The following is a 57,671-nucleotide window of genomic DNA, read 5'->3' on the forward strand; positions in this document are numbered from 1 at the left end:
TTACCGTGGTCAACGTGTCCGATTGTACCGACGTTGACGTGTGGCTTTACGCGTTCAAACTTGGCCTTTGCCATGGGTATTTCCTCTTTTTTTGGTGAATCTTTATCAATCAAAGATCGGTGAATAGCTGCTTGACGGCTCATGATGCATACAGAACCATCAAACCGTTGACGCTATGGCTTATCTACTAAAACTGTTTGATCACTTTACGACTGTATATATGTGCTCAGATCATGCATTTCAATGCTGCACACATAAGTTTACGCATTATACGTATTTTTTAATCTAGTCAACATTGCAAGATATTATACATTATCGCTGTTGCACTACTTTATCTTAGTGTAAATCATTAATAATATTGGAGCCTGCCGAACCTAGATACTTTTATCTTAAATAATTTTATCTCAGATATTTTTATATAATTACTCATGTATTAATAACTTAATAAATTGACAGCACTAAAGGGCAACACCTCAGTGTCACCCTTAAATATTATTTGCTACACTGTAATTTATAATTTTCAATATTTTGTAATTTCGATATCGACACGAACTGTTTAAAGATGGCAAAGCAAACACAAGAGGTTTAAACAATAAATGGAGCTCATATTGAGAATTGAACTCAAGACCTCTCCCTTACCAAGGGAGTGCTCTACCGCTGAGCTATATGAGCATGTTTTTAATAACCACAAAAAACAACTTATGGATTTACTAAAAAAAATATCACGATACAGCAATACTAAAACTGACTGTCGTGATGATTTATTGATAATCTTTGCGATGTTGTATATATGGAGCGGGTGGCGGGAATCGAACCCGCGTCATTAGCTTGGAAGGCTAAGGTGTTACCATTATACCACACCCGCAATTACTCTTATTCAAGAAGACTCTAATCGAGAGTCATGAAGTATAAAGAGTATGCTTGGCGCTATGACAAACTTAAAAAAATATGGTGGTGGGAGAAGGATTCGAACCTTCGAAGCTTTCGCGACAGATTTACAGTCTGTTGGGTTTGACCGCTCCCCAATCCCACCTTAGGTTGCTTTAAACAAAAATGGCTTTAGTTTAAGACAGATTCATAAAAAGCTACTTTAAGAGAGATGGTGCCGACTGCCGGGATCGAACTGGCGACCTACTGATTACAAGTCAGTTGCTCTACCAACTGAGCTAAGTCGGCTTGTTCTCTTAAAGTGGTGGCTATTCTATCAAATTTTTTGAAAGACGCAAGCCCTTTTTCATATTTTTTATGATTATTTCAATAAAAAAATATAACTGATTGATTGTAATGATGTTTTTTAAATAAAAAAATAAGCTGTTTTTCCACAATAACCGCATACTGTGTGTTTATGACTAGAGTCCCTAGCGAATCCGTAAACCATTACACGCCATTTTTACCGCTTTGACCAACGCCAATGCTTTTTTATTGGTCTCTTCCCACTCTGCTTCTGGAATAGAATCAGCAACAACCCCAGCACCCGCTTGGATATGAATTTTACCACGGCGCATCACAGCAGTACGAATAGCAATGGCGGTATCCATGTTGCCATGCCAGCCCAGATAACCGACTGAGCCACCAAAGACGGTTCGACGGACTGGCTCTATCTCGTCAATGATTTGCATGGCGCGTATTTTGGGCGCACCTGATAGCGTACCAGCGGGGAACGTCGCACAAAAAACATCCAACGCATCCTTATTGGGCAATATCGTCCCTTCAACATTAGAAGCAATGTGCATCACTTGCGAATAACGCTCGACAAACATCTTTTCGGTGACTTTGACACTGCCATATTCACAAACGCGGCCAATATCATTACGACCCAAATCGATAAGCATCAAGTGCTCGGCGATCTCTTTTTTATCACTCAGCAGCTCTTTTTCAAGCGCTAAATCTTCCGCTTCATTTTGTCCGCGTCTACGAGTACCCGCCAATGGTCGTACCGTCACTTTGCCATTTTCGATACGTGATAATATCTCAGGGGATGCTCCAATAATGTCGAAACGCTTGTGATCATCGAGGGTATAACCATGCACCAGAAACAGATAAGGCGATGGGTTTAAAAACCGTAGGGCACGATAAACTGCTAATGAGTCGCCAGTATAATCGGCTGTCAAACGCTGCGCAGGAACGACTTGCATGACATCGCCTGCTAAAATGTAATCCTTTATTTTATTGACATCATGACAATATTTCTGCGCGCCTGTTTGTGAGGTAAATGTCGGCGTCGGCATTACGGGTGCGCTCAGATTTGGCATTTCTGCCAGTTTTTCTTCAATTTTTTCTAGCTCGCGGATGGCATTGCTATAGCCATCTTCAGTGTGACAATCAGCATAAACGATGATAGATAACGTATTTTCTAAACTGTCAAAAACAATCACGCTCATTGACAGCATCAGCCACATATCCGGCATTGTCATCGGATTGGGGGCGTCTGACAAACCCACGCTTGGCTCGATAACCCTCACCATGTCATAGCCAAAGTAACCTACTAAGCCGCCGCTAAAGCTCGGTAGCGTTGCAATGTCCTCGACTGTTGGCATCTTATATTGCGCCATTAGCTGACGGATATAGTCAAACGGGTCAGCGACTGCATCGACATCGGTGTGGTCATTTTTTTTGACGGTCATATTACCATCGGCATACTGCAAAATGAGATCACTACCTAAACCAATCATCGAATATCGTGCCCAACGCTCCCCGCCTACGACAGACTCAAATAAATATGCAGAGCCGCTTAAATCACGTACTTTGGAAAATACAGATACTGGTGTCTGTGCGTCCATTAGACGTTTTTTTATCAGTGGAGCATGACTAAAGCCACGGTCTTTAAAAGCTTGATATTCTTCAAAGTTCATCATAATAATGCTCTCTTAACAAAATATTGGCAAAAGATAAAACAGCAGACTGTTAAATAAAATATAGCGTCAACACTCTATTGAATGTTGACGCTATCAAAGTGACATATTCGTGAGGGTTGCTAGACTATTAGCCGATAGTAGCTAACAATTGGCTAATAATTATACCAAAGCTCGATTGGATTAGAGCATCTCAAACGCACTGGTCACTACTTGGTTACGCACCGCCCATGTTAAATAACCACAATGCTAGCGCAATAATGATAATGGCAATAAACACCCAAATGAACCAACCACCGCTTGGTTTTTTCTCTGCCTGTCCTGCATTGGCTGGATTGCTGATAGTCTGATCCATCGCATTATTGCCTTCTGTGCCAAGATCATGAGATTGACCTAGATTGGCAGTGCCAGAAAATTGTGCGGTTGCCGCCTGCTTAGCTCGTAGAATATCGGGATCTGCTTCTTCTTGTAGAGCAGTTTTAGTCGTTTTGTCATGCTCTGATTCAACTGCTGGCTTTTCATGTACAGCTGACTGCTCTACTAATGACGTATCATGAGCAGGTGCTGTCGGTGCCGCCTCTGTCGCTGTGACGGCTTCTGGCTGACTTACAGCAGGTTGTGCATCTGCTACAGTTGCAGCAGCGACTGGTGCTGCTTCAGTTGTGTTAGACACGGTATTATCTATAGCCGTTAAGACTTCATTGATGCCCGTTTGCTTAACAATCGGCTCTTTTGCTACTGATTCATGAACAACAGGTTCACTCACCGCCGAGTCTTCGACAGCCTGTGTTTCGGCAGTCGTTTCAGCAACCACTGTCTCAGTCTCAGCAACTGAATCCTCTACTGCTACGGGCGCTAATACATCAGTATCTGTAGCAGCAAAAGGCGCGTTCACCTGAAAGCTGAAACTGGCAAAGCCAATGGTATCATCTACCTGTAAAAGGCTCGATGTATTACCTTCGATACGCTGCTCGTTGATAAATGTGCCGTTCGATGAGTCTAAATCTTTGACATACAATCGACCATCTAAGATGCTTAACACCGCATGATTACGCGATACTTGCTTGCTACCAAGTACCACGTCATTGTCGCTGCCACGACCAACAGACAGGCTGTCATTGACCGTCAACGTTAGGTCACCAAGCGCTTCTGTTAATGCATTAAGTTGCCAAGTCTCTGTGTCGACTGTCGCCTTCATACTCTCTGTATTGTTCGTCATGCGGTAACTCCTTATTCTTTTATTAAATTTCAAATGGTTTTAGATAAATCATTGCCAATTTTTTAAGAGATTTTACGATTTTTTTAATATAAACCGTAATAAGTTATGCAATGACCATCCGAACTATTTAGGTATAAAGTGCGGCTTTATGACACCGTCGAGCTTACTGTACGGAATACTAAGTACCGGCATACCGTAGGCATATGGACCGATAGCGTAATGCTGATAACGAATATCGATGCCTTTGTCCGTCAGTGTCACATTGTCACTTAAGGTAAATGGCCAGTTTTTCTCATAACTGCTGGCATCGTCGTCAACCGTTTTGACCCACGTTTTATAAGCATCATAAGCAAGCGCTTTAAAACGTGATTCCTTGCCTGATTGAAGCATATCCTCAAGCTTGATTTGTTTTTTGGTGCCAAGGTCAAATATTAAGTATTCGCTATAAGGCATGCCATGAGCGCCACCAGTAAAGACATAAGTATTGATTTCAAATAGTTCAAAATCACTGACATGACCTAAATACTCAGGCGTTACCATTAGGCTATAAGCCCATGAACTGCCCTCTGGCATATCTATAAACTGTGAGCTGGCAAAGTCATCAATGGCGGCTTTCACCATTGTCTGATTGACCTTCGTTTTGATAGGCGCAGATTCAGTCGGTTTACTATTGACGACTAAATTATTAATACGCGCATTGGCGATATCATTGATCCAACCGTGATTGGTCTTCAGATATTTGATGTCAATTTCTGGACAATTATCGCGCTCAACACACTGTGCTTGCACTTTTTTAGGCAGCTCATATTCTAGATAATCCGTGCTACTGATGAGATTACCTGCATTGGCAGGCATCGCGATGCTACCTAGCAGTAAACTGCCGGCAAGCAGTCTCAGCAGACGACTACGACTTCCTGTCATCGATAAATGCGGATTCATTGTTGGCTGATTGATATCAATTTGATTCGCAGCGTTCATATATCCTCTTTTATAAACATAAGATGTTACTTGATATTCTACCGTAACAATGACGATGTATTGTAGGAACACTGTTTATGTTTTTAGGGTTGTGCTGTCTCCTGCTAACGAATAGCTACCTACCCTCTCTCGTTTCATGCCTAAATCTAAGCTAATAAAAAAGACACGGCTGGCGTGTCTTAAAAGATAAACTAACTCGTGAAATGAGGGATTTTAATGCTCACGAGTATTACTAAAAGTGACTTCTGGATAGCGATCTTGCATCAGCTGCAAGTTGACCCGTGATGGGGCAAGATACGTTAAATAACCACCGCCATCTAGCGACAACTGGTCATGAGCTTTGCGTTTGAATTTCGCCAATGCCACTTCATCATCACAATGAATCCAGCGTACGGTGGCAATCGATACCGGCTCAAAGATACACTGTACTTTGTACTCTTCTTTGAGACGATGCGCGACCACTTCAAACTGTAGCACACCAACCGCACCCAAGATTAAATCGTTGTTAATCTGCGGCATAAAGACCTGTGTCGCGCCCTCTTCGCTTAGCTGCTGTAGCCCTTTTTGCAAGGCTTTCGATTTGAGCGGATCTTTTAGAATGACACGGCGGAACAATTCAGGCGCGAAATGCGGAATACCCGTAAAGTTCAGCTCTTCGCCTTCGGTAAAACTGTCACCGATAGAGATGGTGCCGTGATTATGCAAACCGATGATATCACCCGGATACGCTTCTTCTAACGCTTCGCGATCACCTGCCAAAAAGGTCAGTGCATCGGCAATGCGTACGTCTTTACCCAAACGCACATGCTTTAGCTTCATGCCTTTTTCATACTTGCCTGAACACACGCGTAAAAATGCAATGCGATCACGGTGGCGTGGGTCCATATTGGCCTGAATCTTAAAGACAAAACCACTAAAATCCGTCTCTGTTGCCGCTACTTCACGCTCATTGGTCGGATGCGACTTGGGTGGCGGTGCATATTTGATCAAGGTATCAAGTACCATATTTACGCCAAAATTGCCCAATGCTGTACCGAACAATACTGGCGTCATCTCACCCGCTAAGAACGCCTCAACGCTAAATTCTTCTAACGCCATTTGTACCAGCTCAAGTGACTCTTCGAAAGCATCAAACATCAATTGACCCAAACGTTCACGGATATCTGGATAATCATAGCCCGCGCGGGTCTCAGAGACTGTCATCTTGCCGCCATTACCTTTTTCATAAAGGTAGGTCTTGTTTTCAGTCAGATGGTAGACACCAACGAAATCTTGTCCCATACCAATCGGCCAAGTCACTGGAATACATTTAATTTTTAACACTGCCTCAATCTCACTAAGCAGCTCAAGCGGCTCACGAATTTGACGATCCAGCTTGTTGACAAATGAGATGATTGGCGTGTCGCGCATGCGGCAGACTTCCATCAGCTTGATGGTTCGCTCTTCGACCCCTTTAGCCCCATCGACCATCATCAGCGCGCTATCCACAGCGGTCAAGGTACGATAGGTATCTTCACTAAAATCGGCGTGACCCGGTGTATCCAATAGGTTGACCACATGGTCTTGATAAGGAAACTGCATGACAGAAGTAGTGATCGAGATACCACGCTCTTGCTCCATACTCATCCAATCTGATGTCGCATGTCGATCAGTTTTGCGGCCTTTGACCTCGCCTACTACCTGAATTGCCTGACCCCATAACAGTAACTTTTCAGTCATGGTGGTCTTACCTGCATCGGGATGCGAGATAATGGCAAAAGTACGGCGTTTAGCCACTTCTTTGTTTAATTTCTTTGGATCTACGCTCATAATTTTTGGCTTCAACCTTAACTTCAAAAAGGCTGTCTTTTAGACAGTAATCTAACTAAATAGAATAAATAATGAGCGTATTGTAGCGGATTTAGCGTCAAGGTGCAGAATTAGCGCATAAAAAAACACTCCCTAGATAGTCAAATAGAGAGTGTTGGTCAATTTTTTAACATGATGCGTTTTTAAGATTAATAGTAGCGTTTGATTTGTGCGGCCAAGAAATCTCCTGCGACTTCATTGACTATCGTACAATCCACCACACCGCGAATACTGTTGGTATTCGGATTTGTCACACCTTTGGCAACATAGTTTGCTTCATAAATAGCATTTTTATCATTCGTGCCATCGTTATATTCGACACCATTGTACTGATAAGCAGGCTGATTCAGGTATTCAAAGAACGTCACTTGTGCCGCTTTTTGCTTATTGCCTATGCCTACACCAAACTCAGAAGTTCTGTAGCCTCTACCATCGCTAAAGCGGTCTTCAGCTGCATCAATCCACTTATCGAGCGATGTATATCCCGTCTTGTTTTTGTCGTTAAAGGCTAAAAATGAGCGTTCGCTCTCGACTACTGGAATATAGCAAACAGAACCTATCGGAAACTCTGCATTAGCCGAAATCTTAGGATAATTATTTAAGTCCGTGAGAATACCGCGACTGTTATTTATGTTTGTACCAGCGCTATAACTGTTTGCCTGCAAGCCTGATAAGTTAAGCGTCTTATAATTGGTTTCGTAGTCTAGCTTATTATTACTGTTTTTTTCATAAATAGGACGTTTGACAATGCGGTTATCAACTTCAATATCCTTATTATCCAGTCGCCCTTCAAAATTGTCTGATAATACCGTTCTGTCCAAAGTATTCAAACCTTGATTACTATAATTATTAACGATATTTTTTATCTTGATTTCACGCTCACCAGTACGGTAGGTCTCATCGATGCGTGCAATGGCACTATCTTTCGCTTGCTTATCATAGCTATTGTCAAAGCTGGTCAGCGTAATCTTATTACTACCCGAACCATAAATACCATCATCCTCCCCGCCGCAGCCAGCAAGAGTAAATGTCAGCAAAGAAAGTGCAATAGGTAACACCATTGATTTATTCATCGAATAAGACCTTTATTGGTTAGATTTTTTATCATCTAGTTTGATAACTTTATTTTTTACAGCTATATTCCTATATTACATTAATAATTCTGTTACTTATAGCGATTAAGCTTTTCCTGCGATAGTTAAATGCAGCTAAAGATTCTACTAACAGTTCACTTACAAATCCACAGTATATACTTACGACTGACCTATATTGCTCATGCACTGGTTTGTTATGCTGAATCCCCTATCAAAATTTATTGCTAAAACATAAAAACTCACAACAAAGGATATGTTATGAAAACACTATATTCCACCAAAGCAACAGTTACTGGCGGCCGTACAGGTAATGCCAGTCTGCAAGACAGTGATTTGACGATTAATATGGTCGCACCCGGCTCTGATAAAGACGGTAATAATCCAGAGCAGTTATTTGCGATGGGCTATGCAGCTTGCTTTGATGGCGCACTTGCTGCGGTCAAAGGGGCAGAAAAAGCAAAGTTTGACTCTACTACGGAAGTATCCGTAGATTTAATGAAAGGTGAAGGCTTAGATTTTCAATTAGCCGTGAAAACTCATGTTACTGCTGAAAACACAGAGCTATCAGCGGATGAGTTCCAAAAGTTGGTCGAAAAAGCCAATAAAGTTTGCCCATATTCTAAAGCGACTCACGGTAATATCGATAGTGAAGTGACTTCAGAAGTGAGATAGATTTTTAACAATAACAATATCGGCTTTATCTATAAGAGAGCTCAGTGAATACTGGGTTCTTTTTTTATGAGCATCTATCAGCAGTAGAAATATCATAACTATCGAGAAGTTCGGCAAGGTCTGATTTTATCGTTATAATGTAAGCATCGTTTTATCTGATACCTAATAATAAGTGACCTTTATGACTGATCATATGACCGACTCCTCCGCAGACAATAACCACAACTCGCATCAAGCGCTTGATCCTAAAGCCTTACCAAATTTTGATACCATGCCCAACGTAGCGACTATGGACACCAGTCACGTGGACAAAAATCAGCCACCTTTTATTTTGGTTGATGGCTCTTACTATCTGTTTCGCACGTATCACGCCTTGCCAAAGACCATGCAAAACTCGCAAGGGCTGATAACGAATGCCATCCGTGGCACGCTCAATGCGCTGTTAAAATTGATGCGTCGATATCATCCTACTCACATGGCGGTCTGTTTTGATACCAAGTCACCCACTTTTCGCCATCATATGTCTGCTGATTATAAGGCGGCGCGTCCGCCCATCGACATAGAGCTGGTGGAGCAAATTCCTTATATCCATCGCTTGGTAACCGCTTTGGGCATTCCACTGTTACGCATCGAAGGTGCAGAAGCGGATGACATTATCGGCACACTGGCGCACCGTGCGGTCGAGCAAGGTCATCATGTGGTTATCTCAACCGGCGATAAAGACATGATGCAACTGGTCAATGACTGTGTGATATTGGAAGACAGCTTTACCGGTAAGGTCACGGACACCGCAGCGGTTATTGATAAATTTGGCATCAACCCCAACCAAATGATTGATTTTTTAACCTTGATGGGTGATGCCTCTGACGGTATTAAAGGCGTGCCCGGCATCGGTAAAAAAACCGCTAAAGACTTACTCGTTGAGTACGGTGATATCGACAATATGTTAAAGCATATTGGCTTTATTAAAGGTCGCGGCGCTAAAGGCTTGATTGAGCATGCAGAGGAAATTCCATTCAATGCCAAACTGGCCACTATCGTCACAGATTTAGATATCGGTCAAGACTGGAATGATTTGAAAATCGATACCAATCCTTGTGCCCATATAGATGAATTGCGCGAGCTGTATAGCGAGCTTGAGTTTAGAAATGAGCTTGCTTCTCTTGACCACCCAAACCATCCAGCCAATGCTAATGGGAACGGCGTAAAAAGTGTTGCAAGTAGCCAAGCAGATGCTGAATCACAAGCACAAATCGCTAAGTCGCTACAATCAAGCAGTATTGAGAATGTCCAAAACGGCAAACAGCATGATAGAGCGTGGCACACCGTTTTAGATGAGCATGCGTTTGACAGTTTGATTGAATTATTAGAGTCTGCGCCGCACTTTGTCATTGATACCGAAACCACTAGCGTCCATTGGCGTCAAGCACAAATCGTCGGTTTGTCTTTTGCGGTACAAGCGCATGAAGCCTATTACATACCACTGACACATGCGCTAGAGGGTGACGAGCTGACGGCTAAACAGCTCGACCGCGATAGCGTTTTAACACGTCTAAAACCTATCTTAGAAAACCGAAATATTGGTAAAATCGGTCAGCATTTAAAATACGATGCGCATATCCTCAGCCATTATGATATCGATTTACTGGGTAGCATTCATGCTCGTCCCAATAATTGGGCGATGGATACCATGCTTGCCAGCTATGTAATTAATGCCGCCATCACTCGTCATGGCATGGATGATTTGGCACGTCACTATCTACAAACCCAAACCATCAGTTATGAAGATGTCGCTGGTAAAGGCGCTAAGCAAGTCACCTTTGACCAAGTCGCCATCGATATCGCTAGCGACTATGCTTGTGAAGATGCTGACATTACTTATCAGCTATTTGAGGTATTCAGCGTTGAGCTGGCGAACGATGCCAATAATGCCAAATTGCTACACGAGCTAGAAATCCCAACGGCGGAGATACTCTGCCAGATGGAAGCAAACGGCATTCTCATCAAACGTCCATTTTTAAATGAGCTATCAAAGCGCTTCGATGAAGAAATCGTCGCGCTAGAAAAACGTGCTTATGAAGTGGCAGGAGAAGAGTTTAACCTCGGCTCACCTAAGCAGCTCGGTGAGATACTATTTGAAAAGCTCGGCGTTGCTGGCGGCAAAAAAACCAAATCAGGGCAATATTCTACTGGTGAGGCCGTACTGTCAAAAATCGATCATCCATTGGTCGATATCACCTTAGAGTATCGCGGTCTATCTAAGCTCAAAAGCACTTATACCGATGCGCTTGATAATGTCGCAGATAGCGAAACTGATCGCGTACACACCAGCTATCATCAGGCATTGACCAGTACTGGGCGTTTGTCTTCGACTGATCCTAACTTACAAAATATTCCGATTCGTACCGCGACTGGTCGCTTGATTCGTCAAGCCTTTATCGCACCAGAAGGTCGCGTTATTTTGGCGGCGGATTATTCACAAATTGAATTGCGTCTCATGGCGCATTTCTCAGGCGATAAAAACTTAACTGACGCCTTTAATGAAGGTTTAGATATTCACGCTGCGACTGCCGCTGAAGTACTTGGCAAAGAAGTTGCCGACGTAACCTCGACCGAGCGCCGTAATGCCAAAGCCATTAATTTTGGTCTGCTTTATGGTATGAGCGCCTTTGGACTTGCCAAGCAGCTACAAATGAGCCGCAATGAGGCACAAGATTATATCGATATGTATTTTGATCGCTATCCTGGTGTCAAAAACTATATGATCAATACTCGCGCCAGTGCTCATGAGCAAGGCTATGTCGAGACGATATTGGGTCGTAAGCTCTACACGCCTGATATCACTCACAGCAACCGCATGGTCAAACAAGGCGCTGAACGCGCGGCTATTAACGCACCGCTACAAGGCTCAGCGGCAGATCTAATTAAGCTGGCGATGATTGCCGTCGATAAAGTACTGCCAAAAGCGCAAGCCAAAATGCTGCTACAAGTCCATGATGAATTGGTGTTCGAAGTGGATAGTGACAAGGTAGATGAGATTAGCCAACTCATTACTCATGCTATGCAAGACGTCTTAACGACAACTGCTGTCGAAAAGGGCTGGAACGTCGACTTTGCTGTGCCGTTATTGGTTGAGACGGGTGCTGGCGAGAATTGGGATGAGGCGCATTAAGCGTTTTTGTATAATAAAACAGCTCAAGACCTAACGTTTTTATTTTATAGGATATGGGCTGTTCTTTAGATTGCCCATATCATACCCAATCGATAGTATCTAATTCGTAGGAGCTGACGTTGATAACTAAGGATTCTGTTATCAAACAATTATTGACCACACTCATCCTAGCTTTTAGCTTGTCTTTAAGTAATTACGCAATAGCATGCGGATTATTGCCAGGATATAAGTTGTCGAAGGGAGTAAGTTGGGGTGAGCTATGTGACTTCAATGAAGGTTTAGCAAGTGCTCAGAAAGATGGGAAATATGGTTTTATTGATAAACAAGCCAATATCATCGTTCCATTCAGTTATAACTTTACTGCTGAGCTTTCTGAAGGACTCGCCATCGTTAAAAAAAATGAACATCATGGATACATCAACAAAAAAAACCAAGTCATTATTCCGATAATATATGATGATGTCAGACCTTTTTCTGAAGGTAAGGCGGCTGTTGAGTACGAGGGTAAATGGGGTGTTATTAATGATACTGGCGAACTTACTATTCCATATCAGTTTGACGAAATCAGGTATTTCTCAGAAGGACTAGCACCTGTAAGAAAGGATGAACTGTGGGGTTATATTGATAGCAGTGGAAAGACTGTTGTACCCTTAAACTATCTGAATGCTGATTCATTTCATAATGGCTTGGCAGTCGTGGCAAAAGAGAATGGTTATGGCATGATAAATAAAGATAATAAAATAATCGTCCCTACGGAGTATGACATGCCTATTTTCATTGATAATTATTACATAGATACTTTTAAGTTTTTGAAAGGCAATAATTTTTATTATTTTGATTCAAATGGTGATCGCTTAGCTGTTAGCAGCTATCTTGACACGATGCCTGAAGTGATACTCGATAGACAAAGATAAATACAGTAACCGCTAAAGATAATAAGAATTTTTCATCTTAACTTTTATCATCTGGCAAGTTAAACGTCTGTGTCTGCTCGTTGAACTCTACAATAAAACTATCTGTACCTTTATCCAGACTAGAGGGTATTGGCTCGTAGTTGTTATCATAAAGACCGTGTTCGTAATTGACAGTGACTTTTAAGGGATAAAAGCCTTGAGTCATAACCCCACCTGTATTGATACTAACATCACTTTCAGCTTCACCATATGACGATTTACTCATAAGCTCATACGAATAATCTAAATCCAATCTTGCCACTTCTTCGACTTTACCACTTGTCATAGCAGCGTACATACTCCAAAAACAATTGGTTTGACCACCTGCACCGGAGCCACAAAACTTACCTACCCAACCGTACCTATCAGCACCCACTTCTCTTAAATCGAAACCTATCAGCTGACTTCGACCTGCTCCACCATTTCTTATGTAAGGCTCGCTTGCAGATACTACCCAAGAATTGCCTAATTTATAAAGTATGAATAAACCGCCAAATCCTGGTGTCACTCGTGCACCATCTTCCACCGTATCACCAGAAACCAAAACATATAAAGTATCTACTCCCTCGATGTTTTTAAATTCATAATGCTTAGGAGCAAGGCAATAGGTTTCTGAGCCGTCGTCATATAAGGTACAACCACGCAACTTATCATAGCTTGAACTGTAATAAACACTCATAATTCTTTCAACAGCTTGCCTGACATCAAGAGATATTTCAGCATGTGCTGAAGGCAAGACCATCAGAAACAAGCTTACAATGATTAAAACTTTCATATAACAGCGCCTCTATATGTATGTGCTTAACGACCTATGGCATAATACTTTTGTTTGTCCTTTTTAGCTACCCAAAGTAATTGAAGCTCTCCATGATTAAACCAGCAAATCTCAACACCATTACCCTTTACACACTTGCCAGCTTAAGTTTATGCACGCAAGCATGGGCGGATACTACGCCCACCACAGAGCCGAAAGTCGAACCGCTAAAATCTGACACGGCTTCGTTATCTCATGACGCTAACTCTAATCGAGATGAAAACCTCAATCAATTTGGCTATCTACCTCAATCTACCGAAACATCTGCCGAGCAGTCCGCTTCATCAGTACAAGGAGCACAAAATTGGACGGACGAACGCCGTGAAGAGGTCCAAGAGCAACTGCATGAATGGGCACACAAAATGGACGGTTGGTTCGGCGAACCGGATCCCAAAAAACCCGCCAAAGCCAGTTTACGAGTTGTACTAGATACCCGCTGGGTCAACGATCCACAATCAGGCAGTGACGTGAGCGTTGAACCTAGAATTCGCGGCCGCTTACGATTGCCAGTGTTAGAAAAAAGATTGAGCCTGATTATCGGTGATGAGGATTTGGATGAAGATACTTTCTTAAAACAGAATGTGACGGGCGATACCTACCAAGCAAATACCAGTAACCAAGATGGACTCGTCAACAGGAGAAAAACGCGAGAAGACAATGGTTCTATCGCCCTTCGTTGGTCACGTTTTAGTCATGAGGTTGAGCAGCAGTTAGGGGTCAAAACAGATATCGATGTCGGGGTTCGCTCGCTCGATGACTTATACGTAAAAATGAGCGTCGATAAAGACTGGTATGACAACAAAAAATGGACTGTCACTAGTGATAGTTACTATCGTTATGGACTCGATAGTGAGCACTATGCAAAAGGCGGGCTAAATCTGCAATATGGCACAAATGCTGAGCGGTTCATCAATAATCGCACCGCCATCCGTTATCGCAATCAAGACAATGAAGAAAGCACAGACTGGAGCAACGATCTCAGACAAGTACACTACTTGGGCAATGAAAAACAGCTGGCTTATGGTGTCTCTACTGGCGGTTACTTTGACGATGATAAATCAACATTAAACAGCTATGGCCCTGCTATAAGCTACCGCCAACCCGTTTGGCGAGAGTGGCTTTATGTACAAACAGAGCTAAATTATTATAATGATAAAACAGCAAATAAGGACCACTATCCGTCGGCATTATTGCGGATGGAAGCGTTATTTTAACCCTGCTATCTATTGAATTGGTTGTATCATCATAGGTATAAATAGCCGATAGCAATGTGCACAACAAAGAGCATTTGTTTGCTTGAATTAACAATAACATATGACTCATTAGTTATATTAAATAACGTTATAGCGCTGACATTGGCGTTATAATAGCGGTCTATTACGTTACCTGTAATTAAATAAATTTCGGTCTAAAGTGAGCCTTTGTGCTCACTTTTTTTATTTTAAAAAATCAGAAGGTTTTTATTTTGAGTTCAGATGGCATCATCGAAATCCCTGGCATTATTATTTTATTCGCCTGTCTGCTACGTTGCGTGCAGTATTTACTACAGAGCTCTGCCCCAAATACTTTTAAACAGATTCGAGCTTTTTGGTTGGCAGCGGTGCTAGTATTCTTTGCTGTGATACGCCGTGAGTTAAATTATCTACCAGACTTATTGGTTCCCACTGACTTTATGTTGTTCAGCCATTCTTATGACTGGTGGGAAGACCTTGTCCTGACCATCGTTTATGTGCTGATCGTTGGTTTATTGGCTTATTCATGGCGTTATCTTTGGGCAATATTAAAAAAGGTACCCGTTTCTTTGTATTTTAGCGTCGCCGCCTTGGCATTATTAGAATATATGGGCGAAAACGCCATTATGATTCCCGAAGCTTTTGGCGTCATTACAGAAGAGCTGTCAGAGACTGCTATTTATGGCATTGCCTTGATTTATTTGTGGCGCTTAAACTTAAACGAGTACGACTGTCAAGTAGAAGAGACGAGCGAGCTGCATTGTCAAACGGCTTCACACTAACGCAGAGTGTTTCTGCTAACAGTGATAACTACTCGTTATATTAATTACCATGTGCTCTATATCAATAGTTATACTCTCTAGCAAAATACATTTAGACGAATTTGTTATACTACAGTCGGTTAAATTTAAAAATAGTACAAAGCAACCGAGTGTAGATGTATATTTAATACTTCAAGCGAGGCTAACGCAGTAATATTATTATAGTGGAATGACTATAATAATAAGTCCGAGGGATAAGCATCCTAATATACGACCTCGATTTACTCATGATTAATAACGATTAAGTCACTTATTATGAATATATTGATTACAGGCGCATCACGTGGTATCGGCTTGGCCACCGCCAAAAAGTTGGCGGAAAAAGGCCACAATATTGGTTTATTTGCGACCAATACTGCGACACTTGAAAGCGCCATTAAAGACAAATCTTTTAAAAAAGCCGTCAAACAACAGCGTATTATCACAGGTCAGCTGGATGTCACCCAGCCTGACTCGTGGGACAATGCGATCAATCAAATGATTGAACATTTCGGTGGTATTGATGCACTCATTAATAATGCTGGAGTGCTGGTTAGTGGCGCATTACCAACGACCAATCTAGATGAGCAATTGGCTTTAATTGACGTCAACTGTAAAGGCGTTTTGATTGGCTGTCATAAACTGGCGCCTTATCTGGCTGATAGCAAAGACGGCAAAATTATCAATGTGTCCTCTGCTTCTGCTATCTATGGTCAACCCGAAGTTGCGACTTATGCGGCCAGTAAGTTTTTTGTGCGAGGTCTCACAGAAGGCCTCAATATTGAGTACGAAAAATTGGGTATCAAGGTGATCGATGTGATGCCGCTGTGGGTCAAATCTGACATGACTGCCGATATCGAAGTGACCAGTATGGATCGCTTGGGCGTCCATCTAACGGTCAACGATGTCGCCAAAACATTGTGTAAACTGACGACCAGTCCCAATCGTAAACTCAAAAGTACGCATTACTCTGTGGGCATGCCAGCAAAACTCTTTCAAGCAGTCTCGCAAGTCACGCCAGATTTTGTAATCCGTTGGATCAACACTAGAGTTGGTGCTTAATAGCAACATCACCTATTCTTTATACTGTTATTGACCGGTAACGCTTATTTAATATAAAGCCACACTTACGGCTGCTCAATATGAGTAGCCGTTTTGCTTGCCGCTCGAACCGTTATCGCTTGCTCAACAGTTTTACCAGTAAAAATATTGTTTTTAATAACGGTATTTTTTATTGCCCCTGCCGTGCTTTCTTCGCGAATCTCAGAACCAACGCTAATCGGCAGATTCACATCAGCAGCGAATTGATTACCAGCTATTAGCGTGCCGTCATCCTCTACGATAATGCCCTGCTCGACTTGCTCAAATCGATTATCGATAATTTGATTGTCCTTAGCACTGTCTAAATGATAGCTGGCAAATGGCGTTTGCTTCAGCAAATAAGCACCGCATTCAAAACCTTTGAGATTGCGCGACTGTCTTGACGCTACCCAAACCCCGACTGGCTCGTCGTTAAAAGTATTGCCACGAATCATATTGTCACGGCTCGACTCGGTACGCTTAAAATGATTGCCCCGCGTACTGTCATCGGCATGCTCAAAGCAATTGCGATACAGCAAAATACTGCCTGCCCCATTATGGATAAATTGATTGTTTTCGATACGGTTATTGCTCGACGAATCCACGGCAATTGCCTCACGATTGGGCTTAAAGGTACGGAAACCATTACCGACAAACACCGAATTTCGAATCACATTATCGCGGCTACCAAATTCCAGATATAGCCCCACAGTGCCTGCATTTTGAATACGGACTTTATCAAAGCTCACGCCATGCACATGATCACCGACAAACATGCCACTATTGATACTGTTTTGACTACTCACATTAATCACACGAATATCGCTTGGTGCAAGCGCACGATTGGCAGCAGGGTCTATCAAGCCGCGCGCATAACGCTGATTGGGCTGGCTATATTGGCGAATATGTAGCGCATGACCATAGCCATCCACATGACAGTTGGCAACGGTAATATCTTCGATAGCGCTATCTGTTTTGGGCTTAATTATAATGGCGCTGGCCGTTGATGCATCATCAGCGCGAGTACTGAGTAGTGTGCCTTGACAATCAAGTGAACTATGCGAATCATTCAACTCAAAGCGTATCGACTTGGCTGTCAAATCACAGCTTGCACTGAGTACGCTGTGACCTTTTACCTTAACTATTTGCTTCGGCGTCAATTGTGCGCAGTCTATGATTGTCGTGGCTTTTGGCAGTTTGGCATCGATAATTAACGGCTGTTTTAAATCAGACTTATCCAAGCTGCTATGGGCGCTGCTACCAGAAAAAGGTACACCTTCACAAGCCGTCAAACCTATTGTGGCACTGATTAAGGACATTGTGACGAACAACCTACTACTTGATACCATCATATATTTCCTATTTTTATGTCTATCTCGTACTTGTCTTACATTTTTTGAACATCCTGTGACACCTTACTACTATTAGCAAGCGTCATAACACGTCACAATGTTTTTAATAAAATCACAATGCTTTTAATAAATAAATCAGTCACATCCATTAATAATAACTATCAATAATGAAACCATGATGGACAATTCAAAAAGCCCATTACCAGAAGCAATGGATCACATTGAAGGTGATACGGACGTCAATAATAACAGCCAAGAAATTGATTTGGCTGACCCTATGTTGCATACCATTGATAATGATGATGTCATTGACAATAGCGCAGGATTTGACAACTCGCAAGCCGGCAGTGATGCGATTCAAGGGCTGACACCCATGCATCATCAAAATATAGACGAATCGCGAATCGATGAAGTATTAGTGGACGATAATTTGGATGACAGCGATTATCCAGATATTGTCGATATCGCTGATAGAGACGCGGCGGAACGTAGTAATGATGACGATTTTTAACCACGCTCTTTCATGATAAAAAAGCTCTCTCATAACAAAAAAGCACGCCCGTTATATCGAGCGTGCTTTTTTATTGTGCTTACCGTACTTCTGATATCAGGGTCTGTTGAGCAACCAACTATAGCGCTGACAATGGCTGATCTGTCCAAACATCTCGGTAACTGGTGTAGTAGGTAATCATACCTATTGGAAGCAGTGCTAACATACCTAGCCCTAGTGTAAAAACTACCATCAATATCATTATTATAGGAGCAATTAACCAAAAAACGAAAAATGGTAAGATATTTTTTAAACACCCTTTAAAACTCATTTTCATTGCCTGAACAGGCTCAATGTTGTGAAGCACAATTAAAGTAGGTGCAAACCAGATAGCCATAAGTACAGGAAATAGTAGTACAAAAACCAATAAAACACCCAATACCATACCTGCAATCGCAACGTCACTTGACTCTTGAGCTAAAGACAAAGCCATACCACCGAATATAATCAGCATAGGTATCATTGCAACAATAACAGCCACTAAATACAATACAAATAAAATAACTAATGGCTTGAGATGCGTATAAAAGGCTGAAAAAAGATGGTCAAACCTCAGCTCGTTACCTACAGCTTGATCGGCACAACCTTTTATTATTCCACCAACAAACACAAAGGAAAGAAAAGGGAAGATGAAATTTACCACGGGTACGCTACTACCAATCATAGCAATGATTAAATAAACAACACCAATAGCTAACCATAATAAAAATTGATCTTTAAATATTGCAAATGCTTTGGTAATCCAACTTATACCCCACCCTGCTTGGCACATTCGAGGTTCTACCAATAACTGCGGTAATAGGCCGCCATACTCGTCAGTGGGCGGTAATTTCGGTGGTTGACCGTTAGGTTTTTGTAGAGACACAGAAGGTTGTGAATAATTAGAGCTGGACATGTTTATCCTCAAAAATAAAGTTAAGCAAACGTAAATTGGCAATGACACAAAAATTTATTTGGCATAGTTTTACATATCAGTCACCAAAAATCCCAACTTTATTCTATTTTAATCAAATTCATTAAAATCATTTAGTCAAAAAAATACCGAACATCATGTCCGGTATTTTTTATGATTTACAAATACAGTCAATTAAGCCCAACCATCTAGCGTTCCCGCCCAGCCTTTGACCAATGGCGCACTGAGCGCTTCGAGCAAATCAATGTGCGCCTCATCCAAGTTCAATGCGGGAATATAGTGATATTCTTGTCCACCCGCGTGAAGAAAGTTTTCACGATTTTCGATGGCCAGCTCTTCTAGCGTTTCCAGACAATCAGCAGAAAAAGCCGGACTAATGACTTGTACCGAGCGCATACCTGACTTGCCCCAATCTTCTAGTACCACATCGGTATAGGGCTTGACCCATTCTTGCTTGCCAAAGCGTGATTGAAAACTGATAATCCATTCGTCATCCTTTAGACCAAGCGCGTGAGCCACTTGTGCAGCGGTACATTTACAACGCTTAGGATACGGATCACCTTTATCAGCATAAGGCTGCGGGATACCGTGGAAGCTAAACATCAGCTTGTCAGGCTTGCCATGCTCTGCTTGAAAGCGGCGAATCGAATCAGCCAATGCTTGAATGTACAGCGGATGCGCAAAGTAATCTTTGACAATAGTATAGTTCGGCAAATTGCGCTGCTTGAGCGTCCACTTTGTCAACGCATCATAAACAGCACCACCAGAGGAAGCGGAATACTGTGGAAATAATGGCAAGATAACAAAGTGATCAACGCCTTCACCGCGCAAGGTATCCATCACATCAGGCAAACCAGGATTGCCATAGCTCATCGCCGGATGGACCGAAACCCGAAATGGTGCGGCACTATTTGCAAGCCGTGGTTCCAATAGCTCCACTTGGCTCTTTAGTATCTTACGAATCGGTGAGTCGCCTTCCCAAATACTGGCATAGGCTTTTGCCACACGTTTAGGGCGGCTTGGCAATACAAATAAATTGAGAATAATCGCCCACAAGAATTTAGGAATCTCGATGACACGGGGATCAGACAAAAACTGTTTTAAGTAACGACGTACGGCAGGCGCTGTTGGCTCATCTGGCGTACCTAGGTTCACTAATAGGACGGCAATACGGGGAGGCAGTTCAGGTTTCATAGCAGCACTATTTTATTATTAGGTTAATTAAAGAAGAATATGCGATAAAAGATTATTAAGTCATGATTGATTGAATGCTTTATTAGTGTAGCATTTTATCCATTAATAACGCATGGTAAAAGCACCCTTATACAATTTGATACTTAGTTGCTATTTATTGACAGTCATCAATCATTGATTCACCCTAACCCTTCTCTACCTACCATCCATCGACCCTAAGAACCATGCTTAAAAGACTATGCTCAAAAGACTCGCTCGACGGTTGTACTCCTACGCGCATCACCATACAATAGGCAAGCACATTGTAAGAAAAACATTTAGAAAACAGTGTCGGCAAAGCAGTATTGGCAACACTGCCTATCGACAGTTTGCCCTTTTTATTTTATTGATGATTGTTGTCTTGCGAGGTAGCTTTGAACGCACGCCCTAATAATACCAGTGACCAGTCCCCGACAGATACGCTTCATTCGGCGAGCCTAGTTAATCCCGTGGATTCAGTCGGTTCAGTCGGCATTATCACGCCTCAGATTTTTCATTTTGCTGAGCCGTTGACGTTAGAATGTAATCGTACTTTGCCATCGTTTGATTTAATCATCGAAACTTATGGCACGCTAAATAGCGACAGATCAAACGCGGTACTTATTTGCCATGCCCTATCTGGCAGTCATCACGCAGCCGGTTTTCATAGCGATGATGATAAAAAGGCTGGCTGGTGGGACAATATGATTGGCCCTAATAAAGCGATCGACACCAATCGGTTTTATGTCGTATGTGTCAACAATATCGGCAGCTGTTTCGGCTCTACCGGTCCAACGACCATTAATCCTGACAGTATCGATTCAGACCAGAATAATGTAAACAAAAACAGTTTAGACAAAGACAGTTTAAACAAAAACAATCCAGCCAGTGAACCGCAAGTTTATGGCCCTGACTTTCCGCTCGTCACTATTAAGGACTGGGTAAAAACCCAAGCGATGCTGTCAGATCGTCTTGGTATTGATGTTTGGCATGCCATTGTTGGTGGTTCCATGGGTGGTATGCAGGCGCTGCAATGGTCAGTTGATTATCCAAATCGGTTAAAACGTTGCGTGGTCATTGCCAGCACGCCAAAGCTCTCAGCACAGAATATCGCCTTTAACGAAGTGGCGCGGCAGTCCATTTTATCCGACCCTGATTTTAAAGACGGACGCTATTTACAAGCAGGTACTTATCCTCGTCGCGGGCTAATATTGGCTCGGATGGTTGGACATATCACCTACTTAACCGATGACGCGATGAAGGCGAAATTTGGTCGTGATTTAAAGTCTGGCAAATTTATGTATGGCTACGATGTTGAGTTCCAAGTGGAGAGCTATTTACGCTACCAAGGTGAGCGCTTTAGCGAAAATTTCGATGCCAATACTTATTTGCTCATGACAAAAGCTTTGGATTATTTTGATCCAACACGTGATTATCCATCAGCCATGGCAACAGAATCAGCAGCACAGCTTAAGGGCTCAATCGCCACATCAGTGGAATCTAGTAAAACAAGTATGCAGCATGCGTTAGAAGATACGGTGGCAACAATAGATGAGAGTGAAGAGAATCGTCAGCAAGAGCTGTCTGCGCTCAAAGCCGCCTTTGCCCATACGCAATGCCAATACCTAGTGGTCTCATTTACCACGGATTGGCGCTTTGCGCCGGAGCGCTCACAAGAGATTGTCGATGCGCTGATGGCGACTGGCAAACCAGTTAGCTACATCAATGTCGATGCGCCGCATGGTCATGATTCTTTCTTATTTGATATTCCCCGTTATATGGGTGCCGTCCGAGGATTTTTGACTGCGCCATTTATCACCGACAGCAAATCAAAACAGCCAGCACAAAGCACAAATCAAAGCAGCCAGCAAAAATCAGGAGCACGCTCATGAGAATGGATCATCAATTGGCTGAGCGCTGGATTGCGCCGCACTCACATGTACTGGACTTGGGCTGCGGCAATGGTGAGCTACTCGCGCATTTACAACAAAATCGCGGCGTCACAGGCTACGGACTTGAGATTGACGAAGAAAAAATCAATGATGGTATCGCTAAAGGCTTATCTATCATCGAGCAAGACCTGAATGATGGTCTGGCACGTTTCGCTGATAACAGTTTCGACACCGTCGTCATGGCACGGGCGCTGCAAGCGGTGAAATCGCCTGATGTGCTCTTACTTGATATGCTACGTGTTGCACGCGAAGCCGTCATCACCTTCCCCAATTTTGCCCATTGGCAAAACCGCATTCATTTAGGACTTAAAGGGATGATGCCTGTCTCAGAGGCATTGCCTTATGAGTGGTATAACACCCCAAATATTCATCTGTGTACGTTTAAAGATTTTGAGCAGCTTTGTGCACAGCATGATATTCATATCGTCAACCGCTTTGCCGTCAGCGATTCTGAAAAAGGTCATACGCCACTTATGAAAGCATTGATACGCCAAGCACCCAACCTATTAGCAGACGTCGCTATCTATCGTGTCACTAAACAAAAACCTGAATAATAGGTTTGTCTACTTGGGCCGTGTCTTCATTTTAAAAATGCTGATAAAGATGAGATAAATTGCTGTCAAACAAGGAAAGTAGCGCGAATAATATCGAGATATTGCTAAGCTATTTGACGATGTTTGGCAAAATTTAACCATTTTTGCCCATTTAGAAGATAATCGATTGAATTGAAGACACGCCCTAGCATTGGTTGAAAGCGGTAGCACGGCTCATAAATACAAATTTTAACTTTAATAACTTATTAATTTATTCTTACGCTTAAGTAACTCTATGATTTTATTGAGGACAATGAGGTATGAATAAGCATTAAATCATGTAATTAGTATTTGAGTTTCGTAAGTTTGGGTGTTAAGCTAGCAAAATAGTGTCAATCGCACCCTGATTCTGACCGTTTATCGGTTCGATTAAAGGAATTTGCCACACTACATCGATTAATTATATTGCTAATGATTAGGTAAGTTGGTATCGCAAGATTTCACCTAATTGTTATCGCCGTCTAAACCCTTTTAGCGGTGCAACTTTTTTTGCTTATTAACTGCCTAATTTTGGAGCTGCTATGAAATTATTAAAAGCTGCGTTGTTTACTGCCTTATTTTCTTGTGCAGGTCTAGCAAACGCTGAGTTAATATCAAACGTGCCACTTGATACGTCACGTTTTGAGCTAATGCCAGTCAGTGAGCTGTCTAACCGCGCTGCCCAAGGTAACGATCACGCTCAGTTTTATTTAGCCAAGCGCTTACAGAAAGGCGAAGGCATTGCAAAGAATACCCAGCAAGCTATTCAGTGGTATACCAAAGCGGCTCAGCAAGGCGTTGCCCCTGCTCAGTTGAATCTTGCCATCATGTACTTGCGCGGTGAAGGTGTGCAGCCTAATTTGCAACAAGCGAAAGTTTGGTTAGAAAAAGCGGCAATGCGCGGCGATAACCGTGCCAGCTATACGCTTGCATTGCTCGATGAAAAGCAAAAAAATCTCGTCGATGCTTATAAATGGTACGATTTGGCTGCCCGTGATGGTATGCTTGATGAAAAAGTACGTAATAAAGCACGCGGTAAAATCGGTCAGTTGGCATTGAACTTATCAAGCTCAGATATCGCTAGCGCCCGCAGCAAAGCGGATACTTGGTTCCAGAGTAAGTAAACCAGTTAATAAAATTTGAGACAATAAAGACCCAGCGTAACTGCTGGGTTTTTTATTATCTATAATATCAGCTTAGGTTGACTTATCATGAGACAACGTTTACTAGGGCGTGTCCTCATTTTAAAAATGGCGATAAACATGAGATAAATTGCCGTTAAACAAGGAAGGTAGCGCACATAATATCGAGATATTAAGAAGCTATTTGACGATGTTTGGCAAAGTTTAGCCATTTTTAGCCATTTTTAGCCTATTTAGAAAGTAATCGATTGAATTGAGGACACGCCCTAGTTACAGCTTAATTTTAAATCAATGACTAAAGGAGAATTTGGTGGCAGAACACTTAAAAGGGATAGGCGAAGAATCGTTAGAAGGGATAGGCGGTTGGCTGTGGTTGGTCGCTCTTGGAATAGTAGCTTCACCTTTACGAATCATCTTTCTGATTTTTCCACTTTATTCTGAAATATTCAAAGATGGTTCTTGGGAGATATTGACCTCATCAGGAACCGAAGCGTATCATCCTATGTGGGCGCCAATCATATTAGCAGAAATGACTATTAATGGTGCATTAGTGCTCACATGGATATTTGTTGGATTCTTATTCTTCTTGAAGAAGGCTGTCTTTCCAAAGTTCTATATCGGCATTCTACTGTTTACTCTCGTATTCATCATTATCGATGCGATGGCGGTTAAAATTATTTTCCCTAATGATCCTATTTTCGATCCTGATACGACTAAAGAGCTGGTTCGAACGCTTGTCGCTTGTCTTATATGGATACCCTACATTCTTATTTCGAAGCGAGTACAAGCTACTTTTGTGAAAGAACTGTGATGACTACAATTACCTATTTTTTGTTTTAACTGTAGAGATTTCAATCCATGAGAGGTTTTTCGTACACTATATCTTCATATTGCGAACATTATGGGTATGAGTTATGTTCAAAAACTCTGCAAAATTTGCTACACTACGCCCGCATTAGTCAATTCCACAATTGCGCTAGTGTTATAGCATTACCAATTAATTTCAACCGTTAATTTTAAGAAGCACCTTAAACCCAATGCACTAGGTTTGCGACCTAGCCAGCAGGAGAAAAATATGAGTACCATTCAAGACCACAATACAGATAGCAATATTCAAAACAGCACTGTCGCCGACAACAAATCAGCCCCTGCCTACGATAGCGTCACCAATAACATCGTCGTTGCCGCTCTATATAAGTTCACGCGTTTTGCTGATTTTGAGCAATACCGCGAGCCAATTTTAAATAATATGCTCGATAATGATGTCAAAGGCACATTACTGATTGCCAATGAAGGCATTAATGGTACGATTTCTGGCACACGCCAAGGTATCGATAACGTCCTTGAGTATCTGCGCAGTATCGAAGCGATTGGCAGCTTTACCTTTAAAGAATCTTATACCGATGCTCAGCCTTTTTATCGTACCAAAGTGAAGCTCAAAAAAGAAATCGTTACCATGGGCGTTGAAAATATCGACCCATTGCAATCAGTTGGACGCTATGTAAAACCAAGCGAATGGAATGCGTTAATCTCAGACCCTGACGTCATTCTTATCGACACCCGTAATGATTATGAAGTTAAAATCGGCACGTTCCAAAATGCCGTCAATCCAAATACCGAAACGTTCCGCGAGTTCCCAGAATACGTCGCAAAAGAGATGGATCCAGCCAAACATAAAAAAGTCGCGATGTTCTGTACCGGTGGTATACGCTGTGAGAAGTCTACTGCTTATATGCGTGAGCAAGGCTTTGAAGAGGTGTATCATTTAGAAGGCGGCATCTTAAAATATCTAGAAGAAATTCCAGCCAGCGACTCTATGTGGCAAGGCGATTGCTTCGTTTTTGATAACCGCGTGTCGGTCAATCATAACTTGGAAAAAGGCAACTATGAGCAATGCTTCGCCTGCCGTATGCCCATTACTGTCGATGATATGCAAAGCCTTGCTTATATCAAAGGCGAGTCTTGCCCACACTGCATTGATAAAGCGACCGACGAGCAAAAATCCCGTTTTCGTGAGCGCGAGCATCAAATGCAGCTGGCAAAGAAACGTGGCGAAGCGCATATTGGTAGCGATGTGATTGATGTGATTGAGAAACGCAAAGCCGCTAAAATTGAAGCACGTCGCCAAGCAGAGGAAGCCAATAAAGCTAACGCTGAATAAATTTAAGATGGATAAAAGCAAAAAGGACGCCCCAATCAAATATTTGATTGGGGCGTCCTTTTTGCTTTATTAGTACTGACTTATAACTTGCTTAGTACGTAATATGGCTTAGCTACCGCGGTAAGTGCTATAGCCGTATGGAGACAAAGTGATTGGCACATGGTAATGGTTATCGCCTTCGATATTGAAATTGACTTCAACATACGGATAGAAAGACTCTAGACCTTGATTTCGGAAATAAGGAGTCGTCTCAAAAATCAACTTATAAGTACCGTCATGCTCAACGCCGTCTTGATTCGGTAAGAAGTTGCCGATACGACCATTGTTATCAGTCTTTTGCGCATTAAGCAATTTCCAGCTACCAGTTTTCTCTTGCATCATCAGTTTTACATTGACGTTTGGTGCTGGTTTGCCCGTGCTAATATCTAAAATATGACTAGATAATTGATATTTATCTTGATCACCAGCAGCATGGCTAGCCGTTGCAGTCATAGCTAATACGCTACCAAATGCAGCTGCCTTGAGTAAGTTGTTTTTCATGAATCATCCTATTCAGTCAATTGTATGTGTTAAATGAATTACCTTCTTCAGCAAGCTATTTACCATTTTTAAGTATGCTTGTCCGCAGAACATAACCGTGATTTACCTCGAAAACATAATTAATCATGTTGTTCATTAGAAATATATTCATCATTATAGGCTTAATGTACTGGTGTAGTTTAGATTGTTAATAAGACCCTATAATTAAGATAATGTTAACTTATATAAAAATGAGTATAGTGAATGTAAAACTTACATTCGCTATAATTTGTGTTACTCATAAATAGAAAGCATCAATGCCATGATTGAACGTCGCAATTGCTTGATTTAAGACAAAAAAATAGCAGACTATCTGAATGATGGTCTGCTATTTCTATGCTAAAAATTATTCCTACATGCAAATATTATTTAAAACAAAATACGCACGCGAATCGTCTCTTCTACGTCTTTTAACTGATCTAGCGCGGCAGTTGAATCATTGTAATCAACATCCATGACCAAATAACCGACATCGCCTTCTGTCATTAGGCTCTGTGCTAGGATGTTAATTCCTGCTTCTGCAAACAGACGGTTGATCTGAGACAGCACACCTGGCACGTTTCTATGGATATGTAATAGACGATGCGAGTTTTCTTTGAATGGAATAGAAACTTCTGGGAAGTTCACGGCTGTCGCTGTGTCACCTTGATCAGAGTATCTAACAAACTTATCAGCAACTTCAAATCCGATATTAGCTTGTGCTTCTTGGGTTGAGCCACCAATGTGCGGCGTCAAGATGACGTTATCAAATTTACGCAGTGGTGATTCAAACTCTTCATCAGCTGATTTTGGCTCTTTCGGGAATACGTCGATCGCTGCGCCCAAGATTTTACCAGATTCAAGCACAGCGGCTAAATCATCAATCTCTACGCAAGTACCACGAGCGGCATTGATGAAGTAGCTGCCGTCTTTCATATGCGCGAACTGCTCAGCTTTCATCATGTAGCGGGTGCTTGGTACATCAGGTACATGCAAAGTCACGATGTCAGCCGTTGATAGTAGCTCTTCTAAGCTACCTACTTGTACCGCATTACCTAGTGGCAATTTGGTCACAGCATCATGATAAATGACTTTCATACCAAAGCTTTCTGCTAAGACAGACAGTTGCGAACCGATAGAGCCATAACCGACGATACCGATTGTCTTGCCACGTACTTCATGTGAGTTGGTCGCAGACTTGCCCCAACCACCGCGATGTACCGTGGCGTTCTTTTCAGGAATGCCGCGATATAGCATGATGGCTTCGGCCAATACCAATTCAGCCACCGAGCGGGTGTTTGAGTATGGCGCGTTAAAGACGGGAATACCCAAATCACGAGCGGCGTCTAAGTCTACTTGGTTGGTACCGATACAAAAGCAGCCAATACCGATGAGCTTGTGCGCGTGCTCAAGTACTTCACGTGTCAATTGCGTACGCGAACGGATACCGATAAAGTGAGCGTCTTTAATCTTTTCGATCAGCTCATCTTGATCTAATGCGTGACTGATATTCTCGATGTTATGATAACCAGCTCCTTCCAATACTTTTAAAGCATTGTCATGTAGACCTTCAAGCAATAAAAACCGGATTTTGTCTTTTTGTAGTGATAACGCCATATGAGAACTGTCCTATAATTGTCTTGTAAAATTATCTGAGGGATAATCTGTAGTCGAAGCCGTTTAAAGTAGGTACAAAGTAACCAAGCGCAAACCATACACTGAGTACATTAAATGAGGTTAACGTCGTAACCACTTACCAATGCTTTAACTATAGGGTGGGTGAAACGAAAACAGTCTGGATATCTTACACAAAATTGGGCGGCGATGTTAGCAGATTAGATGAATTATTGGTTATCAAGCCTGAAAACTTTTTATGCTATAGTAAATCACGCTGTTCGACGTTTATTAAACTATTTTTTGCCATTTACCGCCATATAAGCACGCAGCATGACATCTTTCTATCATTGCTTTACTGGCTCACTTATAATCATATAAATACGTACTATATAAACATACCTATGTGGCTATGTTTATATCCATTTAGCGATATAATAATCCCCTTTAGGCATAGCGCTTACGTTTATACCGAGATTTGACCATGACTTCTTTATCTAGCCAAAGTACCTCTGCAACCCATACAGCTGCTGTTCAAACTATTTTGAGCACTTTGATGGATGTTAATCAGTTTGACGCCAGCCAAATCAAAACCGACCCTGAGAGTTTAGAACATTGGGGCAAAGATTGGACCAAGCATTTTGCCCCTGCTGCTGCTGCCATCGTCTTTCCGAAGACTACTGAGCAAGTACAAGCGATTGTACTGCTTGCCAATGAGCACAACGTCGTCCTGACACCTAGTGGCGGTCGTACCGGTTTGTCAGCTGGTGCTGTCGCTGCTAATGGTGAGATTGTCATCAGTATGGATAAGATGAATCGTATCGGGCAGTTCTATCCGGCCGATCGAATAGTTGAAGTCGAAGCTGGTGTCATCACGCAGCAGTTGCAGCAATTCGCTGAATCAAAAGACTTATACTACCCTGTTGATTTTGCTTCAGCAGGTTCAAGTCAAATCGGTGGCAACATCGGTACCAATGCGGGCGGTATCAAAGTCATTCGCTATGGCATGACCCGTCAATGGATTATGGGTCTAACCGTTGTCACGGGTAAAGGCGATATTTTGCATCTTAACCGCGGCATGGTCAAAAATGCGACGGGCTATGACTTACGTCAATTATTCATCGGTAGTGAAGGCACACTTGGTCTCGTCACCCATGCGCAAATCAAGCTGGAGCGTCAGCCCCAAGACTTAAACGTCATGGTACTAGGTATGGACAGCTTTAACGATGTCATGAATGTGCTCTCTGCCTTTCAAGCCAAGATTGACTTGACTGCGTTTGAATTCTTTGATGATGTGGCGATTGATAAATTGATGGCACATGGCCAAGTACAAGAACCTTTTGAGTCACGCACCAAGTTTTACACGCTACTAGAGTTTGAAGCACCATACGAGCCTATCATGGATAAGGCCATGGCCATATTTGAGCATTGCATGGAGCAAGGCTGGGTCATCGATGGTGTCATGAGCCAGAGCTTGGCACAGGCTGAAGAGCTGTGGAAGCTGCGTGAATACATTTCTGAGACCATCTCAGTATTTACCCCTTATAAGAACGATGTATCTGTACTGATAAGCTATGTCCCTGAGTTTATCACCGAGATTGATCACATCGTCAGCAGCAACTACCCTGACTTTGAGGTTTGCTGGTTCGGGCATATCGGTGATGGTAACTTGCATCTTAATATTCTAAAGCCTGAAAATATGAGCAAAGATGATTTCTTTGCTGAATGTCAGGTTGTTAATAAGTATGTGTTTGAAACCGTGCAAAAGTATGGCGGTTCGGTTTCTGCCGAACATGGCGTCGGTATGACTAAAAAGCCTTATTTACAATATAGCCGCAGCGAGATTGAGATTGAGTACTTACGAGAGGTAAAAAAAGTCTTTGATCCGAATAATATTATGAACCGTGGCAAGATTTTTGATATGTAAGTGCTTATTCAATGATTAAGCTCATAATTAAAATGGCATAAAAAATGACGCTAAACATCGATATTTAGCGTCATTTTTTTGTCTTATAAAAGCGATTATTTATAAAAATAACAATACTAGCGCTATCACTAATAACACACTTAAAAAACCTTGAACGATTAAAAATGCTTGATGCGGGGCGGCGATATGACGAAACATATTGCCCAGTGCATTATAGGTAATACCAGCCGCTTTGATATGTGGCGGCGTATCAAAGGTTTTGATGATTTGTAAAAAATTCTCGGTACGATCAGGCGACCAATTATGCGGCGCAAATGGCAAATATGGCGATAACTGTGCGGCTTGCTTTTTGCTCGCTGGTGACCATAACCAACGCTCTAAAAATAATAAGCGCATACGCCAATCCGCAAAACGGCGATGTTCTATCGTCTGCAACAGCAATATTTCAGTATTCTTATGACGATTATCCGCAAATATGCGTTGCTTTAAGGCAAATACGTGCGCTTTCTCACCCTCGATGCATTGCAAAAAATGACCACTACCATAACATAGAGTACCTGTAATGCCATGCTGTTGATTATAGTTACGCGCATGGCATTCTACTTCATCAAATATAGAGGCACTTAAACGTGAGACAAGCGTCAAACTACTGACATACACCAATTGAACCAGCGCTGAGTCTTCTATCTCATCCCAGCTACTGACTCTATTGTTGTGACTTGAGGGCATAATAAAAAAATCCTAAAAAACCGATTAAATACGGCTAAACAAAACAAACACAACGACGCCCCAATGAAAAAAGACAGCGACTCACAAAAACGTAGCAAATAGTTACCACGTTAAACTGTCATTACTTGAGTAGCTTGTTATGATAACCAGCAAAACAAATAGACCAAAACCAAATAGATCAAAACCAAGCATTCTAAGATATGCTATTTAAAAATAATGTTAAGCTAACAAAATATCTGTACCGACACCCTCAGGTTAGAGACTGTACCAAACACTTGGCTTGTATTAACCCCAACGACTGTTTGTGAACATTATGAAAAATTTTATAGTTATTTCAATTTATAGTCACTTTAATTTAAGTTTATAGCTACTTTAAAATGATATGAGGTTCAAAAAACACGCCAGTAACGCCAAAGCTGACAGAAGTTATAAGATAAATCATTTTCATAACTTATTGTAAATACAGTAATAATTGATTGTAACGATAATATTTTGTGATTGGAATATTTTTATCACTTTTTTTACACAAAAAATTGCTAACTGAATTGTGGCAACACATGCTATTTGATATCACTAAAATTAATAAAGATCCAAAACAGGAACATTATGAGCAAAATAGAAAAACTAGACGACTTTCATCTAACCATCGCTGAAATCAAGAAAAAAGACTATCCACAATTAAAAGCATTAATGGATCGTGTCTATGTCAACTTGGGCGGTGCATGGTCAAAGAACACTATTAATACCTTAATCGATGCCTTCCCTGAAGGTCAGATCGCTTTATTTGATCATGATCAATTGATTGGTATCGTGTTATCTATGCGTGTTGATTATGCCACGTTTTCTAACCCACATACCTACGACGACTTGATTGGTCATAAAGAGATTATCAGAGACAACCCTGAAGGCGATGCTATTTACGGTTTAGATGCGCTGATCGACCCTGAATACCGTGGTTATCGCCTAGGACGTCGATTATACGATGCCCGTAAAGAGCTGTGTCGCCAGTTAAACTTCCGAGCTATTTTGGCTGGTGGTCGTATCCCGAACTATCATAACCATCAAGATCTCACACCTGGCGAATATATTGAAGCCGTCGCGGCTCGTGAAATTCATGATTCTGCATTGTCTTTCCAACTCTCAAATGGCTTTATCGTCAAGCGTATCTTAACGGCTTATCTGCCTGATGATAAACAATCTAAAGGTTTTGCTACTCTACTTGAGTGGGCAAATATTTATTACGAGCCGCAGGACTATAAGCCAAACACTCGTAAGTCTGAGGTGCGTATTGGTGGCATCCAATGGCAAATGCGTGAAGTCGAGTCACCTGAAGAGCTGCTGCAGCAAGTCGAATTCTTTGTCGATATTATGGCTGATTACAATTCTGACTTTGCTTGTTTACCAGAGTTCTTTAACGCACCATTAATGGGTCTGTGTGAATCGACGGATCAAAACGTCGCTATTCGATTTTTAGCCGGTTATACCGAATGGTTTAAAAATGAGATATCGCATTTAGCGGTCAGCTACAACGTCAACGTCATTACAGGCTCGATGCCGTACTTGGACGAGGACGATACGTTATATAATGTCAGTTACTTGTGCCGCCGCGATGGTACGGTCGAAGAGCAGCGCAAAATCCATATTACCCCGCATGAGCGTAGCGCTTGGGTCATCGAAGGCGGTGACGAGGTTAAGGTGTTTGATACCGATGCCGGTCGTATTGGTATTTTGGTCTGTTATGACGTTGAATTCCCTGAGCTTGCCCGCCTCATGGCACTTGATGACATGGATATCTTGTTCGTCCCATTTTGGACAGATACGCAAAACGGCTATCTACGCGTGCGCCACTGCGCCCAAGCACGTGCGATTGAAAACGAATGCTATGTGATGATTTGTGGTTCGGTTGGTAACTTACCACAGGTTGAAAGTCTCGATATTCAATATGCGCAGTCTTCTATCTTCTCGCCATCAGATTTTGCTTTCCCGCATGATGCGATTATGGCAGAAACCACTGCCAACACTGAGATGGTATTTTTCTCAGATGTGAACTTAGACAAGCTTATTCATGTCCGTAACGAAGGTTCGGTACATAATCTGCTTGATCGCCGTGATGACTTGTATAGTTTGAAATGGAAGAGAAAATCTAAAGTATCAGCCAGTAAGCTAAGCGATGATGAGCGCCTCGAAAACTCTGGTAGTGTCCTGCTCGGTGATCCATTACAAAACCGTGCGCAAAAACCTTAATCAGTCACTTTAAAATACCAACACTGAACACGGTTTAATAAAATTTATGAATAATACGGCTGACATTTCAGCCGTTTATTTTTATCTATCAACAACCACTTATCAAAGCCATTTATACAAAACCTATAGCAAAAAAGCAGCCATTATGACGACTGATACTGAAAAATCCATTAAAAAGCCAAAGAAAACGCCCAAGCAAAAGGGGTTGTCTATCGCTAAAAATCTCCTCATATATGGCTTGGTATTTGCTGTTATTTATACCGCTATTAATTGGTGGCGACAACCTATCATGCCCGCCAACCCGCAATTGCAACTGACCGATTATCAAGGGCAAGTCGTTGACTTAGCGGCGCTGAGCAATGAACAACCAACGCTGGTGTATTTTTGGGGCACGTGGTGTCCCATTTGTAGTATCACCTCGCCGACCATAGACAAACTTGCCGCCGCAAATGATTATCCAGTCGTTACGATTGCCATTAAATCAGGTACTGACCAAGAGCTGAATCGCTACCTTAATGAAAACAGCTATCGCTTTACGACGATAAATGATCAAGAAGGCAGCATCTTCGCTGATTGGCAAGGACAAGTGACGCCTTCGTATGTCATATTAAAGAATGGCGAGATGACTCAAGGGTTGACGGGCATTCAACCCTTATGGTCGCTGAAATTGCGCTTATGGTTATCATCAGTTTTTTAATGCTTAACCTGCTGTTTAGAGTCCAATTATTTAGAGTTCAGTCGGTAGACAATGGCACTTGCCATCCGTATGATTCAATAGGTGATGCATCACTCATATAAATAATTGGTTTTGGCTAAAATAAGGACAATACTGACCAGCTCTTTTTACCCTAGCCTTTTTGTCATATAATAGCTGCCAATCTCATTGCCTCTTTTTAGTTTATTGCTATCACGGTATTTTATTATCCATAAGCATATTTTATGTTGCATTCGTCTCGATAGCATTTATTATTGACGTGAGCATATTTATGACGTTGATGCACAGCGATATATTATAAGTGAGAAAGCGATCATCAACGGTTAAGCAGCCAGCTAAGCATTACCCTAAATGTCACATCTGACTATACATCGATTTTTAATCCATTTTCTAAAAAGACACCTTCTATGACTGATAAAAGTACTGATACGCCAAGCCAGGATTATAAAGACACGCTAAACCTTGCCGATACGCCATTTGCGATGCGTGCAAACCTTGCCAAGCGCGAGCCAGATTGGCTTGCTGCTTGGGAAGCGGATGATGTGTACGGCAAAATTCGTCAGGCACGTGCTGGGGCGACCAAATACATTTTGCACGATGGCCCTCCGTACGCCAACGGTCAGATTCACTTGGGTCACGCGGTTAATAAAGTACTCAAAGACATTATCGTGAAGTCAAAAACGCTATCCGGTTTTGACGCGCCTTATGTCCCCGGTTGGGACTGTCATGGTTTGCCTATCGAGCAAAAGGTCGAAGCCAAAGTCGGCAAAGTCGGTCAAAAAGTATCGGCGACTGAGTTCCGCGGTCTATGCCGTGAATATGCGAACACCCAGATTGAATTGCAAAAGGCAGATTTTAAGCGTCTAGGCGTATTTGGCGATTGGGACAACCCTTATCTAACGATGAACTTCCACCAAGAAGCTAACATCGTACGCGCCCTTGCCAAAATTTATGACAATGGTCATGTCACTCGCGGTATGAAGCCAGTCAACTGGTGCTTGGACTGTAGCTCTGCGCTGGCTGAGGCCGAAGTTGAATACCAAGATAAAGTGTCTGATGCTATCTATGTGAGCTTTGATGTTTTGGATACCGATAAGGTTGCGGCGTTGGCTGACGTAGCGGGTAATATCGCCGCTGTTATTTGGACGACGACCCCTTGGACGCTACCTGCTAACCAAGCCATCTCTGTACATCCTGAACACAACTATAGTGTGGTGGCGACTGAAAAAGGTAATTTGCTACTAGCCGCGGATTTGGTTGAAACAGCATTAACGGAACTCAAACTTAGCAATCAAGGCGTGCTAGCGACCGTATCTGGGCGCGAGCTTGAAGGCTTACGTGCCCAGCATCCACTGATTGCAGACCGTCAAGTGCCATTAATCCTAGGCGATCACGTAACCACAGATAGTGGTACTGGCCTCGTGCACACGGCACCCGGTCACGGTCTTGACGATTATATCGTCGGTCTTAAATATAACTTACCTGTTGAAAACCCAGTCAGTGGTACGGGCGTCTACCTAGACAGCGCAGCAGTATTTGCAGGCGAGCACATCTACAAAGCCAATCCAAAAATCATCGCTGCACTGCATGATAATGGACATCTAATCAGTCATACCAAGATTGAGCACAGCTATCCACATTGCTGGCGTCATAAGTCACCGATTATTTTCCGCGCAACGCCGCAGTGGTTCATCAGTATGGAAGCCAAAGGTTTGCGTGAGCGCGCGCTTGCAGATATTCCAGCAGTAAGCTGGACACCAGCATGGGGACAAAACCGTATCGAAGCCATGATGACGGGTCGACCAGATTGGTGTATCTCACGTCAGCGTACATGGGGCGTGCCGATTACTTTCTTTACCCATAAAGAAACAGGCGAGCTGCATCCAAACACGCTTGAGCTGATGGAAGTCGCGGCACAAAAAATCGATGCGGGCGGTGTGGAAGCTTGGTTTGATGCCAGCTGTGAAGACTTCTTAGGCAACGAGGCTGCTGACTATGATAAAGCAACCGACACCTTAGACGTTTGGTTTGATTCTGGCACGACGCATTTCGCGGTACTTGAACAACGCGATGAATTGACCAATCCTGCGGATATGTATTTAGAAGGTTCAGATCAGCATCGCGGTTGGTTCCAGACTTCATTATTGACCTCAGAAGCCATGTACGGTCGCCCACCATTTAAGCAAGTACTGACGCATGGTTTTGTGGTTGATGAAAACGGTCGCAAGATGAGTAAGTCACTGGGTAATATCATCACGCCGCAGGAAGAGATCAATAAAACAGGCGCGGACATGCTGCGTTTGTGGATTGCATCAAGCGACTATCGTTATGAGATGAGCGCAGGTAAAACGGTATTTAAAGGCGCAATCGATATGTATCGCCGTATCCGTAATACCCTGCGTTTCTTACTTGCCAATACCGACGACTTTGATCCAGCGACCAACAGCGTCGATATTAATGAGCTGGTTAGCCTTGATAAATTCATCATTGAGCGTGCGCAAACCGTGCAAGCACAAATCATCAGTGCTTATGATGCGATGGATTTTCACCAAGTCACCCAGCATATTACTGCGTTCTGTTCGCAAGATTTGGGTAGCTTCTATTTAGATATTATCAAAGATCGTCAGTATACGACTCAGACTGATGGACAGCCACGACGCTCTGCGCAAACGGCGATTTACCATATCGTTCAGGCACTCATTCGCTGGATTACGCCTATTTTGTCATTCACCGCACAAGAAGCGTGGGAAGTATTGCATGGCGCTGACAGTTATGTATTTACTGAAGAATGGTATAAATTTCCAGAATTTGAGCTAAGCGCGATCAGCAATGATGACTGGCAGCGCATTATGCTAGCCAAAGATATGGTGAACAAACATATCGAAACCGCACGTGGTGAAAAAATCATCAATGCTAACTTGTCTGCCGATGTCAATCTTTATGCCGATGGAGCAATGCATGAAAGCTTGGCCAAGCTGGGTGAGGAACTGCGCTTTGTACTAATCACTAGTAGCGCAACTTTGAAACCAATGAGCGACGCTCCTGCTGCAACTAATGATAATATTACAGAGCAAACAGATAGCAATGCTGATGAAGCTATCGATTTAGTGGTCAACGTGAGCGCCGCAACTGGAACCAAGTGCGTACGCTGCTGGCATATCCGTGATGATATCGGTACGGATAGTGCACATCCAGAATTATGCGCGCGCTGCGTGACTAACGTCAGCGGTGATGGCGAGGTGCGCCACTATGCCTAACCATACGCCTAACTCAACAGAATCATCAGACAACAAGCCGCCATATAGTGAAGTCGATAAATCACCTGAACCAGCTCATGCAACCACAGGCAGCTCAACGACACCAAAAAGTCGTTTGACGAAGACACCAAAAATGATTGCGAATGGCCGTCGTGCGTTTACGTGGTATCTTCTATCGTTGGTCGTTCTAATCATCGATCAATGGACGAAATGGCTGGCTGAAACTAAGCTGACTTTTCATGAGCCAGTGCCTGTGATTGAGCCTTTTCTGAATTGGACATTGGCATACAACTATGGCGCGGCATTTAGCTTTTTGGCAGATGCTGGTGGTTGGCAAAAGTGGTTTTTTTCGGGATTGGCGTTATTGATGTCGCTATTTTTAATTGGCTACCTGATAAAAGCCCCGCGCCAAGCCAAGCTACTATCGACAGGTCTAGCGCTAGTGCTCGGCGGTGCGGTTGGCAATCTCATTGACCGCTTGCTACATGGTCACGTCATCGACTTCATCCATGTACACAACGCTGATGTCTGGCATTACCCTATCTTTAATATTGCGGATATGGGCATTAGTATCGGTGTGGCGTTGATTGTCATTGACATGCTATTTTTAGAAAAAAAGCGTGAAATGCCGCGGTCATAATTTTAAATCGCATTAATACAGTTAGATTTATAAATAAAAAAGGTGGGTTACGCAGTCGTAACCCACCTTTTTTATTCATCATTTTTTCTGATAAAGGCTATTAGTTAGCATAGAGTATTGCGCCTATACGCCACTCTCAACAGCTTACAGTCATGATTAATTATCTCTTAGGAAATCTCTCACGCTTCGATAGTTTTTTAAGATAATCCTGAACCTGCTCAGGCAACTCAACGCCCAGCATCTTTAACCATGAAAACAAATGCTGATAATAAATGTCTGCCAGCGTAAAGCTATCCCCCGCTATATACTCCTGCTCATCTACCCAAGCATAAGCAATCGGTAGGGCTTTTTGGATACACTTCATGCAGTTGTTAGCGGTGCCCTCAGGCCAGTTTTCATAATTGTCTAATACCTTGATTTTGGTGAGTATCCATAGATAACTCTCAATCTCGATCATACCAAATGAAATCACTTGGCGAAGTGTATAGTTTTTCTCAGCGAAGTTCTTATCTGCTTTATTTGGTGTCAAAGGTTTGTCAGGGTGTAACTCATTGAGATATTCAATAATAGCCAACGACTCAGTAAAGTGTTTGCCTTCATGTGTGATGGTAGGGATTTTACCAAAGGGGTTAACGGCTAAAAACTCAGGACTTCGCTGCTCCCCTTTTTTACCATCTATTTCTTTGGTCTCATATTCTAAGCCCAGCTCCTGTAATGCCCAAATGACCGTTTCAGCGCGACTTGGATGGCTATATTTGTATAAAGTAATCACTTACGTTCGCCTTTTATTATTAATGAAATCCATTTAAGGTTTATTCTGAAAAATCGTGCTCATTGCGTACGATTCGTCATACTCGCACAAAATACCAATGCGCGGCAACCAGCCACTCAAGATATAAAACTTTGATGTTTCATCAGCTGTTTATTTTAGACTTAAGCATTAAATATCAAAACTACACCGCTCACTATGATAAATAAACCAGTGCTTTTATACCAAAGAATCAAGTAATCCTTGCAAAAATGCTAAGCCTCCCCCTGTTAATATAAACAATAACCCCGCCATATTGATGAGAACAGTCAAATAATACGCCACTCGAAATTCAGGCTTTTGCGACTTGTGGCGTAGATACGTCTGCGCAACCATCGCGCCCACCCAACCGCCCAGCGCACTTAGCAGATGCAAGGTTGATTCAGGTGTGCGCCAATCATTATTCTGAGCAGCGGCTTTGTCCTTGGCATACATCATATAAGTAATGAGACCCAAGGCCACATACCAACCCACAACCAGCCAGCTGAGCTTGTTCATGGCGGCCAACAAGATTAATACGCCATAAAAGCCCACACCAAGGAACAAACGTTTCTTTTGTCCCGCTTCAAAGTCTGCTTGCATGCTACGTTTGTGATTACGCTGACGGATTTTCTGATTCTTTTGTGACATTTTTTGCTGCACAAAGCTAAGTTCTTGTACATCTTTTGCTTGCATACGCCCTTGATTGTCTTGCCCAAATGTAAAAACAACGGGCTCACCGACCTCAGGGCGACGACGCGCTTTAAACTCATTGATATGAAAGAATATTGAATCACCATTCTGTGTTTCGATAAAACCAAAGCCTTTGTCGTCTTGCCACTTTTTAATGTGACCTTGTTGTTTATTTACCATAAAAACCCCTGCCTACTCTTAGAATTGCCAAATATATTACACTATTTGCGTTACACTATTTACGCTTACATACTCTCCAAGATGGCTTATCATTTCTTATATTATTTGCCAAACCAATTCCTAATCCCGTAATAAATGGCTGTTGACTATGACCGACTCACAATTTATCAATCCCAATGAAGACACCCGTATCACTTTTGGCAGCCTTGTAAAGCTGCACTTTGAAGTATCACTAGAGAACGGTACGATGATTGATTCTACTTTTAGCCGTGATGCGCCTGTGACGCTCACCATTGGTGATGAAAGTTTGTTACCTGGCTTTGAGCAGGTATTAATGAACCTGCGCGCAGGTGACACGCGCTCTGCCCACCTTGAGCCGGAGCAGGCATTTGGCGATTGGAATCCTGACAACATCCAACATTTCAGCCGTACTCAGTTTGCGTTAATCGCTGATAATCCAGAAATCGGCATGATGGTAGAGTTCGAAGACAAAGGCAAAAACACGCTGCCGGGTACGATTAGTGCACTCGATGACGATCAAGTCGAAGTGGATTTTAACCATCCCCTTGCCGGACAATCCCTGTTATTTAAAGTAAAAATCTTTAAAGTTACCCCGCCTGGTGTCACTGGCATAAAGCTCATGTAATTGCTTACAAAACTGTCAGCTATAAAAATACATTTACAAAGGACATTCATATGCAATATCAAATGTTGCCACAACTCAATGAAAAAGTTTCTAAGATTTGTTTAGGCACGATGACATGGGGACAGCAAAATACCGAGATCCAAGCACATGAACAAATGGACATGGCGCTAAGCGAAGGGGTGAATTTTTGGGACACGGCGGAAATGTATCCATCGCCGCCAGATAAGGACAAGCAAGGCGATACTGAACGCTTCATGGGTACATGGTTTAATAAAACCAAACAGCGCGATAAAGTTATCCTTGCTAGCAAAATATCGCCGATGGATTTTTTGCGTGATGGGCAAACGCGTTTTAATGCCGAACATATTAGCAGCGCCATCGATGGTAATCTTCAGCGTTTGCAGACCGATTATATTGATATTTACCAGCTCCATTGGCCTGAACGCCAAGCGAATTTTTTTAGTCAGCTTGGCTATACCGAAGAGATGGCATCGCAACCACTAGATGATTTGACGCCATTTCTAGAGACCATTCAAGCGTTAAATGATGAGATTAAAAAAGGGCGTATTCGCGCTTATGGACTATCGAACGACACGGCTTGGGGACTGATGCGCTATCTATGGGAGGCGGATAAAAATGGTTTGATCGCCCCTATCACGGTGCAAAATCCGTATAGTTTGCTAAATCGCTTATATGAAGTCGCTATGGCCGAGATTACGCACCGTGAGAATGTGGGTCTATTGGCTTATTCACCGCTTGGCTTTGGTGTCTTATCTGGTAAATATCTCGATGGCAAACGTCCAGCGGGTGCGCGTCTGACGATGTATGATCGCTTTGCGCGCTATACCAATGAACAAGCGCTATCAGCCACTGCTCAATACGCCAAAATAGCAGAAGATGCAGGTTTAGATATGGCACAGATGGCACTAGCTTTTGTTAACTCACGCTCATTTGTTACCAGTAATATTATTGGCGCTACTACGATCGAGCAGCTAAAATCCAATATCGATAGTATCCATTTAACCTTAAGCTCAGAAGTATTAGAAGCGATTGAAGCGGTGCATACACAGCATCCCAATCCATCACCCTAATTTTAGCTTGATGTGACACTATAGTCTGATGCCAACCAGACTTTAGCGCATTGAGGCTGCTGTATTTTTAATCGACAAAAAAAGGCGCAAATCGCAGTCATAAACTGAGCGATTTGCGCCTTTTTTATTAGAGCGTGTTGAATATTCGCAACTATTAAGCTGTCACCGCTTTATATTTTAGCGACTTTCGTTAAGACTCGCGAATGTAGTTCAGCCAAACCTTCTTGCATACGGGCTTGTAACAAATCCGTCAACTCACTTTTGCTCAGCCCTTTGGGATCTATTGGCTCAAGTGGCAATACGTAGGCGGTCACATCTTTCGTATCGAGTACCTTTTTTATGCTCTCTTTCATCGTAAGCTTGCCATAGTAAGGCAACTCTTCACTTAACGTGCCGTCTTTATTCACATAAGCAATTACCAGCGGGCGTACGGGCACGTCAGCATCTATCGCTGCTTGTAGCAAAGTACCATGGATACGCTTGATTTTCTTACCATCAGTGGTGGTCGCCTCAGGGAAGAATATGACCGAGAAACCTTTGGTCAAAAAACTGGCAATTTGGGCGGCGACCGACCCTGCATCACCGGAACCACGCTCAATAAATACCGTGCCTGCTGCATGAGCCAGCTTACCAAATACAGGCCATTCACCGATTTCAGCTTTGGATAAGAAAAAAGCAGGACTCAGTGTCCCCACCACAGGGATATCCATCCATGACACATGATTGGATACCCATAATCCGTGGTGCTGCTCTACCCGCTCGACTGCCACAACCTTGACGCCAAAAGAGCCTGCCATTTTGCGGCAAAAGGCTTGAATATAGCGCGGCAATTTTTCGCGTGGTGGCTGCTTAAATGCGCCAATACGTTGGGCGGCGCGCAATCCACCAGCGATAGTGGTGGTCATGCCAGCAATTTGTTTGCCGCGCCCCAACTGTTGTCTGAGTGAGAAGCCTGACTTAGATTGGCTCATCTGTGTCCCTCGTGGTTAAAAACTTATGATTATATATCGTAAACAAGCGCCATGAGTATAACAAAATTTATTCAGTCAGTGACGATTTGTTCACTGAGTTGCTGTTTATTCACTGAGTTGCTGTTTATTCAACCAGTTCTACTGCGTTCACTGATTTGCCTATGGCTTTCATTTACGCTGTAACATAAAACCATCGTTAATTGTGCTAGAACGCTTTAATATTAACTGATGAGACCACATATATATGGTCATATGAACGCTATATCGACGTTTACTGAATGGATAATAGCGATATATTTACTTTATTAAATAGGTGATACTCTTTGGATTATTTTGAAAGACACGAAGGTGGCGAGCGCGCCATTATAGTACATTTAGACATCCGTCAAATTCAAGATCCTGATGATCTAGGTGAATTTGAGCTGTTAGCAGACTCAGCAGGGGCTGATCGTTTGGCTTTAGTCACAGGCTCACGCCAAAGACCCGACGCCAGATACTTCGTTGGTAGCGGTAAAGCAGAAGAAATAGCAGAATTGGTACGCGAACATGATGCGGACATCGTCTTATTTAACCATAGCTTATCGCCATCACAAGAGCGTAATATTGAAGCCTTGGTAAAATGTCGCGTACTGGATCGTACGGGTTTGATATTGGATATTTTCGCGCAGCGTGCCCGTACTTATGAAGGCAAGCTACAAGTAGAGCTGGCGCAGCTCAACCATTTATCGACGCGTTTGGTACGAGGTTGGACGCATTTGGAGCGTCAAAAAGGCGGTATTGGTCTACGTGGACCCGGTGAAACCCAGCTTGAGACCGATCGTCGCTTGCTACAAGTGCGCGTGAATCAGCTTAAAAGCAGAATCGAGAAAGTCAGACAGACACGTGCGCAAGGTCGAGCCCGCCGCCAAAAATCAGATGTGCCGACGATTTCGCTTGTCGGTTATACCAACGCTGGTAAATCGACACTATTTAACCGCTTGGTCGACGAGAATATCTATGCAGCGGATAAACTATTTGCCACGCTTGATCCTACTCTACGCCGTTTAGACTGGCAGGGTGTTGGTCGTGTTGTTTTAGTCGATACGGTAGGTTTTGTCCGTCATCTGCCGCATGAGTTGGTCGAATCCTTTCATGCGACATTAGAAGAAACCTTGGAAGCAGATTTATTGCTACACGTTATCGATTCTTCTAGTGAAGATATGCATGAGCAAATTCAGGCGGTTAAAGACGTATTAGCAGAGATTGACAATGATGTACCAGTGCTCAATGTCTACAACAAAATTGATTTGACAGATGAGCCTGCACATATTGGTTATGCTAGCGAAGGACAACCCAATCGTGTCTATGTTTCTTCTAGAGAAAATCTCGGTATGGAAGCGTTGTCGTTAGCCGTCCAGCAGTTACTGACTGGTACACTCACCACCTTTGAGTTGACCTTACCTTATCATGCAGGTCAGTTAAAAAACGCCTTATATGAGCTGGGTGTTATTCGGGAAGAGAGCTACGATGACAGTGGTCATGAGTGTTTAACGATTCGCTTGCCAAGCGATACGCTAAGACAGCTACTGGGTCAGGCCAATTTAGAACCTTTAGATGTATTGCCATTAGCACAAGCCACATTATTGATGCCAGTACTTGAAGACTTCGAAAAGCCTGATGAGGTTGAAGAGCCGACGATGACCGAGGCAGAAGAAAAAGCGTTTGATGAGTTTGATGCGCTGAATTCTGAAGCCGCTAAGTCAGAGGAATTAGCAGTAGAAGTGGAAATTCCTGACTTAAAGATATAAATGACTGAATCTGTAAAATAGCTTTATAAAAGACAAAAGGATGATATCCATTGATATCATCCTTTTTTTTGCACATAGCATTAAACTTTATAGGTTACCCGATCACGAAAACGCGCTACCATAGTAGATGTCGTTTAAAGTGAGCACAAGGTAGCCTGGCGCAAATGATACATTCATTATATTAAGCGAGCTTAACGCTGTTGCTATTTATAATCGCACTGACGATATGCTATAAGCTTTATTAGTTTGCCTACTCTCTATATAATCATCGGCTATAGGTTCAACCAATATTCATATCATTGATAGATAGAACACACTTATTAGAGTGTGGTTACCTATTTTGTTGCTACTATCCTATCTCTTTCTAAATCGGCCAGTATTTCTTATGAAATCTACTCACTCCGCCCATTTGCCGCTATGGCTTGCCTTAGTCCTGACACTCACGATGGTCATCGTGGTTCGTGAATCAGCCGTTATCATCTGTCAATTAGTAGGAATAGAAAAGGCTGCCAACATCGTTGGATTGGTCGCCATGTTCTTTATTTTGATGGCATGGCGACTACTTAAAGGGCTGCCCAGTTGGCTCACCCAAGCCAGTAATACTTTATTGGTGGATAGCGGTTTTGCTTTTTTGCCCGTGTCTGCAGGTGCAGGTTTACTGCTATTCGCTTTAGGTGATGAGCTTTGGGGCGTTATGCTGACGATGATTATTAGCACACTCATACCGCTTTGGGGACTTGCGATACTTGCCAACCGTTCGCTCAATCACGATGTTAGCATCGATAGCACCACCGTTGAAGAGCACAAAGGACAGCTATGAGCTGCATGAACAAGGAAATGCAATGACTTTTGATAACGTGTTTGTGGCAACCTTTGCGGCGATATTATTAACGCTAATCGCCCATGTGACTGCTCGTGTACTGGCACGTAAGCTCTCATGGCTGCCGATGGTGATTACGGCGTTGGCGCTTGTTCTCTTATTTCTGTTTATCCTACAATGGGATTACAACGATTATTACGATGTTGCCAAGCCTGTATTTGATCACTTATTGGGATATGTCACCGTACTGTTGGCAGTACCATTAGCAGCAATGAATTTTAAAGGTCTGCCAGTCAAAAAGCTTACTCTCATAGTTATCCTTGCAAGTGTGGTTGGTGCATTGCTACCGATGTCATTGGCTTATTTATTTTCATTAAGTCACGACACCATACTCGCTTTTGCAACGCGTTCAGTGACCACACCCATCGGTCTGAGTGTCGCAGATTTAATCAAAGCACCACTTGCCATGGCGAACTTAATTATTATTGTCTCTGGGCTTATCGGTGGTACTTTGGCGCGCTTTTTATTTCGCGGTATCGATGATGACCGTGCCAAGGGCTTAGCACTTGGATTGGCAGCACATGCTTTTGGTACCGTCGAAGCATGGCAAATTAGCCACACTGCTGGGCGTTATGCGGCATTTGGATTGGCAGTAAACGGGCTGGTCACCGCCGTTTGGGTGCCTATTTTTATTAGTGCACTTTCTATATAACCCTGTTCACAGCACTTCCCAGTGCTCCAAACAGCTTTTATTTCTCATGATCCATTCATTGCCACAGCCAGAATATTCACGTACCACACACGCCTAAAAATAATAAAGCCGATACTCAATCAACGTACTCAAAAACGGTAGTGTGTTGATTTTTTTACAAATTAAAAATGACTTTTATACTTTGTACTGATAATCGTATGCGTCGAAAAGTTATTATATGTTATAGTAAGCAACTATTATTTTTTGTATCCAATGCGAGTGGTTTCTAGTTAGACGTGATTTTTGCTAGGGTGCTATATCGTTTACAGCGATAAAATCCTACCAGCACGATAACCGCTTAAATGCGCAGAACGACGCGCCTATAGTCAAAGCAATTTGCTATTACTCGATGAAAAGTGATAACCCTATGATAAATGTTACAACCTTAGTGACTCGCTGCTTGTCTCCTGTTTTATTGACCGCTGTCGCCTTGTCCAGCCTATCTCTATCTGTTGCTGCTCAAGCAGGTAATATGTATATTTACAAAGACAAAGGCGGACAAGTCTTACTCACTAACGTCAATCCAAGTGGTAATTTTGACAAATTCACCAAAAAGGTAAAAGTCACTTACTACAAAGATTCTAAAATGTATGACGGTAGTAGTGACAATAGCAGCAGTAATTACGGTAGTAGCTCTGCCAGCAGTAGTGGAAGCCGCAACTCATACGACAGTTATATCCGCGCCTCAGCTCAGCGTCATGGCGTAGATCCTGGGCTTATAAAAGCAATGATGCATAGCGAATCCGCATTTAACCCAAATGCACGCTCACCTGTTGGCGCACAAGGTTTGATGCAGCTGATGCCTGCGACTGCGCGACGCTTCAAAGTCAGCAATCCTTGGAATCCTGCAGATAATATCGAAGGCTCTGCTAAATATATTGCATGGTTGATGAAGCGGTTTAATAACAACGTAGAATTTGCGGTTGCGGGCTATAATGCGGGTGAAGGTAACGTTGATAAATATAACGGCATCCCGCCTTTTAAGGAAACCCGTAACTATGTCAAAAATGTCATGAGCCGTTACCATAGCTTGTATAAAAACGATTCAGGGCTATCAGGCAGTACCATGAACGCTAGTAATCAAATCGCCAATCCTAGTCTCAGTAGCGGCTTACAAAACGTCAGCTATGGTACCAGCAGTAATAGCAATAGTGCCAGCTATGCCAACTCAGCATATGATGCGCTACGCTAAGATGAAGACTACATGAACCGTTGAATCCAAACGTAAAAAAGCCCGTTAATATAATTAACGGGCTTTTTTGTGCTAAGAGGCTTTATCTATTCACTCATAATCTATCTTGTCATATTTTTTGAGTTCGATACAAGATTAATAATAAAGCTGATCGGTGAGTACCAGACCAAAAAGCTTAGCACTCACCTTTCTTCTTAGCAAAATTTAAAAATTACTTGTTAGCCAGTGCTTGTGTCGCAGCAACTTCAGCAGCGAAATCTTCTTGCTTTTTCTCGATGCCTTCACCAACTTCTAGACGTTTGAAAGCAAGTACTTTTACGCCTTCAGCTTTTAATACATCACCAACTTTCTTCTCGTTGTCCATAACATATGGCTGACGTAATAAAGTCACTTCTTCTAGATACTTACGTAGGCCACCTTCGATCATTTTTTCAACGATGTTATCAGGCTTGCCAGACTCACGAGCTTTTGCTTCGATGATGTCTTTTTCGCGTGCTAATAAATCAGCATCTACACTTTCGTCATCAACCGCAACTGGGTTAAACGCAGCGATATGCATGGCAAGGTTTTTGCCAGTCTCTGCGTTGCCGCCTTCAAAAGATACCACAACACCGATACGTAAACCATGACGGTATGAAGCAAGGTTGCTACCTTCTAATACTTCAACGCGGCGTACTTGGATGTTTTCGCCGATTTTTTGTACCAAAGATACACGAGCTTCTTCAACAGTCTGACCATTGCCATATGGCAATTCAGCGATAGCAGCTACGTCAGTCACATTGTTTTCTAATGCAATGTTCGCTACTGCTTCTGCAAATGCCGTAAAGTTTTCGTCTTTTGCAACGAAGTCAGTTTGGCAGTTTACTTCTAACAAGAATGCTTTGTTGTCGCCTTGAGCGATGATGATAGCGCCATCAGCTGCGATGTTACCCGCTTTTTTAGCGGCTTTGGCTTGACCAGATTTACGTAGGTTATCAATGGCAGTTTCTACATCGCCGTTTGACTCTTCTAACGCTTTTTTACATTCCATCATGCCAAGACCAGTACGGTCACGCAATTCTTTTACCATTTTGGCAGATACTTTTACTTCTGACATAAGAGTTACCTTTTATTATGTATGGGAGTGCTTAATTTCTATGAGATATATCTTTGCTATCTATTGGTACTATATCGCTCTTATAGTAATGGAAGCACTCATGGTTGATCGTGATAACAGACATCATTGTAATGACAGATATTGTGCATCACGAGGGCAACTATAAGCGATAATACTCGCTTATTAACGAGTGTTCCATCAACAATAAGGCATGACGAGTAAAACTACATCATGCCTATTGTGAGCTTATACGTGTGAGCTTATACGCTGTTAATAACGTTATATGGATGCAGATAGTGTGACTATCAAGCTATCCTTACAAAGTTAAACCTTTTGGGTCAGCCAATTATTCTGCTGGAGTCGCCGCTTCTTCTGCTTTGGCTTCAACTGGTGCTTCTTCAGTAGCAGGTGCTTCTTGCTCAGCTTTGCCGCCCGCTTGAGTCTGTGCGTATTCTTTACCAGCGATAATCGCATCAGCCATAGAAGTCACATACAAGGTCACAGCACGGATAGCATCATCGTTTGCTGGGATGATGTAATCAACGTTATCTGGGCTAGAGTTAGTATCAACGATACCGATAACTGGGATACCTAGATTTTTAGCTTCTTTGATAGCAATCGCTTCATGATCTACGTCTACAACGAAGATTGCGTCAGGTAGGCCGCCCATATCTTTAATACCGCCTAGTGAACGCTCAAGTTTTTCCATATCACGAGTACGCTCTAACGCTTCACGCTTAGTAAGCTTGGCGAAAGTACCGTCTTCTGCTTGCTTTTCTAGCTCTTTTAGACGGTTGATTGACTGGCGAAGTGTTTTCCAGTTAGTCAACATACCACCTAACCAGCGATGGTCAACGTATGGCATGCCAGCGCGTGCTGCTTGCTCAGCGATGATACCGCTTGCTGCGCGTTTAGTACCTACGAACAATACTTTGTTTTTCTTGGCAGCTAAGCCGTTAACGTAAGTCAATGCTTCGTTAAACGCTTTTACTGTGTGCTCAAGGTTAATGATGTGAATCTTGTTACGGGCACCAAAGATGTATGGTCCCATTTTTGGATTCCAAAAACGTGTTTGGTGACCAAAGTGAGCGCCAGCTTGTAGTAAGTCGCGCATTTCGATTTTGGTTGGATTCTTTGTAGACATGTGAAATTCCTATTGGTTGGGTTATGCCTCCACATCACAAAAACTGCCTATCTAGCGACACGCATCTGCTAACGGTTAATGCTTATTGTGGCAGCACTAACTTTTTTGCAAATTAATCAAGTCGCCAAACACCCAGCAATTTTTTGCCATGATGTGTGTGTCATTGGTTGATGGGTTGGTTTAAAAAATTGAGCTATCATTTGAACGTAAAAATACGATGTGATAAAAAATAGCTGGGCTGTATTTTATCATATAATGCTTAGCGACTGCTAGCGCTATTATGCTGTTTAAGTGGATGATAACGCATAAAAAAAACGACGCATTAACGTCGTTCTTTATACTGAATAAATGAGCAGCTGTAGATTAAGCGATACAGATACCAATGACCGCTTTATACCCACGCCACGTAAATGGCGTGACGTAACTTTGGCGATCTTTTGGCAAATAAGACACGCTTGGTGCGCTCTCAACAATATGCGGCGGCGAGATAATAAACTCTGAGCCAAACTCAGTACGAGCATTACCAGAGATAGTGTTGGCCATCTCACCGAGCAGATCTTTCATCATCGTGATCGATGAGTCAGGCTCGCCCATCACTTTTACGACCTCTCGTAACATCACACTTGGCGCACTCACATACACACAGCCTTCAATAGGCCCTGATATCTCGATAACGCCGCTATAATCATAACCAACAGCACTCTTGTTATGATTTAAATAAGGGGTATCAATGGACACTTCTGAGCCATCAATTTGTGCAAAAAATGCATTGATTGAGCTCAGAAACACACCCAATTTTTCTACTTTAACCATAATATATTAATATCCATCTTTATGACGCGGTGGCAGCAACGTTAATCCTGCAAACAGACCACAATCTCGCCTATCTGCGAGTTCCAAGTGATGGGAATGATAAAAGAACGCTCATCATTCGGCAACACAATACTTTGTGGAGAGCCTTTAAATACAAACGGCACAGAAATATGGAACTCTGAGCCAAACTCTTTACGCGCGTTACCAGCGATTGTATTGGCCACTTCACCAGCCAAATCGATATAATTCTCATCGCTTTTATCCGTTTCACCCATGCTATCCAGTATAGCGGACAACAACTGACGGGTTGCCGAAAAATACACCACGCCTTTTTGTCCACCCGATATACCGATCACACCCGTATAATCATGGACTTTTGGCTGTTTATTCTCTAACAGATATGGGGTGTCAGCGACAAGCTCCTCGCCCCCAAACTGATTAAAATAGTTACTAATAATACTTAAAAAAATCTGTAGCTTTTGTTCTTTCATAATGACATCTACTTAAGTCGTTGAATGGTTTAGTCTTGCATTAGCTCATACAAAGACTCTACAAGCTCATCTTCTGAAAAAGGCTTGCATAAAAATCCGCTGGCACCCAACGACAATGCTTCAATGCCAGTGGCTTTATCAGACAGTGCTGACACCACTAAAATTCGTACTTCAGGGTCAATCGCAATGATTTTCTCAATGCATTCAAGTCCGTCCATTTGTGGCATGGTCAAGTCCATAGTGATTACATCAGGACGATGGACATTGAACTTTTCAATGGCTTGGACACCACTGGTTGCCGTCGCAACCAGCATAAACTTCCCTGAATCGTACGCGCGTTGAATACGATTTCTAATAATATTTGAATCATCAACAATCATTAACTTATGCATAACTGATCTATTACCTTTAATGAAGTGTTTGTCGTCCTTGACAATATACCTACTGTTGTTAATTAAGCTTTGGGTAAAGTAACCACAAATCGTGTCATCTGACCAAATTCGCTGTTTACATTCAGCTTGCCACCATACTCTTTTACTTTTGCTTTGATAATATCGAGACCGACACCGCGTCCGCCATCTTCATCCGCGTCGTCTCGGGTAGAGAAACCCGATACAAATAGTTGCTTGAGCAAGTCGCCCTGACTGAGCTGGCTAGCTTCTTCTGTACTAAAACGACCTTCTTTGCTTAACTTGGCACGAATGCTGTCATAATCAATACCTTGACCATCATCTTGCACAATCAGCGTCACATCTGCGCCGCTGTCTTGCACCTCTAAATCAATCGTACCGACCACTGCTTTACCCGTCGTCTGACGAACACTTGGCGCTTCAATACCATGTACCACAGCATTACGTAGTAACTGAATGCTAATCTCTTTAATCGGCTTGGCAAGATGCTCTGGTATATTGGCTTGGGTTAATGTCAGGCTTTTGAGCGTGACCTGTTTGCCTTGCCTAGTTGCGATATCATCGGCAAAGTCTTTATAAAAAACCAAGTGATCATTATTTGCATCGTCTGCATCATTACCCAAATTGATGTCCAAACCACCATCAGTGGCCATGCCATTACTTGAGCTGGTAGCCGATCTGGCAATTGACTGACTTTCAGAAATTGCTGCTGATACGCTAGATTTTGCGGCTGCTGGTGCTGAGCGGTTGATACGCTCACCTAACGTTGCAATGGTATTCGATAAGCTCAACAAGTCATCCAAATGTACGGCCAATGGCAAGAAATCGTTACCAGATAATTGACCTTGGTTTTGCAATGCGTGCAGTTTGTCTTCCGCATCTGAGGCAATTTTAGTAAAGCTGTGCAGTTTTAGCGCAGATGCCTCACCTTTTAAGCTATGCATTTCGCGATAGATGGCTTTTAGCTTGCCTTCAAGCTCGTATTGAGAGCTACCAGGATTTTTCAAGATATTGTTCATCTTCTCAATGTGCATCTGCGTATTATCAATAAACTCATTAATAATCTTAGGATTTACATTCAAGATAGTGGTGAGCATCTCGATCTGCATATCATTTTGCGAGCGCTCTTTTTCTAGACGCTGCTCTAAATATACGGCATCTGATACATCGTTGACGTTGACCAAAATACGAGCAATATCTTTGTTATCATAAACGCGCGAGAACTTGAAGTCTAAGAAGCGACTGTTCTGGGCTTTGTCTCCAGACGTATTATGCAGCATCACTTTATGTAGCGGATTCAGAGAATCTACCAATTTTTCTTTAACGCGTGGATTGTAAAGCTGCTCAATAAATTGCTGTGTGGTTTTCAGATCTTTATCAGAAATACGACCGCGCAAGACATTGGTAAAGTTTTCCCCTGCCAATCTGTCTGAGCCGACAATGTCATTTAATGCACGAGAATGCTGTTGACCAATATTTAAGTCTTTATCAAGCAAGAATAGACCAGTACTGACCGTTTCCATAATTTCTTGCGTCTCGCGACGAGCGGCAAATGCTTCAGCATCCGTCTCACGCAAACGACGTACAAAGAAGAATACGAATATCAAGAAGTAAGCAAAAATAGCTGCAACACCCAATATCTGAATCAGACGAATAGTGTTTGCTTGACGTTCAGCGTTTATAAACACCTCATCAGTAAGCTGGTCTAGCGAGTCGTTAATAAATAAACTTGAAGTCTTCGCCTGTTCAACCGCTTGAGTCAGGTTATCTGAAGAGTCGACCATCACGTTATCAGCATCTTTTAGATATGCCTGAATTTTAGGCTCTAAAAGCCTCCATTCTTGATTAGCTTCCGCAACTTTAACTTGAGACTCACTATTCACCTTTGGAAGATCGTAGCTTTTGCCTTCAACGCTGGTAATAGTACCGCCTTGTTCAAGAGCTGAAATTGAGCTAGTAATCAGTGCCGTATCTTGTTCCAAACGCTCTAAAACACGCTGAATATGCGGAGAGTTTGTATCTTCGCCATAGCTATTATCTAAATCGAACAAATCTTTAATTACAGCTTGTGCACTATTCGCGACTTGGTTGGTTCGATCAATTAATACCGTGTTTCTTTCTAATAAGCTTGAGGTATAAAAGGTAAACGCTAGCAAAGCACCAATTAGCGATAAAAAAAGTGCAATTGAAATAATTAAATTTTGATAGCGCTTATTGTCAACATTAGGGGTAGTTGCCATCTTCAGAATTCCTTAGTTCAGTTGCTGAGTAGTAGCAGAAGTGCTATCAATAGCTGGAATGCTCTCACCTAACCACTGCTCTTCAATTGTCTTGAACGTTCCTTTTGTCTTAAGCTTAGTAATACCTTCGTTAACATTTTTAATAAGCTCATTATTGCCCTTTGCCATCATTATCACTTGCTGTGCTTCAGGCACATCTTCGCCTTCATAAGGCACGATAGTGACCTTATATTCAGGATGGATTTTTGCCGTATACTGCCAAATAGGGGCATCATGGAGAATGGCATCAACCTTCCCTTGCATCAAATCTTCATATAATAAGAAAGCAGTCTCTCTGGTAGACAGCTCCCCGTAGGTGCCAACTGCTTTTATTTGATCGACTGACTTCCCATTTTCCATACCACCAACATGCATGCCTTTTAGGTCTTCTAAACTACTTATTTTTAACTTATCGTTAGAATACATAATTGCTGATGGATTAAAGAAATAAGGTTTCGATAGGCCATATTTCGCCGCGCGTTCATCTTTATAAGAAATACCTGCTAATGCCAAATCGCGATTACCTGATTCCACACTATCAAACATATTTTGAAACGTTTCTTTGTAAAACTCGACTTTAAAGCCTTGTTCTTCACCAATAGCTCGAATGACGTCAATGTCAATCCCTTGCATATTGCCATAGTCATCTTGGAACGAAAACGGCGGCGTCGTACCTGTAGTCGCAACCTTTAATGTGGGCGCAGTATCAGGCAATTTACTAACAAAGGTATCTTTATTATCTTTAGCATTACTCTTATTTACATTCTCTTGAGTGGCAGAGTTACTACACCCAAACAGTCCTATACTAAATACAATTGGCAATAGTTTATATAATTGCTTCATAATTCATCCTTTAAAATTTACGTTATATATATCAATAAATGACAATTTAGCAAGGTTAGGTGATATCTTCACAATACTTACTTACAGAAAGTTACGTGGATAATACTTGCCTACCTTTGCGATTGCAATAATTATGTTTGGTTATTAACCACAATTTGTTATATATGGCAAATAAAAGATATTAATGATGTACTTAAGTCTATTTATATGACTAAAAACTTGTAATATTGCCTTGTTTTATGCGCAGTTTTAGGCAAAAATAAAATAAAAAGTACAAAAAAAAGCATCCCTACATAATCAATGTAAGAATGCCTTTTAAGATGCTAGTGCAAGAATTATAAAGTCTCTGGCTTACTCCGCATCGTCCAGATTTAAATTACGATCTATCTGCCAAATTAAAAAACAGCCAAGACTCATCAAAGCGAACATCGCAATACCAATTTTGAGTACGGGATTAACTGGAAATAGGTTTAATAATAATCCACCAAAGATACCGACTGAGAACATGAGCGAGCCTTGTAGCGCACTTGCCATGCCCGCTCGGCGTTTTTGAAAGGCCAGCGCAATAGCAGAAGCATTTGGCTGGGTAAGACCTAAACCTGCGATACAGAAGAAAATACAAGCCAGCACCAGTGGAAGCCAAGCATCAGTACCCAAAAATAGACCTATTACAAATAGCACGCCTGCAGAAATAACCTGCATCATCGCACCAAAGCGCAAAATACTCAAAATACGAAAGCGATTGGTAAGCCACTGATTCAGCTGAGTCAAACCCACAAAACCAGCAGCATTCATCCCAAATAACCAAGCGAAGTGGGTTGCGGATACCCCATAGGTATCCATAATCAGCTCAGAGGCTGAACTGATATAAACAAACATCGCCCCCATCAGCAGGCCGCCACCAATCGCTGGATAATTGAACGTCGGGTCTTTTAATAAGTCCCAGTATTGACTCAGTACTTCTCTTGCAGGACGTACATTACGATTTTCTTCCGTCAACGTTTCAAAGAAGAAAAACTTTGTGAGTAATAAATTCAACGTGCCAAAAGCAGCCAAAAACCAAAAAATAGAGTGCCAGCTAAAAAACTGTAGAAATAGTGCACCAAGCGATGGGGCCAATATCGGCGCTAAACCCATCACCAAAATCATAATAGAAAAGGCTTTTGCGGTTTGCTTAGCAGTCAATCGATCGCGAATCGCAGCACGAGTGACCACCGCGCCGACACACGCACCAAGCGCTTGCATCGTCCGTCCAACAAACAATACATACTCGTTATTAGTAGTCGCACAAACAATGGAGGCGATGACATATAGCGTCATACCGATATATAAAGGCTTAACACGACCGACACGATCACTAAATGGTCCATAAAATAACTGGCCAAATACCAAGCCTAAAAAATAGGCAGGAACAGAGTTGGCCATAAAGGCTGTGGAGACACCAAAGTCATCTGCCATCGATGGTAATGCAGGCAGATACATATCAATAGACAATGGCCCCACTGCCACGATAAGTCCAAGCATCATAATCCATGCAACAGGCAAATCAGCAGAGCGTACACGCTCAGAAGCAACGGGTCGATTGGGTAGAGAGGATTTTGGAGCAGACATATTCAGACCATTTTATATAGAGTGTATTGAATCGTTATAAAGGTTCAATACACTCTAGTGATTGTTATTGTATTATTCAGGCTTCCATTGTCTTTAATATTTAGTCTTTACTCAATACTGAAAACAAGGGTCATTGCCACCATTAGTGCACATTTGCATACAGCGGCGCAAGTGGATAGTGTTATATCGTACTATCCGCTCACATTTCAATAGAGGTATGACGTGAATAAAACAAACAATAACAACTAAAAATAATCACAATAATTTGTAAAAATAGGTCTGAGCGTCAGCATAGCGGCATAATTAATAAAAGATATTTAGCGGAACTGGCGCTTACCAAATGCCGTACTGGCTTGCTTGGCTTTTCTTAAAGCAAGCTTGCGATTACGACCGAGCATCATTTTAAGCTGCCATACTTTTTCTTTATATAAAGTAGTGGCTGGCTGCTGGAACATAGCATTGACCACACGCTTACTCGCCAACACCGCATCAGGAGAGCGCTCTGCAAATTCGGCAGCGAGCTTTTGCGCCTGCTCAAGTGGCGTTTCACTGCAATGGCTGACAAGACCCAATGCTTTGCCCTCACTGGCAGTCACGATACGCGCACTCATGGCAAGCTCTTTTAGCACATCTTCACGTACCACGCCAAACGCCGATTGCGTCAAACCCATGTCTGGTACAAGCCCCCACTTAGCTTCCATAATAGACAGTTTGCAATCTGGATGACTGATACGCACATCGCAAGCCAGCGCTAGCTGAAGCCCTGCACCGATACAATAGCCTTCTAATACGGCAATGACCGGTACAGGCACGTCGCGCCATACCAGACAAACACGCTGGAACGAGCTCTGCCATGGCTTTACCAGCTCCCAAACGGCGAACGCTTGATTTTTTGGATGATTTAAATCACCCAAGTCGATGCCCGCACAAAACGTGCCTTCAGCACCATTTAGAATCACCGCACGTATCGTTTTGTCTTTACCAATGCGTTCTGCGACGGCAATCAATTCTTTCACCACTTTAAAGCTCATGGCATTTTTTTTGTGTGGGCGATTCAAGGTTACCGTGAGTATATTGTCGGTCATACTAACTTGTAAGGTTTCATATTGGTAAGTGGCAATCGCGTTCATAACAATCCTTATTCATGAATAAAATAGAAATGGCATCTAAATATGATGCCGATACGTCTAAAGCTGATGGCAACAATATTAACAGCCTTGTTACGATGCTACCTCATCAATAACTGACTGCAACGATTCGATTCATCGTTAATGTCATAAAACCATCATTTCTAAATCATTTTCCACGTCATATCATTTTCACTCAAACGATGATAATTGAGCTGAGGATAGGCTGATAAATCCAGCGCCTGCAAGTTATTTAACGCTGTTATTAATGCGGCATAATATGGCTCAAGCATGGCAAACTGCGCAGGGGTGATGTGTTGGACATTCAACAAGCATTTATCTTCTAAGTCTTGACTGGCCTGACGTAATTGCGGCACACCAGTATAACGACTGCCGCCTAAGATGCGATGAGAAATTTGCGCTAGCATACTGCGATCACGGGCGTCCCACGCTTGCGTCAGCGCCTGCTTTTCATCATTGATCGTATCAAGCATCATAATGATAAGCTTGGCTGCCAAGTCGGGCTTATTCGCTGAGCGGGTCAACGCGTCTTGCCAATCTAAAATAGCAAACCCATCACTTTCGTTAGCCCCCAAAGAGTGATGGCTTAAATGGTGGTGACTGCTGTCCCAACTCTTTGTTCCTTGCGCATATGTGTGGGAATCTGTAGGCGTTGCCACTCCATCG

The 57,671-nt window shown here is 42.5% G+C and carries 48 protein-coding genes, 4 tRNA genes and 1 pseudogene (1 of these 53 running past the window's edge); 23 read left to right on the forward strand and 30 right to left on the reverse strand.

Going from position 1 to position 57,671, the window contains the following annotated elements; genetic code table 11:
* The 10 genes and pseudogenes from ACI2JM_RS12360 to ACI2JM_RS12405 form a co-directional block, all read right to left on the reverse strand.
* Positions 1-74 (reverse strand): annotated as a pseudogene (locus tag ACI2JM_RS12360) (elongation factor Tu); the annotation flags it as partial.
* A 523-nt stretch (positions 75-597) separates the two neighbouring features.
* Positions 598-672, reverse strand: a tRNA-Thr gene (locus ACI2JM_RS12365).
* Between the two features lie 119 nt (positions 673-791).
* Positions 792-865 (reverse strand) — tRNA-Gly (locus ACI2JM_RS12370).
* Between the two features lie 84 nt (positions 866-949).
* A tRNA-Tyr gene (locus ACI2JM_RS12375) sits at positions 950-1,033 on the reverse strand.
* Positions 1,034-1,100: 67 nt separating this feature from the next.
* Positions 1,101-1,176: transfer RNA gene (locus tag ACI2JM_RS12380), tRNA-Thr, on the reverse strand.
* Positions 1,177-1,358: 182 nt separating this feature from the next.
* Positions 1,359-2,855, reverse strand: coding sequence for a chorismate-binding protein (locus ACI2JM_RS12385; RefSeq protein ID WP_314886002.1), 1,497 nt, complete (start codon positions 2,853-2,855; stop codon positions 1,359-1,361).
* A 214-nt stretch (positions 2,856-3,069) separates the two neighbouring features.
* Positions 3,070-4,071, reverse strand: a complete 1,002-nt coding sequence (locus ACI2JM_RS12390; RefSeq protein ID WP_404644556.1) for an FHA domain-containing protein — start codon at positions 4,069-4,071, stop codon at positions 3,070-3,072.
* A 123-nt stretch (positions 4,072-4,194) separates the two neighbouring features.
* On the reverse strand, positions 4,195-5,049 hold the full coding sequence (locus tag ACI2JM_RS12395; RefSeq protein ID WP_404644558.1) for an RsiV family protein: 855 nt from the start codon (positions 5,047-5,049) through the stop codon (positions 4,195-4,197).
* A 213-nt stretch (positions 5,050-5,262) separates the two neighbouring features.
* Positions 5,263-6,858, reverse strand: coding sequence for a peptide chain release factor 3 (locus tag ACI2JM_RS12400; protein ID WP_045453786.1), 1,596 nt, complete (start codon positions 6,856-6,858; stop codon positions 5,263-5,265).
* 188 nt (positions 6,859-7,046) lie between these two features.
* The gene (locus ACI2JM_RS12405; RefSeq protein WP_404644560.1) at positions 7,047-7,970 is read right to left on the reverse strand and encodes a hypothetical protein; all 924 of its coding nucleotides are present in this window, start codon (positions 7,968-7,970) and stop codon (positions 7,047-7,049) included.
* Positions 7,971-8,249: 279 nt separating this feature from the next.
* On the opposite strand from ACI2JM_RS12405, the gene ACI2JM_RS12410 reads away from it, so the two are divergent.
* The 3 genes from ACI2JM_RS12410 to ACI2JM_RS12420 all read left to right on the forward strand — a co-directional run bounded on the left by ACI2JM_RS12410 (position 8,250) and on the right by ACI2JM_RS12420 (position 12,749).
* Positions 8,250-8,663: an Ohr family peroxiredoxin gene (locus tag ACI2JM_RS12410; RefSeq protein WP_404644562.1), complete on the forward strand. Its 414-nt coding sequence runs from the start codon at positions 8,250-8,252 to the stop codon at positions 8,661-8,663.
* Positions 8,664-8,844: 181 nt separating this feature from the next.
* Positions 8,845-11,835 (forward strand): DNA polymerase I, encoded by a 2,991-nt coding sequence (polA, locus tag ACI2JM_RS12415; protein ID WP_404644564.1) that lies wholly within the window; start codon positions 8,845-8,847, stop codon positions 11,833-11,835.
* A gap of 119 nt (positions 11,836-11,954) precedes the next feature.
* Positions 11,955-12,749, forward strand: a complete 795-nt coding sequence (locus tag ACI2JM_RS12420) for a WG repeat-containing protein (RefSeq protein ID WP_404644566.1) — start codon at positions 11,955-11,957, stop codon at positions 12,747-12,749.
* Between the two features lie 37 nt (positions 12,750-12,786).
* On the opposite strand, the gene ACI2JM_RS12425 is transcribed toward ACI2JM_RS12420, so the two are convergent.
* Positions 12,787-13,563: a hypothetical protein gene (locus ACI2JM_RS12425; RefSeq protein ID WP_404644568.1), complete on the reverse strand. Its 777-nt coding sequence runs from the start codon at positions 13,561-13,563 to the stop codon at positions 12,787-12,789.
* A 92-nt stretch (positions 13,564-13,655) separates the two neighbouring features.
* On the opposite strand from ACI2JM_RS12425, the gene ACI2JM_RS12430 reads away from it, so the two are divergent.
* From ACI2JM_RS12430 to ACI2JM_RS12440, 3 genes are all read left to right on the forward strand, one after another.
* Positions 13,656-14,816, forward strand: coding sequence for a hypothetical protein (locus ACI2JM_RS12430; RefSeq protein WP_404644570.1), 1,161 nt, complete (start codon positions 13,656-13,658; stop codon positions 14,814-14,816).
* Positions 14,817-15,067: 251 nt separating this feature from the next.
* Positions 15,068-15,616 carry a hypothetical protein gene (locus tag ACI2JM_RS12435; protein WP_404644572.1) on the forward strand — a complete coding sequence of 183 codons (549 nt, stop codon included), beginning with the start codon at positions 15,068-15,070 and terminating at the stop codon, positions 15,614-15,616.
* Positions 15,617-15,910: 294 nt separating this feature from the next.
* On the forward strand, positions 15,911-16,696 hold the full coding sequence (locus ACI2JM_RS12440) for an SDR family NAD(P)-dependent oxidoreductase (protein ID WP_404644574.1): 786 nt from the start codon (positions 15,911-15,913) through the stop codon (positions 16,694-16,696).
* A 65-nt stretch (positions 16,697-16,761) separates the two neighbouring features.
* On the opposite strand, the gene ACI2JM_RS12445 is transcribed toward ACI2JM_RS12440, so the two are convergent.
* Complete coding sequence (locus tag ACI2JM_RS12445; RefSeq protein ID WP_404644576.1) at positions 16,762-18,066, reverse strand: right-handed parallel beta-helix repeat-containing protein; 1,305 nt, start codon at positions 18,064-18,066, stop codon at positions 16,762-16,764.
* Positions 18,067-18,244: 178 nt separating this feature from the next.
* On the opposite strand from ACI2JM_RS12445, the gene ACI2JM_RS12450 reads away from it, so the two are divergent.
* Entirely contained in the window at positions 18,245-18,577 is a 333-nt protein-coding gene (locus ACI2JM_RS12450; protein ID WP_404644578.1) for a hypothetical protein, read from the forward strand.
* A gap of 118 nt (positions 18,578-18,695) precedes the next feature.
* Here ACI2JM_RS12450 and ACI2JM_RS12455 read toward each other — a convergent pair whose 3' ends face one another.
* Together ACI2JM_RS12455 and hemH are read right to left on the reverse strand one after the other, a co-directional pair.
* Positions 18,696-19,511, reverse strand: a complete 816-nt coding sequence (locus ACI2JM_RS12455; RefSeq protein WP_404644580.1) for a BPSS1780 family membrane protein — start codon at positions 19,509-19,511, stop codon at positions 18,696-18,698.
* A gap of 192 nt (positions 19,512-19,703) precedes the next feature.
* Positions 19,704-20,723 (reverse strand): ferrochelatase, encoded by a 1,020-nt coding sequence (gene hemH / locus ACI2JM_RS12460; RefSeq protein WP_404644582.1) that lies wholly within the window; start codon positions 20,721-20,723, stop codon positions 19,704-19,706.
* Between the two features lie 488 nt (positions 20,724-21,211).
* Between hemH and ACI2JM_RS12465 the strand changes: the two genes are divergently transcribed.
* The 5 genes from ACI2JM_RS12465 (at position 21,212) to ACI2JM_RS12485 (ending at position 26,568) form a co-directional block, all read left to right on the forward strand.
* A complete protein-coding gene (locus tag ACI2JM_RS12465; RefSeq protein ID WP_404644654.1) occupies positions 21,212-22,633 on the forward strand; it encodes a homoserine O-acetyltransferase in 1,422 nt (473 codons plus the stop codon).
* Positions 22,630-23,247 (forward strand): methionine biosynthesis protein MetW, encoded by a 618-nt coding sequence (gene metW / locus ACI2JM_RS12470; RefSeq protein ID WP_045443684.1) that lies wholly within the window; start codon positions 22,630-22,632, stop codon positions 23,245-23,247. The genes ACI2JM_RS12465 and metW overlap by 4 nt, the downstream gene beginning before the upstream one ends.
* Positions 23,248-23,807: 560 nt before the next feature.
* A complete protein-coding gene (locus ACI2JM_RS12475) occupies positions 23,808-24,389 on the forward strand; it encodes a tetratricopeptide repeat protein (protein ID WP_045443681.1) in 582 nt (193 codons plus the stop codon).
* 328 nt (positions 24,390-24,717) lie between these two features.
* Positions 24,718-25,218 carry a DUF2569 domain-containing protein gene (locus tag ACI2JM_RS12480; RefSeq protein ID WP_404644584.1) on the forward strand — a complete coding sequence of 167 codons (501 nt, stop codon included), beginning with the start codon at positions 24,718-24,720 and terminating at the stop codon, positions 25,216-25,218.
* 264 nt (positions 25,219-25,482) lie between these two features.
* The gene (locus ACI2JM_RS12485) at positions 25,483-26,568 is read left to right on the forward strand and encodes a rhodanese-related sulfurtransferase (protein WP_404644586.1); all 1,086 of its coding nucleotides are present in this window, start codon (positions 25,483-25,485) and stop codon (positions 26,566-26,568) included.
* A 108-nt stretch (positions 26,569-26,676) separates the two neighbouring features.
* On the opposite strand, the gene uraH is transcribed toward ACI2JM_RS12485, so the two are convergent.
* Entirely contained in the window at positions 26,677-27,108 is a 432-nt protein-coding gene (gene uraH / locus ACI2JM_RS12490; RefSeq protein WP_201539760.1) for a hydroxyisourate hydrolase, read from the reverse strand.
* A gap of 408 nt (positions 27,109-27,516) precedes the next feature.
* On the reverse strand, positions 27,517-28,743 hold the full coding sequence (serA, locus tag ACI2JM_RS12495) for a phosphoglycerate dehydrogenase (RefSeq protein WP_404644588.1): 1,227 nt from the start codon (positions 28,741-28,743) through the stop codon (positions 27,517-27,519).
* Between the two features lie 553 nt (positions 28,744-29,296).
* Between serA and ACI2JM_RS12500 the strand changes: the two genes are divergently transcribed.
* Positions 29,297-30,667, forward strand: a complete 1,371-nt coding sequence (locus tag ACI2JM_RS12500) for an FAD-binding oxidoreductase (protein ID WP_404644656.1) — start codon at positions 29,297-29,299, stop codon at positions 30,665-30,667.
* 99 nt (positions 30,668-30,766) lie between these two features.
* Here the strand turns inward: ACI2JM_RS12500 and ACI2JM_RS12505 are convergent, their stop codons facing one another.
* Positions 30,767-31,396, reverse strand: coding sequence for a BLUF domain-containing protein (locus tag ACI2JM_RS12505; RefSeq protein WP_404644590.1), 630 nt, complete (start codon positions 31,394-31,396; stop codon positions 30,767-30,769).
* Between the two features lie 606 nt (positions 31,397-32,002).
* Here ACI2JM_RS12505 and ACI2JM_RS12510 point away from each other — a divergent pair.
* The 4 genes from ACI2JM_RS12510 (at position 32,003) to lspA (ending at position 38,252) form a co-directional block, all read left to right on the forward strand.
* Positions 32,003-33,640, forward strand: a complete 1,638-nt coding sequence (locus ACI2JM_RS12510; RefSeq protein WP_045453728.1) for a carbon-nitrogen hydrolase family protein — start codon at positions 32,003-32,005, stop codon at positions 33,638-33,640.
* Positions 33,641-33,785: 145 nt separating this feature from the next.
* The gene (locus ACI2JM_RS12515) at positions 33,786-34,337 is read left to right on the forward strand and encodes a protein disulfide oxidoreductase (protein ID WP_201555006.1); all 552 of its coding nucleotides are present in this window, start codon (positions 33,786-33,788) and stop codon (positions 34,335-34,337) included.
* Between the two features lie 425 nt (positions 34,338-34,762).
* Positions 34,763-37,612, forward strand: a complete 2,850-nt coding sequence (gene ileS / locus ACI2JM_RS12520; RefSeq protein WP_404644592.1) for an isoleucine--tRNA ligase — start codon at positions 34,763-34,765, stop codon at positions 37,610-37,612.
* Positions 37,605-38,252, forward strand: a complete 648-nt coding sequence (gene lspA / locus ACI2JM_RS12525; RefSeq protein WP_404644594.1) for a signal peptidase II — start codon at positions 37,605-37,607, stop codon at positions 38,250-38,252. The genes ileS and lspA overlap by 8 nt, the downstream gene beginning before the upstream one ends.
* A 160-nt stretch (positions 38,253-38,412) precedes the next feature.
* Here lspA and ACI2JM_RS12530 read toward each other — a convergent pair whose 3' ends face one another.
* The gene (locus ACI2JM_RS12530; RefSeq protein ID WP_404644596.1) at positions 38,413-39,024 is read right to left on the reverse strand and encodes a glutathione S-transferase family protein; all 612 of its coding nucleotides are present in this window, start codon (positions 39,022-39,024) and stop codon (positions 38,413-38,415) included.
* A gap of 216 nt (positions 39,025-39,240) precedes the next feature.
* Positions 39,241-39,912, reverse strand: a complete 672-nt coding sequence (locus ACI2JM_RS12535; protein WP_404644598.1) for a DUF1294 domain-containing protein — start codon at positions 39,910-39,912, stop codon at positions 39,241-39,243.
* 148 nt (positions 39,913-40,060) lie between these two features.
* On the opposite strand from ACI2JM_RS12535, the gene ACI2JM_RS12540 reads away from it, so the two are divergent.
* On the forward strand, positions 40,061-40,558 hold the full coding sequence (locus ACI2JM_RS12540) for a peptidylprolyl isomerase (protein WP_201615432.1): 498 nt from the start codon (positions 40,061-40,063) through the stop codon (positions 40,556-40,558).
* Positions 40,559-40,608: 50 nt separating this feature from the next.
* Positions 40,609-41,649 (forward strand): aldo/keto reductase, encoded by a 1,041-nt coding sequence (locus tag ACI2JM_RS12545; RefSeq protein ID WP_404644600.1) that lies wholly within the window; start codon positions 40,609-40,611, stop codon positions 41,647-41,649.
* A gap of 170 nt (positions 41,650-41,819) precedes the next feature.
* Here ACI2JM_RS12545 and ACI2JM_RS12550 read toward each other — a convergent pair whose 3' ends face one another.
* Positions 41,820-42,620, reverse strand: a complete 801-nt coding sequence (locus ACI2JM_RS12550) for a 1-acyl-sn-glycerol-3-phosphate acyltransferase (RefSeq protein WP_201539770.1) — start codon at positions 42,618-42,620, stop codon at positions 41,820-41,822.
* A gap of 323 nt (positions 42,621-42,943) precedes the next feature.
* Between ACI2JM_RS12550 and hflX the strand changes: the two genes are divergently transcribed.
* The 4 genes from hflX to ACI2JM_RS12570 all read left to right on the forward strand — a co-directional run bounded on the left by hflX (position 42,944) and on the right by ACI2JM_RS12570 (position 47,170).
* Positions 42,944-44,407 (forward strand): ribosome rescue GTPase HflX, encoded by a 1,464-nt coding sequence (gene hflX, locus ACI2JM_RS12555; protein WP_404644602.1) that lies wholly within the window; start codon positions 42,944-42,946, stop codon positions 44,405-44,407.
* 385 nt (positions 44,408-44,792) lie between these two features.
* The gene (locus tag ACI2JM_RS12560; RefSeq protein ID WP_060490438.1) at positions 44,793-45,227 is read left to right on the forward strand and encodes a hypothetical protein; all 435 of its coding nucleotides are present in this window, start codon (positions 44,793-44,795) and stop codon (positions 45,225-45,227) included.
* 22 nt (positions 45,228-45,249) lie between these two features.
* A complete protein-coding gene (locus ACI2JM_RS12565) occupies positions 45,250-45,939 on the forward strand; it encodes an LrgB family protein (RefSeq protein WP_055125716.1) in 690 nt (229 codons plus the stop codon).
* A 406-nt stretch (positions 45,940-46,345) separates the two neighbouring features.
* Positions 46,346-47,170 carry a lytic transglycosylase domain-containing protein gene (locus ACI2JM_RS12570; protein ID WP_045443853.1) on the forward strand — a complete coding sequence of 275 codons (825 nt, stop codon included), beginning with the start codon at positions 46,346-46,348 and terminating at the stop codon, positions 47,168-47,170.
* 211 nt (positions 47,171-47,381) lie between these two features.
* Here ACI2JM_RS12570 and tsf read toward each other — a convergent pair whose 3' ends face one another.
* The 10 genes from tsf to ACI2JM_RS12620 all read right to left on the reverse strand — a co-directional run.
* On the reverse strand, positions 47,382-48,266 hold the full coding sequence (gene tsf, locus ACI2JM_RS12575) for a translation elongation factor Ts (protein ID WP_198329663.1): 885 nt from the start codon (positions 48,264-48,266) through the stop codon (positions 47,382-47,384).
* A 346-nt stretch (positions 48,267-48,612) separates the two neighbouring features.
* The gene (rpsB, locus tag ACI2JM_RS12580; RefSeq protein ID WP_045443642.1) at positions 48,613-49,410 is read right to left on the reverse strand and encodes a 30S ribosomal protein S2; all 798 of its coding nucleotides are present in this window, start codon (positions 49,408-49,410) and stop codon (positions 48,613-48,615) included.
* Positions 49,411-49,773: 363 nt separating this feature from the next.
* Complete coding sequence (locus tag ACI2JM_RS12585; protein WP_404644606.1) at positions 49,774-50,223, reverse strand: chemotaxis protein CheX; 450 nt, start codon at positions 50,221-50,223, stop codon at positions 49,774-49,776.
* Between the two features lie 41 nt (positions 50,224-50,264).
* Positions 50,265-50,714 (reverse strand): chemotaxis protein CheX, encoded by a 450-nt coding sequence (locus ACI2JM_RS12590; RefSeq protein ID WP_045443636.1) that lies wholly within the window; start codon positions 50,712-50,714, stop codon positions 50,265-50,267.
* A gap of 29 nt (positions 50,715-50,743) precedes the next feature.
* Positions 50,744-51,106, reverse strand: coding sequence for a response regulator (locus tag ACI2JM_RS12595; RefSeq protein ID WP_404644608.1), 363 nt, complete (start codon positions 51,104-51,106; stop codon positions 50,744-50,746).
* A gap of 62 nt (positions 51,107-51,168) precedes the next feature.
* A complete protein-coding gene (locus tag ACI2JM_RS12600) occupies positions 51,169-53,364 on the reverse strand; it encodes an ATP-binding protein (protein WP_404644610.1) in 2,196 nt (731 codons plus the stop codon).
* Positions 53,365-53,376: 12 nt separating this feature from the next.
* A complete protein-coding gene (locus tag ACI2JM_RS12605) occupies positions 53,377-54,246 on the reverse strand; it encodes a substrate-binding periplasmic protein (protein WP_404644612.1) in 870 nt (289 codons plus the stop codon).
* Between the two features lie 351 nt (positions 54,247-54,597).
* Entirely contained in the window at positions 54,598-55,857 is a 1,260-nt protein-coding gene (locus tag ACI2JM_RS12610; protein ID WP_109591006.1) for a multidrug effflux MFS transporter, read from the reverse strand.
* Positions 55,858-56,174: 317 nt separating this feature from the next.
* Complete coding sequence (locus ACI2JM_RS12615) at positions 56,175-56,987, reverse strand: crotonase/enoyl-CoA hydratase family protein (RefSeq protein WP_060490433.1); 813 nt, start codon at positions 56,985-56,987, stop codon at positions 56,175-56,177.
* Positions 56,988-57,148: 161 nt separating this feature from the next.
* Positions 57,149-57,671: the end of an ATP-binding protein gene (locus ACI2JM_RS12620; RefSeq protein WP_404644614.1), read on the reverse strand. Its footprint extends 3,026 nt past the window's final position; the window shows 523 of its 3,549 coding nt (coding positions 3,027-3,549); the start codon falls outside the window, past its right edge — the gene reads right to left on this strand; it ends in the stop codon at positions 57,149-57,151.

Origin of the sequence: Psychrobacter sp. NPDC064578 (assembly GCF_044901245.1) — a bacterium.
GTDB classification, from domain to species: domain Bacteria; phylum Pseudomonadota; class Gammaproteobacteria; order Pseudomonadales; family Moraxellaceae; genus Psychrobacter; species Psychrobacter cibarius_C.

What these genes read in the sequence shown, in the direction of transcription:
- ACI2JM_RS12535 (WP_404644598.1), bottom strand. Translation starts at nt 39,912, where the DNA reads ATGGTAAATAAACAACAAGGTCACATTAAAAAGTGGCAAGACGACAAA.
- tsf (WP_198329663.1), bottom strand. Translation starts at nt 48,266, where the DNA reads ATGTCAGAAGTAAAAGTATCTGCCAAAATGGTAAAAGAATTGCGTGAC.
- ACI2JM_RS12485 (WP_404644586.1), top strand. Translation starts at nt 25,483, where the DNA reads ATGAGTACCATTCAAGACCACAATACAGATAGCAATATTCAAAACAGC.
- ACI2JM_RS12500 (WP_404644656.1), top strand. Translation starts at nt 29,297, where the DNA reads ATGGATGTTAATCAGTTTGACGCCAGCCAAATCAAAACCGACCCTGAG.
- ACI2JM_RS12510 (WP_045453728.1), top strand. Translation starts at nt 32,003, where the DNA reads ATGAGCAAAATAGAAAAACTAGACGACTTTCATCTAACCATCGCTGAA.
- ACI2JM_RS12430 (WP_404644570.1), top strand. Translation starts at nt 13,656, where the DNA reads ATGATTAAACCAGCAAATCTCAACACCATTACCCTTTACACACTTGCC.
- hemH (WP_404644582.1), bottom strand. Translation starts at nt 20,723, where the DNA reads ATGAAACCTGAACTGCCTCCCCGTATTGCCGTCCTATTAGTGAACCTA.
- ACI2JM_RS12595 (WP_404644608.1), bottom strand. Translation starts at nt 51,106, where the DNA reads ATGCATAAGTTAATGATTGTTGATGATTCAAATATTATTAGAAATCGT.
- ACI2JM_RS12540 (WP_201615432.1), top strand. Translation starts at nt 40,061, where the DNA reads ATGACCGACTCACAATTTATCAATCCCAATGAAGACACCCGTATCACT.
- ACI2JM_RS12585 (WP_404644606.1), bottom strand. Translation starts at nt 50,223, where the DNA reads ATGGTTAAAGTAGAAAAATTGGGTGTGTTTCTGAGCTCAATCAATGCA.
- serA (WP_404644588.1), bottom strand. Translation starts at nt 28,743, where the DNA reads ATGGCGTTATCACTACAAAAAGACAAAATCCGGTTTTTATTGCTTGAA.
- ACI2JM_RS12590 (WP_045443636.1), bottom strand. Translation starts at nt 50,714, where the DNA reads ATGAAAGAACAAAAGCTACAGATTTTTTTAAGTATTATTAGTAACTAT.
- ACI2JM_RS12390 (WP_404644556.1), bottom strand. Translation starts at nt 4,071, where the DNA reads ATGACGAACAATACAGAGAGTATGAAGGCGACAGTCGACACAGAGACT.
- metW (WP_045443684.1), top strand. Translation starts at nt 22,630, where the DNA reads ATGAGAATGGATCATCAATTGGCTGAGCGCTGGATTGCGCCGCACTCA.
- ileS (WP_404644592.1), top strand. Translation starts at nt 34,763, where the DNA reads ATGACTGATAAAAGTACTGATACGCCAAGCCAGGATTATAAAGACACG.
- ACI2JM_RS12455 (WP_404644580.1), bottom strand. Translation starts at nt 19,511, where the DNA reads ATGTCCAGCTCTAATTATTCACAACCTTCTGTGTCTCTACAAAAACCT.
- ACI2JM_RS12600 (WP_404644610.1), bottom strand. Translation starts at nt 53,364, where the DNA reads ATGGCAACTACCCCTAATGTTGACAATAAGCGCTATCAAAATTTAATT.
- ACI2JM_RS12615 (WP_060490433.1), bottom strand. Translation starts at nt 56,987, where the DNA reads ATGAACGCGATTGCCACTTACCAATATGAAACCTTACAAGTTAGTATG.
- ACI2JM_RS12550 (WP_201539770.1), bottom strand. Translation starts at nt 42,620, where the DNA reads ATGAGCCAATCTAAGTCAGGCTTCTCACTCAGACAACAGTTGGGGCGC.
- ACI2JM_RS12560 (WP_060490438.1), top strand. Translation starts at nt 44,793, where the DNA reads ATGAAATCTACTCACTCCGCCCATTTGCCGCTATGGCTTGCCTTAGTC.
- polA (WP_404644564.1), top strand. Translation starts at nt 8,845, where the DNA reads ATGACTGATCATATGACCGACTCCTCCGCAGACAATAACCACAACTCG.
- ACI2JM_RS12445 (WP_404644576.1), bottom strand. Translation starts at nt 18,066, where the DNA reads ATGATGGTATCAAGTAGTAGGTTGTTCGTCACAATGTCCTTAATCAGT.
- ACI2JM_RS12385 (WP_314886002.1), bottom strand. Translation starts at nt 2,855, where the DNA reads ATGATGAACTTTGAAGAATATCAAGCTTTTAAAGACCGTGGCTTTAGT.
- ACI2JM_RS12610 (WP_109591006.1), bottom strand. Translation starts at nt 55,857, where the DNA reads ATGTCTGCTCCAAAATCCTCTCTACCCAATCGACCCGTTGCTTCTGAG.
- ACI2JM_RS12605 (WP_404644612.1), bottom strand. Translation starts at nt 54,246, where the DNA reads ATGAAGCAATTATATAAACTATTGCCAATTGTATTTAGTATAGGACTG.
- ACI2JM_RS12515 (WP_201555006.1), top strand. Translation starts at nt 33,786, where the DNA reads ATGACGACTGATACTGAAAAATCCATTAAAAAGCCAAAGAAAACGCCC.
- ACI2JM_RS12395 (WP_404644558.1), bottom strand. Translation starts at nt 5,049, where the DNA reads ATGAACGCTGCGAATCAAATTGATATCAATCAGCCAACAATGAATCCG.
- uraH (WP_201539760.1), bottom strand. Translation starts at nt 27,108, where the DNA reads ATGAAAAACAACTTACTCAAGGCAGCTGCATTTGGTAGCGTATTAGCT.
- ACI2JM_RS12410 (WP_404644562.1), top strand. Translation starts at nt 8,250, where the DNA reads ATGAAAACACTATATTCCACCAAAGCAACAGTTACTGGCGGCCGTACA.
- ACI2JM_RS12565 (WP_055125716.1), top strand. Translation starts at nt 45,250, where the DNA reads ATGACTTTTGATAACGTGTTTGTGGCAACCTTTGCGGCGATATTATTA.
- lspA (WP_404644594.1), top strand. Translation starts at nt 37,605, where the DNA reads ATGCCTAACCATACGCCTAACTCAACAGAATCATCAGACAACAAGCCG.
- ACI2JM_RS12400 (WP_045453786.1), bottom strand. Translation starts at nt 6,858, where the DNA reads ATGAGCGTAGATCCAAAGAAATTAAACAAAGAAGTGGCTAAACGCCGT.
- ACI2JM_RS12405 (WP_404644560.1), bottom strand. Translation starts at nt 7,970, where the DNA reads ATGAATAAATCAATGGTGTTACCTATTGCACTTTCTTTGCTGACATTT.
- ACI2JM_RS12505 (WP_404644590.1), bottom strand. Translation starts at nt 31,396, where the DNA reads ATGCCCTCAAGTCACAACAATAGAGTCAGTAGCTGGGATGAGATAGAA.
- ACI2JM_RS12570 (WP_045443853.1), top strand. Translation starts at nt 46,346, where the DNA reads ATGATAAATGTTACAACCTTAGTGACTCGCTGCTTGTCTCCTGTTTTA.
- ACI2JM_RS12425 (WP_404644568.1), bottom strand. Translation starts at nt 13,563, where the DNA reads ATGAAAGTTTTAATCATTGTAAGCTTGTTTCTGATGGTCTTGCCTTCA.
- ACI2JM_RS12450 (WP_404644578.1), top strand. Translation starts at nt 18,245, where the DNA reads ATGGACAATTCAAAAAGCCCATTACCAGAAGCAATGGATCACATTGAA.
- ACI2JM_RS12545 (WP_404644600.1), top strand. Translation starts at nt 40,609, where the DNA reads ATGCAATATCAAATGTTGCCACAACTCAATGAAAAAGTTTCTAAGATT.
- ACI2JM_RS12475 (WP_045443681.1), top strand. Translation starts at nt 23,808, where the DNA reads ATGAAATTATTAAAAGCTGCGTTGTTTACTGCCTTATTTTCTTGTGCA.
- rpsB (WP_045443642.1), bottom strand. Translation starts at nt 49,410, where the DNA reads ATGTCTACAAAGAATCCAACCAAAATCGAAATGCGCGACTTACTACAA.
- ACI2JM_RS12440 (WP_404644574.1), top strand. Translation starts at nt 15,911, where the DNA reads ATGAATATATTGATTACAGGCGCATCACGTGGTATCGGCTTGGCCACC.